Genomic DNA, 53,732 nt, shown 5'->3' with positions numbered 1-53,732 from the left:
GTCTCCTTCCGGCGGTAAGGGCGCCAGTGGCGCACGCATCGGCGCGGGCTCGGTGTCGGTCGAACCGACCTATGAGATCGCCAACGAAGGTACAGACTGGTTCAGCCGCCTGACGGCCAGCAAGATTTCGGTGGACCCCAAGACCCGCGCAGTGGTCTATACGCCGATCTGGGAGGCCAGTGCGCAGCTTCCGACCGCCGAAATGCGCAACGTCTATTTCACCAAGAGCGGCGCCACCAGTCGTTTCAACGGTACCAACGTTTCGCTGGCCGATCTCTGCACCAAGTCGACCGAGCTCTATCCGGGCATGTCGCGCTGCAACCAGGCCGAACTGGAGAAGCTGGGTGCAACGGCGGACTCTGCCGTGAGGTATCTACTGGGCGACACTGCCGGGGAAAAGCGCAGTGGCGGCAAGCTGCGTGATCGAACCACCCGCCTGGGCGATATCGTCACATCCAGCCCCGTTGTCAGCGCGCCCTCGGACGACTACGGCTATCGGCGCCTGGCGGGCAACCTGGGCACCACCTACAACGCCTACCTGGCCAGCAAGGCCGAGCGCGCGCGCTACATGGTCTATGTCGGGGCCAATGACGGCATGCTGCATGGCTTCGATGGCGGCATGAACGCGAAGGGCGTGGTTACCGGCAATGGCGGCGCCGAGAGCTTCGGTTACATCCCGGCAACCGCGCTGGGGCATATGGGCAACCTGTTGTTCCCCTACAACGCTGCCGATCTCAACGACCAGAAGTTCGATCACCGCTACTACGTCGATGGCCAGATCAGCGTAGGCGATACCTACTACGGTGGCGACTGGCACACCACGCTGGTAGGCGCCTCGGGTGCAGGCGGACGCAGTGTTTTCGCGTTGGACGTTACTGCGGGCAACACCTTCAGCACGGCCAGCAAGCTGTGGGAAATCAGCGACCTGGACAACAGCCTGCCGGCCAACGTGCGCAACAACATCGGGCACGTGCTGGGCAAGCCGGTGATCGTGCCGGTACTGGGTGCCAACGGTGTACCGACCTGGAAGGCGATCTTCGGCAATGGCTACAACAGCCGCAGCCAGAAGGCCGTGCTGTTCGTGGTCGATATTGGTACGGGAACGCCGAACGTGACCATGATCGAGGCGGTTGAGACGTCGGGCGCGCCTGACGGCAACAATGGCCTGGGCAGTATCGTGGCCATCGACCGCTGGGGTGGCGACAAGCAGGACCAGCGCCGTCGCGATGGCTATACGGACACGGTGTACGGCACCGACCAGAAGGGGGCCGTGTGGAAGTTCGATCTGCGCAGCAGTGCGACGACGGCAGGCACGCCTGTGTTCACCACCCGCACCTACACCGACAACAACCGCACCCTGCGGCAGCCGATCACCGGCGGCATCACGGCCGGTAGCGGCCCGAATGGCGGTGTCATGCTGTTCTTCGGCAGTGGCAGCTTCTCCTTCATCGGTGACCAGGCCGATACGTCGGTGCAGAGCCTGTATGCAGTCAATGATCTGGCCAACGGCGCGGTATCGTCGACGTTGACCAGCGCCAGCCTGACCGGGGGCCAGGTGGTGACCAATGGTGACCAGCGCACCCTTGTTCGTAGTACGCCGCCCAATGGCAGTCTGGGGTGGTATGTGGACCTGCCTGCGGGTGAACGCTTTGTAGGCAACCCCTCATTGTCCGATGGCGTAGTGTTCATGCCGACCTATCTGCCGACACCCGGTGGTTCTGGTTGTTCTTCGTCGGGAACCAACTGGCTGTTCGGTCTGGAAGCGTTGAACGGTGGTGGGGCCTTCGGGCGCGCCCGGATCGGCTCGCCCGACGGCACCGCGATCAGCGATGGGGTTGCCGCACTGAAGACGGTGACGACCGGTACCAGTGGTGGGCCGGTGCGCGATGTCAAACCCGGAGCACTGCCGAGAGATGCACCCCCCGAACTCAACCCGGAGGGCGGTCCGCCGAAACCACCGGAGCCCGCATGCGTGTCGTTCCTGAAGAATGGCGACCAGTCTGTCTACATTCCCTATCCGTGTGGTCGCCAATCGTGGAGACAGATCCAGTGAGCAAGCGTTTCGTTTCGCGTCCCGCAAGGCGATCCATCCAGCAGGGCTTCACGCTGATCGAGTTGATGGCCGTGGTTGCGGTCATCGCGGTCCTGGCTGCCATCGCCTATCCCAGCTATTCCGAACACGTTCGCAAGTCGCATCGGGCCGCGGTCAAGGCGGAAATGGTCGAGTACGCACAGCGCGCCGAGCGGCATCACACGCAGAACAACAGCTACGCCTCGTTCACCTTCAGTGAGACGAGCTCGACCAAGATCAACTCGCCTCGTGAGGGCGGGTCGTCCATCTGGTATGAAGTGAGCATTGTGCCGACGGCATCGACGTTCACCATCACCGCGGTGCCCCAGGGCGGGCAGGCCAAGGACAGCTGCGGGACGTTGAGCATCAACCAGGCCGGCGTGAAGACGCCGGCGAACACCTCCAGCCAGACCTGCTGGTAGGGAGATCCGGCAAAGGCTTGCATGATCTGGAATGAGCATCTAGAATGCGCCTCCCCGCCCGAATAGCTCAGCCGGTTAGAGCACTTGACTGTTAATCAGGGGGTCGTTGGTTCGAGTCCAACTTCGGGCGCCAGATCCTGCAGAAGCCGCGAGAAATCGCGGCTTCTGCTTTTCTGCGTCAAGCGGCCTGCCAACTCAGAGTGGGCAGGGAGCGGGCACCTTCTGTCGTGTGGAGCGGGTTCGGCCGATATTGTTCACCACCACCGTACCGTGCAGGCGGGAGCCTGCGCAGATCTGGACGGTCAGCGTGCTGCCTGCGCTGCGGCCATCGGCCTGGAATCGTAGCCGGCGGCGTCCGCTGCTGATGCCGGCGCGTACCCCCGAAGCCTGCGTGCCTGGCTGGAATTGACGCCGGACAGCGACGTCTGCGGGGAACGCCGCGGGCTCGGTTTCAATCAGCCAGCCGCGGACCCAGTCGTCGCTGCACTCGATGCCGTCCTGGCTGGGACAGACGGTTACTGGTCGGCGGTGGGTAAGGGCGGTGGCGCGGGCGCTGTTGAACACCGATACCAGGCGCATGCGGACCATGTCGGCGTGCCAATGGTCGAGTTGCCGTGCCAAGGGGGGCAGTGCCAGCGAGCACAGGATCGCCAGTGCAGCCAGGGCTGCGACAAGCTCGATGAGGCTGAGACCGCATTGCTGCAGGCGGCGGATGGGAGGCATGGCAGCACGGTTCCAGGGATGGTCCCCAACGCTGCGCTTGCGCGTGGAATCCGTGCATCGGCCATCCATGGCCTGGCGGGTCCGAAAACCCCTCAGCGGGCCGTCACTCCATGCCCCGTATACTCACTACTCCCGGGAACTGGCACCACCATGAGCGACCGTTTTGAACTCGTCTCGCCGTACTCGCCGGCGGGCGACCAGCCCGATGCCATCGCGAAGCTGACCAGCAACTTCGAAGCGGGCATCGCCAAGCAGACGCTGCTGGGCGTGACCGGCTCGGGCAAGACCTACACCATCGCCAACGTCATCCAGAACGTGCAGAAGCCGACGCTGATCATGGCGCCGAACAAGACGCTGGCGGCGCAGCTGTATGGCGAGTTCAAGGCGTTCTTCCCGCACAACGCGGTGGAGTATTTCGTCAGCTACTACGATTACTACCAGCCGGAAGCCTACGTGCCCTCGTCGGACACCTTCATCGAGAAGGACAGTTCGATCAACGAGCACATCGAGCAGATGCGGCTGGCTGCGACCAAGACCCTGCTGTCGCGCCCGGACGCGATCGTGGTGGCAACGGTGTCGGCGATCTATGGCCTGGGTGCGCCGGAAGACTATCTGTCGCTGCGCCTGATCCTGTCCAAGGGCGAACGCATCGACCAGCGCGACCTGATCAACCATCTGACCCAGCTGCAGTACACGCGCAACGAGTACGAACTGCAGCGCGGTACGTTCCGCGTGCGCGGCGAAGTGATCGACGTGTTCCCGGCCGAGTCGGACAGCGAGGCGTTGCGCCTGGAGCTGTTTGATGGCGAGGTCGAGAAGATCACCCTGTTCGACCCGCTCACCGGCGAGACGCTGCGCAACATGCAGCGCTTCACGGTCTACCCGAAGACCCATTACGCCACCACGCGCGAGCGTGTGCTGGCGGCGATCGAGACGATCAAGGTCGAGCTGAAGGAGCGCCTGGAGCAGCTGTACGCGCAGAACAAGCTGGTGGAGGCGCAGCGCCTGGCGCAGCGCACCCAGTTCGATCTGGAAATGATGGCCGAGGTCGGCTACTGCAACGGCATCGAGAACTACTCCCGGCACCTGACCGGCAAGAACGCCGGCGAACCGCCGCCGACATTGTTCGATTACCTGCCAGCCGACGCGCTGCTGGTGATCGACGAATCGCACGTGACCATTCCGCAGATCGGTGCCATGTTCAAGGGCGACCGTTCGCGCAAGGAGACGCTGGTCGAGTTCGGGTTCCGGCTGCCCTCGGCGCTGGACAACCGGCCGTTGCGCTTCGAGGAGTGGGAAGAGCGCTGCCCGCGCAGCATCTATGTGTCGGCCACGCCAGGCCCCTATGAGTACCGCGAGGCCGGTGACGAGATCACCGAACTGGTCGTGCGTCCCACCGGCCTGATCGACCCGGTGGTGGAGATCCGCCCGGTGGGCACCCAGGTTGACGACCTGATGAGCGAAGCCAACGCGCGCATCAAGGCCGGTGACCGTGTGCTGGTCACGACGCTGACCAAGCGCATGGCCGAGAACCTCACCGAATACCTGACCGAACACGGCATCCGCGTGCGCTACCTGCACTCGGACGTCGACACGGTCGAGCGCGTGGAGATCATCCGCGACCTTCGCCTGGGCAAGTTCGATGTGCTGGTGGGCATCAACCTGCTGCGCGAGGGCCTGGACATGCCCGAAGTGTCACTGGTGGCGATCCTGGATGCCGACAAGGAGGGCTTCCTGCGCTCGACCGGTTCGCTGATCCAGACCATCGGTCGTGCCGCCCGCAACGTGCGTGGCAAGGCGATCCTGTATGCGGACAAGATCACCCGTTCAATGCAGGCGGCGATCGACGAGACCGACCGTCGTCGCGCCAAGCAGGTCGAGTACAACGAGCAGCACGGCATCGTGCCGCGCTCGGTGGCGCGTCCGATCACCGATGTACTGGAAGGTGCGCGCTCGGATGCGGCCGAGAAGGAAGCAAAGAAGGGCAAGGGCAAGGGCAGGCCTGGCGTTGCCGAGGAAGGGAGTGACTATCGATCGCTCAGCCCGGCCCAGCTGGCGTCCCGTCTCAAGACGCTGGAGCAGCAGATGTACCAGCACGCCAAGGACCTGGAATTCGAGGATGCCGCCCGCGTGCGTGACCAGATCCGGCAGCTGAAGGAAGCGAGTCTGGGCTGAACGCGGCGGTGCAGCATCTTCTTCACAAAAGTGTTGCGCTTCACGGCCGGCATCCGTAATATACGCGGCCTGCACCGACGCAATCGCGGACGTTCAGAAGCAAAAACGGGCGGTTAGCTCAGCGGTAGAGCACTACCTTGACATGGTAGGGGTCACAGGTTCGAACCCTGTACCGCCCACCACGAAGTCCCTGGAAGGGGGCTGTCGTGAACTGCAAAGCCCGGCCCTGGCGCCGGGTTTTTACGTAGCAAGGCCAGCTTTCGGGCGGCAAGAACAAGATGGGCGGTTAGCTCAGCGGTAGAGCACTACCTTGACATGGTAGGGGTCACAGGTTCGAACCCTGTACCGCCCACCACCTGGCTCCCGGCATTGCCGGTGCAGCGGTGGATCACGATGGAAGCCGGCCCTGGGCCGGCTTTTTTCGTTTGCGCCAGTGGGCTGAAGCCAGCCGTCAGCGTTGGGCGACCCATTCGTCGATGCTGATCATGCGCTGCAGCCGCCAGTGCCCATCCACGCGTTCCCAGACCTGCGCGAAGCGCGTCGAGCCGGTATGCCGCTGCGGGGCGTCGGCCTGCAGGGGCTGGTTGCCCACGCGCAGTACGCGATCCTGGCGCAGCCGGTACAGCTGCAGGGTTGCCGGGTCCGCTTTCCGATCCAGCATCGGTGATGTTTCTGCCTGCCCAGCGTCGGCCTGCAGGATCTGGCTGCGCAGGGGGGCATCCCCGGCGTCGGTATCGCGGCCGAACAGACCAGCGCACAGCAGCAGCAGGGCAAGCATCGGCATGGCACGGTGCTCCGGAGAAGGGAGTCCAGCGTGGCACTGCCCCCTGCAGTGTGAAACCGGTATGCGACGAAAGCCGGTAAAGCGCGCGCCAAGACGCTCGGGGAAGGATGAATCCGGGGCCGGAAGTGCCGGGCCGCCCCTGGGGGCGACCCGGCGCGGTGCCCCATGTGCGGGTGGGCACCGATCATCGCCGCAGGACTGGATCAGCGCTGCGGCGCCTGCAGCAGGTCAGCGGGACCGACCTGTGGCGCGGCTTCGATTACAGCGGATCACAGCACAGCACCTGGCCAGGCTTGCCCGAGTTGCCGAACGGGCAGCTCGGATGCGGTTCGCAACCGGGCGCATAGCCGGTCTTGGGGGCGACGGCGAAGGCCTGGCTGGCACCGAAGGCCATGGCCGCGACAACGACGATACCGGCGACGGACGAAAGCACTTTCTTTCCGATCATGTGTATCTCCTTGGTTGGCGTTGTGGTGTTGCAGTTGCCGAAGGCACCGGAGTGCCGGTTGTGGCGCGGATGCGGTGAACGATGACGTGCGCGCCGATGTGGCGCGCGGCATATCAGGGCAGGGCGGGGGCTGGCGCCAGTGAGTTCATGGCGGCGCGCACCACCTGCTCATCGAGCTGGCCTACATGCTTGTAGGTCACGCTGCCATCGGGGGCCAGCACCATCAGCATCGGCGTGACCGTGGCGCGGTAGCGCCTGGACGCATCGCCTTCGCTGTCGATGGCGATCGGAAACTGCAATGCATGCCTTCCGGCGTAGTCGGCCAGTTGGTCGTAAGGGGGCAGTCCCACACCGATCAGTTCACCGCGGCCGCGCGCCGCTGCGATCTGTTGCAGCTGCGGCATCGAGGCCAGGCAGTAGCGGCAGGTGGTGGAAAAGAAGTACAGGATCTGAGGTACGTCGCGCGCGCCGCCGATATCGACGTGGGTGTGCCGGGTCGTGCGCAGCGCCAGTGCGTCCGGGCGGCTGCCCAGGTCGAGGCCGTGCGCTTCCAGCCGCATGTTCTGCAGTTGGGCAGCCATCTGCGCGTTGATCTGCCGGAGCTGGTGGTTCTGCCATCCCAGCACGACGATCAGTGCCGACAGCAGCAGAGCGACAACGGGGAACAGGACGCGCTTGAGCATCGATCATCCTTGAACACAGCGTTGGGCCGAACATACCCGATCGGGCGCGCGGGTTGTTAAGGCGATGTTGCCCGCACGTCCGCAGAGGCGCCGCCTGTACTAGAGTGTTGCCTGCGCGGTCAGGCACGCGCACCCTGCAACCATTACCAGGATCAAACACCGATGAGCGAGCATGTTCCGGTTTCCCGGCCCAATCCCTTCCTCGAACTGCTGTTCGGCGGCAACATGCTGGAGGGTACCTTCAAGGCGGTGATCTGGGTGGCCCTGCTGGCGGCAGTGCTGGCGTGGACCACGTTCCGCTGAGTCTTTCCGCTGCCGCGCAGCACTGGCCGCGTTGCTGGCCTGCGCTCAGGCGCTGAAGGCCTGGCGCAGGCTGCGCAGGGTGGCCTGGCGATGTTCCTTCGCGCTCGCCTCGCCCATTTCCAGTTCCTGCAGGCGCAGCCCGACCAGGGTCATCGACAGCGCGTAGCCGCGTGCCGCGTCGGCGACGCGCGAAAGCCCGAGGGCGCGGCGGGCCAGTGCATTCACGTGCTCCAGATCGGGCATCAGGCCCAGGTAGACACGTTCGGCGCTGTCCAGGTCGGGAGCGCGCAGGATCGCGTGGGCTTCGGGAGTGGGGGAGACGGAGGCCATGGGGGGGTCCTTGTCCGTTGCGGGCGCTCGATCAGAACGAGCGCATCAGGGAAACGAAGGCCGACGTCTGCGTACCGCGACGGGCCATCGGGCTGTCCTTTACTGCATCGCCGAACCACTGGTTGGCGACCACACCGGTCGCGCGCCACTTGGTGCCCAAGGGCGTGCCGACTGCGATCTGCAGGCTCGGTGATGTCGCGCTGCCCGGGTTGTAGGCGGCAAGTCCCGAGCGCAGCGCTTCTTCGTCGGTGATGCCGTAGTAGTAGTCGAGCAGGCGCGCACTGGAGTGCACCACGCCGACCTTGGGCACCCAGGTGAAGCGACCGGCCTGGATCGGATAGCTGTAGTGCAGGCGCGACTCCATGCCACCTCCGTGCCCGGTGACCTCGCGCATCACACTGGCCTCGACGATGCCCCAGTCGGCGCTGTACTCGCCGTTGATGCCGGCCATGGCAGACATCTGCCGGCTGTGCAGGCGACGCAGCTGGGGATCGTTCACGTCGTCGGTCTTGAAGCGCAGCGTGTAGGGCGTGACCGCGGCCGACAGGCGCAGGCCCTGGCCCTGGCCCTTGTACAGGTACATGCCCAGCGAGCCCGGGCTGGCGAAGAAGCGCTCGCCCTGCCAGGCAATGGAGGGGACGACCAGCGGCTTGACGTCGTAGTGGGCATACGCACCCGAGGTCGCGCCGGCACTGATACCGGCCTGCACACCCGGGTTGCGGTCGGCAGCGTGGGTGATCAACGGAAGGCCGATGGCAGCGGTGAACAGCAGCGGGCGCAGCAGAGTCGGGGACAGCGACGGCATCGATCAGCCACTTTGCGGGGGATGGCTGTGCATGGTGCGGGCTCAACATTGTCAGAACATTGCGCTTGGACAATCCGCAGGCGAAGGCGCCCAAACCCGGCGCCAGGCACTATGATCGGCACCGTTTCCGGTAGCCGAGCCTCTGATGCGCATCCTCCTGGTCGAAGACGATCCTGATCTGTCCCGTGCCCTGCAATCGGGGCTGGAGCGGCAGGGCGTGGTGGCCGATGTGGTCGGCAGCCTGGCGGAGGCGGCCATCGCACTGCGCGAACCGGTGCACCAGTTGATGCTGCTCGACCGGCAGCTGCCCGATGGCGACGGCGCCGGTTTCGTTGCCACTGCGCGGGCGCTGCGCCCCAACCTGGCGGTGATCATGCTGACCGCCAAGGGCACGCTGTCGGACAAGGTCGAGGGGCTGGACGTCGGTGCCGATGACTACCTGGTCAAGCCGGTCGCGATCGAGGAACTGATGGCGCGGATCCGCGCAGTTTCGCGGCGGCCCTCGGCGATGGTAACGCCGAGCCTGCATCTGGGACGGCTGGAATTCGACTTCGAATCGCTGCAGGCGCAGGTGGAAGGCCAGCCGCTGGCGCTGCCCCGACGCCAGGTGCTGGTGCTGCAGGCGCTGGCGATGCGCCAGGGACGCACGGTCACCCGCAGCGCACTGGAGGCGGCGGTGTACGGTTTTGATGATGAGATCCAGTCAAATGCGCTCGATGCGCACATTTCCAAGCTGCGCAAGGCGCTGCAGCAGGCCGGCGCCGGTGTGGAGATCCATGTGATCCGTGGCGTCGGCTACCTGCTGGCGGAGGCCTGAGATGGCGCGTCCGACACGTCCGATCCGCTCCATCACGCTTGGGCTGGCCTGGCGATTGTTCCTGGCCCAGGCGTTCACCGTGCTGTTCGCGGTGGTCGCGCTGATCCTGACCTGGGGTGACAAGGATTCCTGGGGCATGGACATGTTCATGGCTGAAGCCGTGGCCAAGGCCGTGCACAGTGAGGGCGGGCGGCTGGTGCTGGATGAAGCACGCTGGCACAAGCTGGACGCGGGCGCGGGTGGCAACCTCTGGTTCGCGGCGGTCGATGACAAGGGCATGTGGCTGGAACGCGGCACCATTCCGGCAATCCACGCGCCGCTGCTGGCGAGGCTGCCGACGCTGGGGGCCACCGAACTCGGCTCACTGGTGCCGCCGTACCTCGACGTGGCGCGGGTGATGATCCGCAACGAGGACGGCCGCCGCATCACGGTGATGGTCGGGGGGGCGCCGAAGGGCGGGCTGCTGGATGGCGCGCTGATGGTGCTGCGCCTGATCGGCCTGTGGTTCTTCCTGCCGTTGATCGTGGTCACGCTGCTGGTGATGCCGACGGTGATCCACCGTGCGATGCGTGGCGTGCGCCGGTCCGCCCAGCAGGCCAAGGAGCTGGACATCGGCCAGCCCGGCGCGCGGCTGGACGCGCAGCTGGTGTCGACCGAGGTCGCGCCGCTGGTGGAAGCCTTCAACGATGCCATCGACAAGGTGCAGCAGGGCTATGCGGCGCGTGACAAGTTCCTTGCCGACGCCGCGCATGAGCTGCGGGTACCGATCGCGGTGGTGCAGGCGCGCCTGTCGCAGTTGCCGCAGGGCGAGCTCAAGTCGCAGCTGCTGACCGACGTCGCACGCCTCGGCAACGTGGCCGAGCACCTGCTGGATCTGCAGCGGCTTGATCGCAATGTCGGCGCGTTGCAGCGGCTGGACCTGGCGCTGCTGGTGCGTGAGGCGGCTGCCGATCTTGCCCCCCTGGTGGTCGGTGCCGGCTATGGCTTCGAAGTGGACGCCCCGGAGGCCCCGGTGTGGATCCACGGCGACAGCCTGGCGCTGGGGCGGGTGATCGCCAACCTGGTGCACAACGCCATCGTCCATGGCGGCGGGCGCGGCACCATCTGCGTGCGCCTGGACGCCCGTGGCCTGCTGGAAGTCAGCGATCAGGGCGCCGGTATTCCGGTCGGAGACCGCGAGGCCATCTTCGAGCCCTTCCATCGCCTGCGCGCGGCGGGCAGCGGCAGTGGCCTGGGCCTGCACCTGGTGAAGGAAATCGTGCAGCACCACGGCGGTTCGGTCAGTGTCGGCGAGGCGGCCGGCGGCGGTGCCAGCTTCCGGGTCAACTTCCATCGCGGTACCGTCCGGCGCTGACATCCGCGCAGGGGAATTCCCGATAGGCAGCCTGATGCGCGCGACGGCAGGCTGTGCGGGTGATTTCCGAACGCGCTGCTTCACCACTGTCCGGCGTCGGTTGTGCCGCCGGGCTGGTACTGGGTGCATTGGCCTGCGTGCAGATGCCGATGCTGCTGCCACTCTGGCTGTGCGCACCGCTGGCGGTTGCCGGTGCCGTGGGCTGGCTGTGGCGCTGGCGTGGCCGAGCGTGGGCCGCCGCCCTGTTCGGGCTGGCGTGGGCGACGCTGCACGGCCATTGGGCCCTGCACAATCCGCTTCCACCCGGTGCGCCGCCGCAGGAGGTGCGGGTCCAGGGAAGAGTGGCCGACCTTCCACGGAACGGCCCCGGCTACACGCGTTTCGTGTTGCACGTTGACGAGGCTGCGGCGCTGCCATCGCTGCGTGGCAGGCGCCTGCAGGTCACCTGGAACGACCCGTGGCGCGGCCCGTCGCCACGCGCTGGCGAAGCTGGCCGGCATGCCGTTCGTGCGGGGGCATATTGGGACCTGTCGTTGCGCGTGCAGGCACCGCGCTCGAGGATCAATCCGGGCGGTTTCGATGGCGAGCGCCATGCCTTGCTGCGGGGTCTCTCAGGCAATGGCGTGGTACGCGATCCGGCGAGTGCGCGTGAGCTGCGCCCCGCGCAGGGCCTGCCGGCCTGGCGCGAGCGCAGCAGTGCAGCGATGGCCACACAGGTGGCACACCCCGCGTCGCGGTTCGTGCAGGCATTGGCACTGGGCGATACCCGCGGGTTGTCCGACAACGACTGGGAACACCTGCGCGCGCTGGGACTGACCCATCTGGTCGCCATTTCCGGCTTTCACGTGGGCGTTGTTGCAGGCTTCGGCGTGCTGCTGTGCCGCGTGTCGTGGTGGTTGCTGCCGCTGCTGGGGCGGTACTGGCCACGACCACAGGCGGCGGCGTGGGGCGCGGCGTTGGCTGCGGCCGTCTACGCCGTGGTGGCCGGTGGTGCACTGCCAACGGTGCGCGCAGCGCTGATGATCGGCCTGGTTGCACTGGCCCGGGCCGGACGCCGCCCGGTCGGTGCAGGGCAGGGGCTGGCCTTGGCCGCGGTGGTGATGCTGTTGCCGGCGCCGCTGTCGGTGCTGTCGGCCGGCTTCTGGCTCAGTTTCGGGGGCGTGTTGTGGCTGCTGTGGTGCCTGCCGCGGACCGGGCCGGAGGGCGTCGGCGGTGGCCTGCGTGGCTTCCTGGCCGCGCAGGGCGTGGCCAGCCTCGGCCTGCTGCCGCTCTGCGTGGCCCTGTTCGGTGGCACAGCGCGGTTGGGGCCGCTGGTCAATCTGCCGATCATTCCGTGGTGGACCCTGCTGGTAGTGCCGTTGTCGCTGCTGGGTACCGGCCTGCACGCGCTGCATGATGGCGCCGGGCGCTGGGCATGGCGCGTCGCCGCCTGGCTGTTCGAGCTCAGCTGGCAGGCCCTGCAGCCGTTGGCGCTGCACCCGCAGGCGATGTGGTGGCTGGCCGAGGCACCGCGCTGGGCGGTGCCGGCAGCGTTGCTGGGGGTGTTCTGGTGGCTGCTGCCGCGTGGCGCCGGCGGTGGCCTGGCCGGACTGCTGCTGTGCCTGCCGCTGCTGTGGCCGGCCCGGCATGCGCCCGCCGCAGGAGAGCTGGAGCTGCTGGTGCACGATGTCGGCCAGGGCACCGCGGTGTTGTTGCGCACGGCGCGGCATGCACTCTGGTACGACGTCGGGCCGCCGGCCGGTGGGGATGGCAATGAGCGGATCCTGGTCCCGGCCCTGCGCGCGCTCGGGCAGGGGCCGCCCCAGCAGGCGATGCTCAGCCATGACCACCTGGACCACACGGGCAGCCTGCCGAGCCTGAGTAGTCAGCTGCCCGGGCTGCAGCTGCTGGCGCCACCGGGCAGCACCATCGCCGGCGCTGCGCCCTGCCAGCAAGGGATGCAGTGGCAGTGGGACGGCGTTGAATTCCAGGTCCTGCACCCGGCACCGGGCAGCCGCCAGGCCGAGAACGAGGACAGTTGCGTGCTGCGCGTCGCCAGCCGTCACGGCGTGGTCCTGCTGCCTGGCGATATCGGCCGCCCGGCCGAGCAGGCGCTGCTGCAGGCGTCTCCGGCAGCGCTGAAGGCGGATGTGGTGCTGGTGCCGCACCACGGCAGTGGCGGCAGCTCCAGCGCGCCGTGGGTGGCCGCCGTGGCGCCACGGCTGGCGGTGGTCTCGGCCGGGCACCGCAACCGCTTCGGCCATCCACGCCAGGACGTGGTCCAGCGCTGGCAGGCGCAAGGGGCGGAAGTGCTGGCCACGGCTGATTCCGGGGCGATCCGCATATGGCTTGGCGCACAAGGGCTGCAGCTGCGTGAACAGCGTATCCACGCATCCCGGTGGTGGGATGCCGCTGGGCGGGCGCGGTCGGCTGCTATCCTATCGCCGATCGAACAAGCGGCCGTTGGGCCGGAGGGTTGAAACGTGTGGGAACTGGTCAAGGCCGGTGGCTGGCCGATGGTGCCGCTGCTGCTGTTGGGCGTACTGGCTTTGGCGATCATCCTGGAGCGTTTCTGGTCCCTGCGGCGGACTGAAGTGCTGCCGCCCGGCCTCGGCCAGGAAGTGCGCAACTGGGCCGCACGCGGCAAGCTTGACCCCGCCCACCTGCAGACCCTGCGGGCGAACTCGCCGCTGGGCGCGCTGCTGGCCGCCGCGCTGGAAGCGCGCAACCGCCCGCGCGACCAGATCCGCGAGCGCATCGAAGACACCGGCCGTCACCTGGTACACCGCATGGAGCGTTTCCTCAACGCGCTGGGCACCATCGCCTCGGCCGGCCCGCTGCTGGGCCTGCTGGGTACCGTGATCGGCATGATCCAGATGTTCCTGGGCATCCTCGACCATGGCGTGGGCGATGTGAACCAGCTGGCCGGCGGCATCGGCAAGGCGCTGGTGTGCACCGCTACCGGCATGATCGTGGCGATCCCGGCGCTGATGTTCCATCGCTACTTCAAGGGCCGCATCCATGGCTACGTGGTGGAGATGGAGCAGGAAGCCAGCGCACTGCTGGATACGCTCGATGGCCGACCCGGTGTGATGAACCCGACGCCGTCCGCGCGTTCGGCCAGCGCCGCTACGGCGAAGGCCTGATCGATGCGTATCGGCAACGACCGATCCCAGGATGAGCCGCATATCGATCTGGTTCCGCTGATCGATGTCATCCTGGTGCTGATCATCTTCTTCGTGGTCACCACCACCTTCGATGCGCGCTCGACGCTGCAGGTGCAGCTGCCGACCGCCAGCCAGCAGCAGACCAATGAACCACCGCGTTCGCTCAGCGTGCTGATCAACGCCGAAGGCCGCTACTTCATCAATGACCAGGAAGTGCTGCGCAGCGACGTCGAGTCGGTCAAGCAGACCATCGCCGCCGTGGCCGGCAGCGATCGTGAACAGACCGTTCTGCTGCGTGCCGACGCGCGCACTCCCTACCAGGCCGTGGTGACCGCGCAGGATGCGCTGGGTCAGCTCGGTTTCCGCCGTATTGCCATTGCAACAGCACCCGAGGTGCGTCCATGAGTTCCAATCACGCGCCGGTGTGGCCGATCTACAAACGTCTGCTGGGGTACACCCACGCCTACTGGGTGTTCATGGTGGCCGCGGTGATCGCCATGGTGGTCGAAGCCCTGGCCGGTTACCACTTCACCAAGCTGATGGAGCCGCTGGTCAACCGGGGCTTCGTCAATCCCGAACCACGCATGGCGGTGATCCTGCCGCTGACCATCCTCGGCCTGTTCCTGATGCGCAGCGCCGCGACCTGGGTCAGCGACTATGCGCTGGCCAGGACCGGTCGCAGCGTGGTGCGTGACCTGCGCGAGCAGGTACTGGCCAAGTACCTGCACCTGCCGTCCTCGCATTTCGATACCGAAGCGACGCCGGTGATGGTCAGCCGCCTGAACTTCGACACTGAACAGGTCACCCAGGCCAGCGCTGATGCGCTCAAGACCGTGGTGGCCGACACCCTGACCATCATCGCCATGCTGGCGGTGATGCTGCAGATGAGCGTCAAGGTCACGGTGGCCATGCTGGTGGTGGTGCCGCTGATCGGGGTGATCGTGTCTTACGTGGGCAAGCGCTACCGCCGCATCAGCCGTGGCATCCAGGATGGCATGGGCTCGATGGCGCAGACCGCCGAGCAGTCGTTGGCCGCGCAGCAGGAAGTGAAGGTGCATGGCACCCAGCAGCACGAGATCTCGCGCTACTCGCGCCTGGCCAACCGCATGCTGTCACTGAACATGAAGGTGGAAGTCACCCGTGCTGCCGCCTCCAGCGTGGTCCAGTTCCTGGCCGCGCTGGCGTTGGCGGTGATCGTATGGGTGTCGACCCGTGAAGCGCTGGCCGGGCGTCTCAATGCGGGCCAGTTCATGGGCCTGATGACCTCGATGATGGCCATCATCCCCTCGCTGCGCCGCCTGACCAGCGTGCAGACCTCGATCTCACGGGGCGTGGCCGCCGCCGAGCGCCTGTTCAGCATTCTCGACATGCGGGTCGAGCGCGACGAAGGCCGCACCACGGTGCAGCGCGTGCGGGGCGAACTGGCCTTCGACCACGTCATGCTGCGTTACCGCGAGGACAGTGGCATTGCCCTGGACGACATCAGCTTCGTCGCAAGGCCCGGCACGGTCACCGCCATCGTCGGCCGTTCCGGCAGCGGCAAGACCAGCCTGATCCGGCTGGTGCCGCGCTTCTACGAACCCAGTGGCGGACGCATCACTCTTGACGGTGTCGCGCTGGATGACTACCCGCTGGCCGACCTGCGCCGCCAGGTCGCGATGGTCGGGCAGAAGGTCATGCTGTTCGACGACACCATCGCCGCCAACATCGCCTACGGCATGGATGCGAGCGAAGAGCAGATCCGCGCAGCCGCCGAAGCGGCCAACGCGTGGGAGTTCATCGCGCGCATGCCGCAGCAGCTGCAGACGCCGGTGGGTGAGAACGGCGCGCTGCTGTCCGGCGGCCAGCGCCAGCGCCTGGCGATCGCGCGCGCGATCCTGCGCGACGCGCCGATCCTGATTCTCGATGAAGCCACCGCCGCGCTGGACAACGAGTCCGAGCGGCTGGTGCAGGACGCGCTGCAGCGCCTGATGCCGGAGCGCACCACGCTGGTCATCGCGCACCGTCTGTCGACCATCGAGCACGCGGATCTGGTGCTGGTGATGGACCACGGCCGCATCGTCGAGCGCGGCACCCACAAGGAGCTGCTCGCCATGGGCGGCCTGTACCAGCATCTGCACAGCATGCAGTTCCGCGAAAGGCAGGACTGATGGCTGGCAAGGGTACCCAGACCCCGCCGTACTGGTACGACGGCAGTCCGGTTCCGTGGGCAATGCGCCTGCTGTCACCGCTGTATGCCGGCGTCACCGCGCTGCGCCGGCGTGCCTATCGGCGTGGCTGGCGCAAGCACTACACGCTGCCGGTACCGGTCATCGTGGTCGGCAACATCACCGCCGGTGGCACCGGCAAGACGCCGTTGACCATTGCCCTGGTCGAGCGCCTGCGTGCGGCCGGCTGGAAACCCGGTGTGGCCAGCCGTGGCTATGGCCGTGAAGATGCCGACACGCCGCTGTGGGTGCAGGCCGATACGCCGACCGCCAAGGGTGGCGACGAACCGGTACTGATTGCCTGGAAGACCGGCGTGCCGGTGCGTGTGGACCGCGACCGCGTTGCTGCTGGCAAGGCGCTGATCGAGGCCGGCTGCGATGTGATCGTCTGCGACGACGGCCTGCAGCACTACCGGCTGGCGCGCGACATCGAGATCGAGGTGGTCGATGCCCAGCGCCGCTACGGCAACGGCCGGATGATTCCGGCCGGGCCGCTGCGCGAACCGGTCAGCCGCGCCAGCGAATGCGATTTCCGCGTGGTCAACCTCGGCCAGGCTGATGAGGAAACGGCGGCCCAGGCCTGTGGCTTCGGCCAGTGGCCGATGGCGCTGCATATCGACAGTGCGCAGCCGCTGGCTGGTGGCCGTGCACGCCCGCTGTCGTACTTCAAGGGCCAGCGCGTGCACGCGGTGGCCGGTATCGCGCATCCGCAGCGATTCTTCGACATGCTGCGCGCGCGTGGCATCGGCGTGGTGCCGCATGCCTTCGCCGACCACCAGGCCTACCAGCCGCAGGACCTGTCCTTCGGCAGCCAACTGCCGGTGCTGATGACCGAAAAGGACGCGGTGAAATGCCGCGCGTTCGGCAACGACTGGCACTACGCCGTTCCGTTGCGCGCCGAACTGCCTGCCGCGTTCTGGGTGGCGCTGACCGACCGCCTGGACAAGCTGCGACCGAACTGAGTGGCGCGGCGGCGCTTGCATTCATGCGCCGCCGGCCGCATTCCCGTTGTAACGAGCCTGCCGAGTACCGCCCCATGACCGAATTCGTCGTCGCCATCCCGGCCCGCTATGCCGCCTCGCGGTTGCCGGGCAAGCCGCTGCGCCTGCTGGGCGGTGAGTCGCTGGTCCTGCACGTGGCGCGCCGCGCGCTGCAGGCCGGTGCTGGCGAGGTCTGGGTCGCCACCGACGATCAGCGCATTGCCGACGCACTGTCCGGGCTGGCCGAAGTAAGGGTGGCGATGACTGCGACCTCGCATGCGTCCGGCACCGACCGTCTGGCCGAGTGCGCGCGCATCGCTGGCTGGGCCGATGATACCGTCGTGGTCAACCTGCAGGGCGATGAACCGTTCGCGCCGGCGGCCGGCATCCGTGCGGTAGCCGAGGCGTTGGTGGATGGCAATGCGCCGATGTCGACCCTCGCCACGACCGTCGAAGACGCGCACACCCTGTTCGACCCGAACGTGGTGAAGCTGGTGCGCAACGTGCGCAACGAGGCGATGTACTTCAGCCGCGCGCCGATCGCCTGGCACCGCGATGGCTTCGCACGCAGCCGCGACACGCTGCCGGCCGGTCACAACTGGCTGCGCCATATCGGCATCTACGGCTATCGCGCCGGCTTCCTGCAGCAGTTCGCGGCGATGCCACCGGGCCAGCTGGAACAGGTCGAATCGCTGGAGCAGCTGCGCGTACTGGAAGCCGGTTACCCGATCAGCGTGGCGATCTCACCGGAGCCGTTCCCGCCCGGCATCGATACCCCGGAAGACCTGGAGCGTGCGGAGACGCTGCTGCAGGCAATGGCCGCACGATGAAGCTGCTGGTCGTCTGCCTCGGCAACATCTGCCGTTCGCCGATGGCCGAAGGTGCACTGCGCGCCCGCCTGGACGCCTCGCCGCTGGCAGGCCGGGTGCAGGTCGATTCGGCCGGTACCGGTGACTGGCACGTCGGTGAACCGCCGGACCGGCGCGCGATCGTCTGCGCGGCCGGGCACGGCGTGGACATCGGCGGCCTGCGTGCGCGCCAGCTGCAGGCCGTGGATTTCGACCGCTTCGACTGGATCCTGTGCGCCGACGAAGCCAACCTGCGCGATGCAGGTCGCCTGGCCACACCCGCCCAACGTGAACGCCTGGCACTGTACCTGCCGTGGTCGGGTGGGCAGGGGCGGGTCGCGATTCCCGATCCCTACACCGGCGGCAGTGAGCATTTCGAACAGGTCTGGTCGCTGGTCGACGATGCTGCAAAACGAGCAGTGGCACGACTGTTGCATGACGCCGACTCCGGCATAATCGGGCCATGAACGTCCAGCCCGTCCCGGACCTGCCCGAGTTCGCCACCTGGCTCAATGCCACCCCCTGCACCCTGACCGAACTGCGCGGTCGGCCGGTGGCGCTGTTGTTCGTCAACGCCGCCTCCGCCTGGAGCGCGCAACGCCTGGCCGAATTCGGCCAATGGCTGTCGCGCCACCCCGGCAAGCTGCAGCCGCTGGTGCTGCAGGTGCCGCGCTTCGACTTCGAACGCGACGCCGGTACCGCGCTGAAGCTGCTGCGCCGCCAGGGCCTGTCGATGCCGGTGCTGCTCGATGCCGACTGGGATGGCTGGCGCCGCTTCGGCGTCACCGCCTGGCCGACGCTGGTGCTGCTGGACGCGCAGGGCCGCGAGCAGCAACGCCTGGTCGGGCAGGGTGCGCCGGGTGAACTGGAGCGTGCCTTGAACGCCCTGTGCGAGGGCGCACCGCTGGCGCCGCCACGCGGTGGTACCGAGCTGCATCCGGAGCCGCGCCAGGCCCTGCGATTCCCGCTTGGCCTGGCGGTCAGTACCGAACGCCTGTACATCGCCGACAGCGGCCATCACCGCATCCTCGAATGCAGCCATGGTGGCCGCATCCTGCGCCAGTTCGGGCTGGGTACCGCCGATTTCATGGACGGCAACCTCGCCGAAGCGGCGTTCCACCGCCCGCAGGCGCTGGTGCTGGAGCGCGATTCGCTGTACGTCGCCGACACCGGCAACCACGCGGTGCGCCGTATCAACCTGCTGACCGGCATCGTCGACACCCTGTGCGGCAATGGTCGCCCTGGTGCGCCGGTGGAGGGTCCGGTGGCGCAGGCGCGGCAGGTCTCGCTGGACCATCCGGTCGGCCTGGCCATTGCCGACAACCAGCTGCACATCGCGATGGCCGGCGACAACCGCATCTGGAGCTACCACCTGGGCCAGCGCAGCCTGCAATGGCGCGCCGGCAGTGGTGCCATCGACGAGCGCGATGGCAGCGGGCATCTGGCCGCCTTCGCCCAACCCACCGCGTTGGCCGTCGTGCAACAGGTGCTGTACGTGGCTGATGCCCTGGGATCTTCGGTGCGTGCACTGCAGCTGCGTGGCGACCTGGTGCAGACGCTGGTCGGGCAGGGGCCCTGGCGCTTCGGCAGTGACGACGGTCCGCGCGCGCAGGCCAGCCTGCAGTTCCCACAGGCGATCGCATTGAGCGCGGACGCGCCGCTGTTGTGGATTGCCGATACCGGCAACGGTCGCCTGCGCACGCTGCGTCTGGGCGGCGGTGAACTGTCCACCCAGCCGCTGCCGCGCCGCCTGCATGGTCCCGCCGGCCTGGCGGTGGGGGCCGGTGCGGTATGGATCGCCGAGACCGACGCCCATGCCGTCCTGCGATTCGATCCCGACAGCGGCGTGCTCAGCGAAGTGCCGATCAGCGAATGACCGACGTTCCCGCCCCGGCCTTCGACGGCAAGGCCTTCGCGGCCCAGCTCAGCACCGCTCCCGGCGTGTACCGCATGTACGCGGCCGACGACACCCTGCTGTACGTGGGCAAGGCGCGCGCGCTGCGCAACCGCGTCGGCAGCTATTTCAACGGCAGTCCGAAGAACGCGCGGATCATGTCGATGATCTCGCAGATCACGCGCATGGACGTGACCGTGACGCGCTCGGAAGCCGAGGCGTTGCTGCTGGAAAACCAGCTGATCAAGTCGCTGTCGCCGCGCTACAACGTCTCGCTGCGCGACGACAAGACCTACCCGCATGTGCTGCTGACCCGCGAGGACTGGCCGCGCATCGCGCTGCATCGAGGTCCGCGTGCCATTCCCGGTCGCTATTTCGGGCCGTATCCCGGGGTCACCGCGGTGCGTGAAACGCTGAACCTGATGCACAAGCTGTTCAAGCTGCGCAGCTGCGAGGACAGCGTGTTCCGCAACCGCTCGCGGCCGTGCCTGCAGTACCAGATCGGCCGCTGCAGCGCGCCCTGCGTGGAGCTGGTGCCGGCGCCGGACTACGCCGAATCGGTGCGTCGCGCCGCATTGTTCCTGGAAGGCAAGAGCGACGAGCTGACCCGCGAGCTGGGCGAGCAGATGCAGGCCGCCAGCGAGGCGCTGGAGTTCGAGCAGGCCGCGCGCCTGCGTGACCTGATTTCTTCACTGCGCAGCATGCAGACCCGCCAGTACGTGGATGGTCGCGCCGCGGATCTGGACGTGCTGGCGGTGGCCATGCAGGGCTCGCAGGCCTGTGTGCTGCTGCTGGCCTTCCGTGATGGCCGCAACCTCGGTACCCGCCCGTTCTTCCCGCGCACCAATGGCGAGGAGAGCCCGGAGGAAGTGCTGGCCGCGTTCGTCTCGCAGTACTACATCGAATTCGAGCCGCCGCGCGAGATCCTGCTGGATCGCGAGATTCCCGATGCCGACCTGCTGGTGGCCGCGCTGTCAGCCTCGGCCGAGCGCAAGGTGCAGCTGAAGTGGAACGTGCGCGGCGAACGCGCCGGTTATGTGGAACTGGCCAGCCGCAACGCGCAGCTGACCCTGGCCACTGAACTCAACAGCCGCAATGCGCAGCACGCGCGCAGCGATGCGCTGCGCGAGATGCTGGGCCTGGCCGAGCCGGTCAAGCGGGTGGAGTGCTTCGACATCAGCCACACCCTGGGCGAGGCCACCGTGGCCTCGTGCGTGGTGTTCGACGCCGCCGGCCCGGTACGCGCGCAGTACCGCCGCTTCAACATCAGCGGCATCGAGCCGGGCGACGATTACGCCGCCATGCGCCAGGCTATCGACCGTCGCTTCCGCCGTGCAGTGGAAGAGCAGGGCGTGCTGCCGGACGTGCTGCTGATCGATGGTGGCGCCGGCCAGCTGGCGCAGGCGCAGGCCGCGCTGGCCGACCTGGGCGTGGAAGGCGTGCTGCTGGTGGGCGTGGCCAAGGGCGTGGAGCGCCGCGCCGGCCACGAAGCCCTGGTGATGCCGGATGGACGCGAACTGCGCCCGGGTGCGGCCAATCCCGCGCTGCAGTTCATCCAGCAGGTGCGCGACGAGGCGCACCGCTTCGCCATCACCGGCCACCGCGGCCGCCGTCAGAAGGCACGTATGACCAGCAAGCTGGAGGACATCCCCGGCATTGGGCCGCGTCGCCGCGCCAGCCTGCTCAAGCATTTCGGCGGCCTGGTCGGCCTGAAAGCGGCCGGTGAAGCGGAAATCGCCAAGGTGGAAGGCATCAATGACGCCCTCGCGGCACGTATCTACGCTAACCTGCACGGGTTGGCCACGCCTGATGCGGCCGAGTAGAGAGAGAAGCACGCAAGCATGAAGTTGACCCTGCCCACCTGGCTGACGTTGTTGCGGATCGTGATGATCCCGGTGCTGGTGCTGGTGTTCTACCTGCCCTACACCTGGACCAACTTCGCTTCGGCGGCGATCTTCGGCCTGGCCGCGATCACCGACTGGCTCGATGGCTGGATCGCACGCCGTTACCAGCTGGAATCGGCCTTCGGCGCCTTCCTCGACCCGGTCGCGGACAAGCTGATGGTGGCGGTGGCGCTGTTCCTGATCGTGCAGGGCCACCCGACGCCGTGGATGGCGTTCTGGGCGGCGGTCATCGTTGGTCGCGAGATCGCGGTGTCGGCGCTGCGCGAGTGGATGGCCGAGCTGGGCCAGCGCGCCAAGGTGCGCGTGGCGATGATCGGTAAGGTCAAGACCACCGCGCAGATGGTTGCGCTGCTGTGCCTGCTGTATTCGGTGGCTCCGAACGTGCCGGTGGAAGACATCTGGATGGGCTGGCCGGTGTTCCACATCGGCGATTGGACCCTGGCGATCGCCGCTGTGCTGACCCTGTGGTCGGGCCTGCAGTACCTGCACGCCGCCTGGCCGAGCCTGCGCGATGACGAGCGCGCGGCGCGCGAGCGTGCGCGGCAGAAGAAGCTGGGCAACTGAGCCCCGGGGTCGGATCCTTTTCCGCAGGAAAGAGCGCTGACCCCATCGGTGCGCCTATCCACGCATGGCGTGGATACGTGGCGCCGGGCACCTCGCAGACCCTGAAAAAAGCGCTTGACGCCATCCTTGGAACGGGTAGAATTTCGCCTCCCAAGCGGGAATAGCTCAGTTGGTAGAGCGCAACCTTGCCAAGGTTGAGGTCGCGAGTTCGAGTCTCGTTTCCCGCTCCAGATTCAAGAAAAACGCTCCCGCAAGGGGGCGTTTTTCGTTTGCGTCCAACGCGCTTCATTGCCACTTCACCGTCGCTCCATCGCCCCACCACATGAAGGTTGGATGCTGCATCCTTCGTTCCAAGGGTGACGCCGCGATGCCTCATCAATCCCCCGCCTACGACCACGATGTGGTCATCGTCGGCGCCAGTTTCGCCGGTGCCGCCTGCGCGCTTGCCGCTGCCCAATACGGCCTGCGCGTCTGCGTACTCGAACGCAAGGCCGACCCTGGCGAGCGCCTGCACACCACCGGCATCGTGGTGAAGGAGGCGATGGAGCAGACCTGGTTGGGGCGCATGCCCGAACACCTGGTGCAACGCGTCGCGGATGTGCGTCTGTATGCGCCGAACCTGCGCAGCGTGTTGCTGGCTGCACCGGGCTATTACTTCCTCACCACCGATACGCCGAACCTGATGCGCTGGCTGGCCAGTGAGCTGCGCGCGAATGGCGTGGACCTGCGCCTGAAGCAGTCCTTCACCGACGCCCAGCGCAGTGGCGATGGCTGGCAGGTGGACGGGGCAGGGCGCTGTGCCTACCTGGTCGGCGCCGATGGTGCATCGTTCGCGCGTGGCCCGGCGTACTGGCCTTGGCCAGGTGCGCGACAATCTCTACGGTGTCGAACGTGAGTTCGCCGGCCTGCAATTGACGCAGGGTGATGCGCTGCATTGCTTCGTCAGCAAGCGCTATGCGCCGGGCTATATCGGCTGGGTCGCGCAGAATCCAACCGGCCTGCAGGTCGGGTTGGCAGTGCGCCATGACCCGGACCGGGTGCGGCCGCCAGATATCGATGGCTTCCTTGAGCATGTGCGCGATGTGGTTGGCATTCCGACATCAGCGCGCCCGTCGGCCACCCGCGCCGGACTGGTACCTTGCGGCCGGCCGCAAGGACAGATCACCGGCCAACGCCTGATCCTGACCGGCGACGCCGCAGGCATCGTCTCGCCGCTGTCGGCTGGCGGCATCCATTCCTCGTGGCGGCATGGTTGGGCGGTCGGCGAGGCGATTGCCCGACATCTGCGTGGCCAAGGGCCGGACGCCGAACGGGTAGCGCAGCAGGTCGCCCCGGCCTTCCATGGCAAGCGCCTGCTGCGCTGGGCGATGGATCACCTTCAGGCCGATTGGCCGCTCAATGCACTGCTGCACACGGCCGCCACGCGGCGCATCGCCGAGCAGATCTACTTCCACCGCCGCGGTCTGCGCACGTGAAGAGAGCAGGCGGGGGCGTCTGAACGCCGCCCTTCACTTCACGTGAAAATTCCTGTTGACGCCGTGCAGCAATATCGACACAATAGCGCTCCTTCGACGCAGGTCGAACGAAATATGCGGGAATAGCTCAGTTGGTAGAGCGCAACCTTGCCAAGGTTGAGGTCGCGAGTTCGAGTCTCGTTTCCCGCTCCAGATTCAAGAAGAACGCTCCCGCAAGGGGGCGTTTTTCGTTTGTCATGAAGTTGGCCGGCAGGGCCGCTACAGTCGCGCCACGGCATCTTCATGGCGGGCGTGATATCAGTGGCTCGGCGTGACGAATCCGACGTCAGTGTCGCAATCGGAATGGCGGGTCGTATCGGTCGTGGGGACGACCGCAGGCGCGGGGCTCGGCGAAGACGGCAACAAGACGCACAAGACGCAATGGCCTGGATGTTGCATCAGCGTTCCGTGCGTCGCATGCGGTGAAAGGCTGGCGAAAGGCCAACGCCAGCGTTGCCTGAACCGCACGCGTGTTGTGACCTTTTTCGGACCATTTCTCCATGTTCGCTCCACAATCGCACGGTAGCCTTCATGCTCCTTCTACACGTTGGCGGGCTGGTGGTCAGGCGTATCACTCCAGTGGCAGTGCCCAGGACCGGGCGCGGATTCTCCCTGCAGGCAGTGCTGCGCCCCGGCGCGCTGCTGGCCAGCCTGGCCCTGGCGGGCTGCATGTCGGTGCCGGTTCCGGACCTTCCCGACCGTACCCCCAGTGCCTGGACCCAGGTTCCGCAGGGCCAGGGCGTGGCCGTGGACGCGAAACAGTGGTGGAAAGTGTTGTCCGATCCGGCGCTGGACGGCCTGGTTGATCAGGCCATCGCCGGCAACCTCGACCTGCAGCAGGCCACGCTGCGCCTGCAGGCCGTGCGGATCGTCGCAGGCACATCGGACTCGCGCTTCCTGCCGGAGATCTCGGCCAGCGCCAAGCAGGTGCAGGATGCTGCCGCTGTCGATACCTACTTCCACGCCGGTATCGAAGCGATCTGGGACCTGGGCCTGTTCGGCGCCGCCGAGAGCGCGCAGCTGAGCGCGCAGGCTTCTGCCGGCAATGCCGAGGCGCTGCGCAATGCCGCACAGGTGGCGGTGATTGCCGACGTGGTGCGCAGCTATCTGGACCTGACCGTGGCGCAGGCCCAGCAGGACCTGCTGGCCCGTCAGCAGGCGGTGGATGATCGCGGCGAACAACTGGCGCTGATCCGCCAGCGTCTGCGCCTGGATGAGCCCGGCGAACTTGATCGTCTGCGTGCACGCCAGGCAGCGACCCGCGCGGCGACGGCGCAGGCCCGCGAGAATGCGGACAACGCTGCCCGCGCGCTGGCCCTGCTGCTGGGCCGTGATGGCCCGGACCCGGCCTGGCGCAGCTATCGCATGCCGCCGAAGCTGGGCGCGTTCTCGCTGCAGCAGGTGCCGGCCGATCTGCTGCGCCACCGCCCGCAGATTCTGCTGGCCGAATCAGACGTGATGCAGGCCGCGGCGAGCAAGGGCTCCGCACGTGCCGCGATGTATCCGCGGGTCAGTCTCGGCGGCTCGATCCTGTACGCCTACAACCTCACCCAGAACGCCCGCTCCAACTCCGACTCCAGTCCGTCGATCGGCCCGTACATCGATATTCCGCTGTGGGACTGGGGCCAGCGCCGCGCGCGTTTCCATGCCGATGAAAAGCAGCTGGATGCCGCGCTGCTCGGCTACCGCAAGGCGGTGCTGGAAGGTGTGAGCGAAGTGGAAGGTGCACTGGGCAGTTTGGCGCGCCAGGACAGCAGCATCCAGTCGCTGCGCGCGGCCGATGATGCCGCCGGTCAGCAGGTCAAGCGCCAGGCGCGGCAGGTGCAGTTGGGCCTGTCCAGCGAATTCGACGGTCTCGATACGCAGCGCGCCGCACTGGCCTCGCAGGCCGATCTGATCGGTGCGCAGGGCGCGCGCGTGCTCGCGTTCGCCTCGCTGTACCGCGCCCTGGGCGGCGCGCCGCTGCCGGTCGAGGCTGAGGGCGAGGCGCAATGATCGCACTGGCTCGCAAGACCCTGGCCTATGAGTGGCGCCGGTTCCTGCCGGTGGTGCTGGCGATGTGTTTCGCCGGCGTGCTGCTGATCGTGCAGGCGGCGCTGGTGCTGGGCATCTTCGGTACCGCCGCGATCTACGTGAAGGCATCGTCGGCTGATATCTGGGCCGGTTTCCCCGGCACCCAGAGTGTCAACTACGGCCATGCAATCAGCGCGGATGTCGAAAGCCACCTGCGCATGGACCCGGATGTCACCCGCGTCGAGCCCTACGAGTGGGTCGATGGCGAATGGCGGTCCGGCGTGCAGGGCACCGGCAACGTGTCGGTGTACCTGTCCGGCATCTCCACCCAGGATGACGCGATGATGTTCGCGCGCATCCTCCCTGCCGACCTGCGCGCACAGCTGCGTGAGCCGGGTGCGGTGATCGTCGACAGCGCCGATCTGGATACGCTGGGCGTGGACCTGCAGAACAACCGTGCGTGGATCAACGGCAAGGCGGTGCGTGTGGTCGCCGCACAACCCGGCCTGCGTGGCCTCGGTGGCGTCAACGTGCTGGCGTCGCTGGATACCGCGCGCGCCATTGCTGGCACCGACCCGCACGAGGGCAGTACCTATTTCGTGGCGGGCCTGCGCGCGCCAGACCTGGCCGACCGCGTGCGCGACCGCCTGGCCGCGTCGATGGGGCAGGCCACGCCGGTCGAGTTCTGGACCGCACCGGAGTTCGCCAGCCGCTCGCAGCAATACTGGCTGTTCGATACCGGCGCCGGCATCGCGGTGCTGTTCATGGCCGTCATCGTCTGCTTCGTCGGCGCGGTGATCACCAACCAGTCGTTCGCTTCGGTGGTGGCTGGTTCGGTACGCGAGTACGCCACGCTCAACGCACTCGGTGCCGGACGCTATGCGCTGGCGCGGGTGGTGTTCGAGCAGGCATTGCTGATCGGTGGCGTGGGCATGTTGCTGGCGGCGGCGTTCAGCACCGTCGTGCTGTTGATCGCACAGACCCAGCGCGTGCCGGTGCAGCTGACGCCGATGGTCATCATCGGCTGCGTGGCACTGGTCGCGGTGATGGCCATGCTGTCGAGCATCATGGCGGTACGCAGTGTCGTCCGCTCCGATCCATCGTTGCTGCTGCGTTGAGGACCGGCCGATGACTTCCATACGCGCCGTCGCCCCGACCCTGCAGGCCGATGCACTGGAAAAGGGCTTCATGTCCGGCGATGTACAGGTGCCGGTGCTGCGCGGCCTGTCGCTGGACATCTATCCCGGTGAACTGACCCTGGTGTCGGGCCCCTCCGGCTGCGGCAAGAGCACGCTGCTGTCGCTGCTGTCCGGCTTGTCATCGCCCGATGGCGGTCGCGTGCACGCGCTGGGCCAGGACGTGGGCCACATGACCCGCAGTGAAGTGGAGCGCTTCCGCCTGCACCATGTCGGCTTCGTGTTCCAGGGCTTCAACCTGTTCCCGGCGCTGACCGCGCTGGAGCAGGTGCAGCTGCCGCTGGGCTACCGCGGCATGAGCAATCGCGAAAGCGAACCGCTGGCCCGCAAGGCACTGGAAGAGGTGGGCCTCAGCCACCGCAGTCACATGCGCCCGGCGCAGCTGTCCGGCGGTGAGAAGCAGCGTGTGGCCGTTGCCCGCGCCTTCGCCAAGTCGCCCACGCTGATCTTCGCCGACGAACCCACCAGCGCGCTGGACGCGGAGAACGGCCAGCGCGTGATCGACATCCTGCACCGCTACGCACGTGCGCATGGCGCCACCGTGCTGTGCGTGAGCCACGATCCGCGCCTGATCCGGCATGCCGATCGGGTGATCGCCATGGAAGACGGCATGGTCCGTGATGACCGCCGCCAGAACGAAACTGTAGAGTCCGCCCCATGACCAAGACGTCGCACCTGCTCCCCCTCAGCCTGGCCCTGTCCGCGGCATTGCTGCTCGGCGCCTGTTCCAAGGACGCGCCTGCCCAAGCACCTGCAGGTAAAGCCAGCACTGCTACCGCCGACAAGGTCGCGGTGGCGCGCGGCATCATCGACGTCGAGGGTGGCCTGATCGCGCTGGCGCCGCCGGTGGATGGTTCGATCACCGCCGCGCCGGTGAAGGAGGGCGCCACGGTGAAGAAGGGACAGTTGCTGCTGTCGCTGGATGGAGCCCTGCTGCAGCAGGAGGTGGCGATGGCCACCGCCGATCTCGCCCTGGCCAATGACCGCCTGAAGGGCAGCCAGGCGCAGCTGCGCGAACTGGAGCGCAACGCCACCCGCCTGTCGACCGGCGCCAGCGAAGGCGTGTCGTCCAACCAGCAGGCCGATGCGGCCAAGCAGCAGCTGGCAGGTGTGCGCGCCGATGTCGATGTGGCCGGTGCGCAGGTCGACATGGCCCAGCACAAGCTGGAGCACGCCAGACTGAAACTGCAGCAGATGTCGCTGAGCGCGCCGGAAGCCGGCACCGTGGTCGGACAGGTGCCGGGCCTCGGCGCCTTCGTGCAGGCTGGCAAGCCGGCGATCTCGCTGCTGCCGGCGCGTCCGCTGCAGGTGCGTGCAGAACTGGGCGCTGCCTATGCCGATGCCGTGCAGGTGGGCATGAAGGCCACCGTCGTGCCGGACAGCGACGGTGCCGAGAACACCGGCACGCTGCCACCCGCGCGCGTGGTGCGGATCAGTCCGGTGTTCGCGCAGGCACGCCTGCCTGAAGATGCCGGACGCGGCGTGGCCAAGGTGGTGGAGTGCGTGCTGGAGTTCGACGGCGAGGCCAAGGCGCGCTTCGGCCAGCATGTGCGGGTGGAGTTCCGGAAGTAGGGCGCGGGCCTCAGTTCCCGAGCCAACGTCGCAGGCTAGGCCAAAGCGAGGCCGGCACAACCACGAGCAGTGCAAGCAGCAGGAGGGCGCTCATGCCGAGCAGCCAGTTCGAATGGACGTCGCGCACGGGGGATTGATGCATGGCAGCCAAGCCCCATAGGACGTTCCACCCCAGCCATGGAATAAGGCTGATCAGGATCCGCAGCCACAGGCGGCGGAACCGCCATGGCTGCACAGCCAGGCACAGCACTGTCATTTCCACGAGGACGATCAGCGCGAACGTGATCACCGAGCCGATGGGATAGGGCAGCGTCCCGGACTCGGTGTGACGCAGTTGCCAGTAGTCTGGCTTGAAGCCGGCATGGATGAGTGCGGCAACCAGCAGTAGCCAGATGAGTGATGCCAGCAGCCAGAAGGAAGGGGGAGCACGGAATGCGATGGGCAGGGGCACGATTCGGGCGTTCGTCGCTGGCGGATCCTCAACCTTCCTGCATCGGCCTGCCGCAATCCATGCAAGAGATCCGAAAATGAAACGGTGAAGGCCTCGGATCCAATGGCTTACGGAGCCGCGTTCCGGGCCTTCTTCCTGCGGGAAAGGCTTTTAAGGACACTGACCAGCGACACCACGCACAGCGCCAGCAGCAGCCCCACGTCCAGCAGCAGCAACCACAGCAGATGCGTGCCGTGCACCGGCGGCTGGTGCATCGCCGACAGCATCCACGGTACCGACCACACCACCAGCAACGCGAACGCGATCAGCAGGCGCAGCCACAGGCGTTTCAGTTTCCAGGGTTGCACGATCAGTGCGGCCACCACCAGCTCGACGGCTCCCAGCAGCGCGAACACGATGACGCTGCTGGTCGGGTAGGGCAGCTCGGCGCCTTCCAGGTGATGTAGCAGCCAGTAGTCCGGGGTGAAGCCGGCATTGACCAGTGCGGCGATCAGCGCCAGCCAGGTCAGTGCGACCAGCAGCCAGAACAGGCGAACGTAGCGCTTAGGCATGAGTGGAGTCCGTCGTGGTGAGCGCGCGGTGGAGCGACCGATAGCGCAGGCTTGCCACGATTGCAGCCAGCGCCAGCAGGCCGGGCCCCACGGTGAAGTACAGCAGTCGCAGCGGATGGTTGTGCATCAGCGTCCAGGTCGCGAACGCCAACGGGATCGCCAGCACCAGCAACTTGGCGAACAGTGGCCGCAGTACCGCGATCAACGGCTGGGCGCCAATGAACATCCAGAACAGATGGAACTGGGCGATGCCCAGGCCGATGTCGCGATGGGAGGTGAAGCCGAAATAGTCGCGATACGCGTTCATTCCCAGCGGAATCAGTGCCCAGTACAGCAGCGCCACCAGCAGATGCAGCAGCAGGGCGATCAACAGGGGCGTGCCGCGAAGGAACATGGGCGAACGGGGCTGGGCGGGGCAGCGTACCCCAGCGCGGACGCCCCTGACCGCATGATGTGAAGACTGTTGACGGCGTGAAGGAATTTGGACACAATAGCGCTCCTTCGACGCAGGTCGAAGAATCTGCGGGAATAGCTCAGTTGGTAGAGCGCAACCTTGCCAAGGTTGAGGTCGCGAGTTCGAGTCTCGTTTCCCGCTCCAGATTCTACAGGGCCCCGGTAGGGGCCTTGTTTTTCTCCCGCCACGGCAAGGCGGGGCACGTTGGGCCACAAGGCTTTACGCGCAGTCAGAAAGGTGAAATCGCTGGTGTGTGTTCCGGATTTCCGGTACCATGGCGGCTTACGCGGGAATAGCTCAGTTGGTAGAGCGCAACCTTGCCAAGGTTGAGGTCGCGAGTTCGAGTCTCGTTTCCCGCTCCATGTTCCGACAGGCCCCATCATGGGGTTTTGTCTTGTCAGGGCCCTGTTCCTGGCGCGCAGTACGTTGGCCTCATGGCAGAGTGGCTATGCACCGGATTGCAAATCCGTTTACAGCGGTTCGATTCCGCTTGAGGCCTCCAATTGAAAAGCCCTGACTCCGGTCAGGGCTTTTTGTTTGTCTGGATACCGGCACGTGCCCGGATCGATACTCGCTACAGCCGGGCCAGCGCCTGCACCGTGGCCTGCGTCAGCGGCTGGGGCAGTGAATCCACGGCAAACCAGCCTAGCCCGGTCTGCACACCCGGCTCCTGGATGGAGGCCTCGGTGCAGGTAGTTGCCCGTGCCTCGTAGATCGGCGCAACCCAGTGCTGCGGAAGCGCCGGCTCGAAATGATCGGCCACGCATAGCAGGCGCAGCAGCTGCACTTCCAAGGCGGTCTCCTCGCGGACTTCGCGGACCACGGCAGCCTCTACCGTTTCCATCCAGTCGACTTTGCCGCTGGGCAGGCCCCAATGCCCGCGCTCCGGATCGCGTCCGCGCTGGATCAGCAGGATGCGGCCGTCGGCATCACGGACGACGGCGCCGCATCCAACGCGGGGAATCTGCAGTTCAGTCATGGCGGTGAATGAAGAAGGGACGATTTTCATTCTTGCATGCACGCCGCATCAGGCGAACCCGCGCTAGGCTGGGCACCTGTGCATCAGCAACCTCACAGGTGTGTCGCATGCTTCTCCGGCAACTCAGCGCTGACGACGCCGATATTCTCTGGCAAGCACGGTTGCAGGCCCTTCGCGAGTCGCCCGCGGCGTTCCTGTCCACGCTGGCCGAGGCGCAGGATGACTCGGCGGACGTGATGCGCGCCCAGCTTGCCGATCCTGGTACCCGCTACTTCGGCACGTTCGTTGACGGCATGCTGGCGGGCTTCCTGCGCTATGTGCGCCCGGTGCGGTTGGCGCGGCGGCATACGGCGGAGGTCCACAGCGTCCATGTTGGCGCAGCCCATCGTGGACACGGCATCGCCCGTCAACTGTTCCTTGCGGCATTCGCGGCGGCACGCGCGGATGGCATCGAGTCGCTCACGCTCACGGTGCTGGCAGACAACGCTGCCGCGCGTGGACTGTACGAATCGTTGGGATTCACCGAATCCGGCGTCGAGCCGCGCGCGGTGAAGCGCGACGGCCGCTATGTGGACATGGTGTCGTACTGGATTTCAGTGACCAGCCACCCACCATCGCCGGCACCTTGAATCACCGCCTCTATGCCGGGTCATGTGCCGGCGTCTGCGCGCGGAAGTTGCGCCCGACCGGTTCACCCACGCCCAGGTAGTGGCGGAACAGATAGATCAACGGTTTCCAGCGAGCGACATTGATGTGCTGGCTGCCTGCATGGGTGATCGCCTCATGCGCATGCACGCAGCGGATGCGGCCTTCGACGATCACGAAGTGCTGGCCATCGTCATCACTGGGTGCGTGCATCGCCATCACCGTGACTTCCACCTGCAGTGGGCATTCGGCAATCGTAGCGGGTGCCACCTGTGCTGACGGTACGGCGGTAAAGCCGCCCAGCGCGAACTTGTCGCGCACATGCACGTAGCCCATCGCCTGCTTGGCATCGGGAACCGGATCGCGGCCGGTCGCAGGCGCGATGGCCTCGACCTGGGCCGCCTGCGCAGAGGAGGGAAAGTTCAGCACGCACTCGTTGCGCAGCTGCAGGTTGCGATAGCCCTGGCCCTGCGTGCCGAGCCCCAGCACCACCCGGTTGCCCAGCGCCCAGAACGAAGAGAGCGGGCTGATGTTGCTGCTGCCGTCGGGATTGAGCGTGGTCATCAGCAGCACCGGCGTGCCCGGATACAGGACCGAAGGGGTGATGCGCCGACGCTGGATCGAAGGATTCGTCACTGGGGTTCTCGGAAGAGCGGGGCGGTGACTGTGCGCCGAGGCGGCCCGACAATGCTTCGGTCTGCATCGAACTGTCGGCCGGCGCCTGCATGCCACAATGCCGGCATGGTCCACACCTCCGGTTCCCTTGTCAGTGTCGGTGCCCTGGTCGGCGACCAGGCACGTGCCACGATGTTGCTGCAGCTGATGGACGGCCGCGCGTACACCGCGATGGAGCTGGCGCGGGTGGCCGGGGTGACGCCGCAGACGGCGAGCACGCACCTGCGGCGCCTGATCGAGGGTGATCTGCTGGTGGTCGTTCCACAGGGCCGTCACCGCTACCATCGACTGGCCTCGACCGAGGTCGCGGACATGCTGGAGGGTATCCTGCGTGTGGCCGAGCGCACGCCGTCATGCACCGCTGCGGCGTCACGCAACCTGCCGGCGCTGCGCGAGGCCCGCTCGTGCTACCGCCACCTGGCCGGCGTGCATGCGGTGGCCATCACCGATCACCTGCTGCAGTCCGGATACGTGTTGCCGCGCGACGGCTATTGGCAGGTGAGCGTGGAGGGCGCGGCGTTCCTGCGGGAGCTCGGCCAGCCACTGGCCGAGGTGCTGCAGCAGCCGGTGACGGCCAGGCCCGCGCGCTATTGCAGGGGGTGCCTGGACTGCACCGAGCGGCGCCCGCATCTGGCCGGGCTGGTCGGTGAGGCGATGCTGGACAGCTTCGTGAAAAACGATTGGCTGCGGCGTGTTGAAGGCCGTCGCGAACTGCGGCTGACCCCACCGGGGCGCGAAGCGTTGTGGAAGCGGTTCGGCCTGGCGACCTGAGCGCCCGGCCAGTCTCATTCACCCGCGACATGCGGAGGCGCTATGGTCAGGTTCCAAGTCTTAGGGAGCTGCAATGGCGAGCAAGGACATGATGGACCGCAGTACGCAGCCGGAATGCCACCGATGAGCAAATCCGCTGCGGAAGTACGCTGGTTGACGTTCCGGCTGATGAACGGCCAATCGATCGGGCCGGACCGGTTGAAGGATGGCTGGGTGGTCGCCTCGGAGACCCGCCACTGTGGCGTGCGGCGCGAGGCCATCGAAGGCGCCGGCGTGGTCTACGCGCTGTATGCACCGGCCAATCTGGCCTCACCGCGGCGCGCGGAAATGCGCATGCGCGAATTCCTGATGAGTTCCGGCTACACCTTCACCATGGGCACGCTGGGCGGCTGACGCCGCCCGTTGCGTTTACGGGCGTACGGTCAGCGCCTGGCCGAGTGTTCCGATCGGGCCGCGCGCATCATGCAGCACGGTGCTGGTCAGGCCGATGCCCTGGCGGCCGAACGACACCGACGTGTCGAAACCCAGCCACTCGCCTTCGGGCATGCCGAACAGGTGAGCGGTGAGGTCCAGGTTCGGGAAGGCGACCTCCTTCGGATCGGCGCGTACTGCCATGCCGTTGGACAGGTCGAACAGCGTGGCGGCACGGGCCAAGGGGCTGACCGGTTCGCCGTCCAGCAGCGACTGCGTTGCGCGCGCCCAGTAGGTTGCACGGCCGGGTCCCTGATCGTGGCGACGGATCTCGATGCTCTGGATGAAGCCACCGGGCCAGACCGTGCCCGGGTCCCATGCCGGCATCGATTCCGGCGGCGCAATGCCGGTGATCGGCGTACCGGCGATGGCCTCGGTGTCGTTCGGGCGCATCAACCAGGCACGCACGCGCAGCGCCGGACGGTCACTGTGCCGAAGTGTGGCCTCCACCAGTTCGATGGTGCGACCGCTGCGCAGCACCTCTACCTCGGCGTCCATCGCTTCGATCGGGATGGTGCCGAGGATGTCGTAGGACAGGCGCGCGATCAGGAAGCCATGACCGCGTGCCGCGGCGTCGCGTTCGAGGTGGTGGGCCAGCAACCCGATCGCCGGTGCGATGTGCTGCTCGCGGATGTTCCAGGCGCCGCCGGTATGTTCGGTCGGCAAGTAGCGGGTATCGCTCAGTCGTTCGAAGAAGGCCATCGTGTCTGTTGCTTCCGCGGGGAAAGAGGCGGCAGGGCGGTTGCCGGCCTCTGCATCCTAAGCGTTCGGCAATGGCATGCGCTGCGCCAAAGCGGTCAATTGTGCATGCGCGCGGGCCATGCCCTGCTCGATGCCATGTGGGCGGATGTCCATGCCTTCGGCGTAGACGAAATCAACCTCGGTGATGCCGATCAGGCCCAGCACCGATTGCAGGTAGGGCGTCACCGTGTCGGTGCCCTGGCCGACATGCACGCCGCCGCGCGGGCTGAACACCACCGCTTCCACGCCCTGGACCAGGCCCTGCGGCCAGGTGTCGGTGTAGCGGAAGGTCACGCGCGCGCGCGCCACCAGGTCGAACCAGTTCTTCAGCGGCGTCGGCACGTTGAGGTTGTACATCGGCGCGGCGATCAGCAGCAGGTCGCTGTCCATCAGCTCGCCGATCAGCGCATCGGACAGCGCGATGGCCTGTCGTGCGCGCGGCCCCGGGTTCTCTGCACCGCGCAGGGCGTGGAAGATCTCCTCATCCAGCACCGGCAGGTCGAGCGTGGTCAGGTCGCGCACGATGACGTCGTCGTCGAGGCCCAGCGCGGCGCGCTCGGCCAGGAAGTGCTCGATCAGGCCGGCGCTGCGTGAGGCGGCGCCGTGGAGGCTGGAGTGGAGGACAAGCACCTTGCTCATGGCGGGAAGTCGATCTGCGTGGAAGGGAGGGCGTCCACTCTAGACTTTGAAAATTTCGCCAGTGGCTCTATTTTGTCCTTCCATTGGTTCCGGAATGGATACATCGTGGCCCTGTCCGATCTCAACGGTATCGACGTGTTCGTGGCCACGGCGCAGGCCGGCAACTTCGCGCAGGCCGCCGACGCGCTGCAGGTCACCCGTTCGGCGGTGGCCAAGAGCATTGCGCGGCTGGAAGCACGGCTGGGCACGCAGTTGTTCCAGCGCACCACCCGCAGCCAGCAACTGACCGAGGCGGGGGCGCTCTACTACCAGCATTGCCTGCGCGCGCTGGAGGAAATCCGTGCAGGCGAGGCCGCGCTCGAGGGCGGGCGCACCCAGGTTGCCGGTCGTCTGCGCGTGTCCCTGCCGGTACTGTTCGGCCACCTGTGCATCGCACCGATCCTGCTTGAGCTGGCGCGGCAGCATCCGGCGCTGGCGCTGGATCTGCAGTTCAGCGATCGCGCCGTGGACCTGCGCGAGGAAGGCATCGACCTGGCGATCCGCATTGGCGCATTGCCGGACAGCAGCGATCTGGTGGCGCGACCGCTGGGCGAACACCGCATGGCGATCTGCGCCTCGCCGGCGTTCATGGCCGGGCGCGAGCTGCCGTACACCGTCGACGCACTGCGTGGGCTGGAGGCGGTGGCTTACAGCCGGCGCGGCCAGGTGATGGAATGGAAGATGCGGGTGGAGGGCGAGCCGCAGGTGTTGAAGCCGGATGCACGCGTGCAGATGGACGATCTACAGGGCGTGGCTGATGCGGCCGTGGCAGGGCTGGGCGTGGCCTGGCTGCCGTACTGGCTGGTGCGCGATGCCCTGCAGCAGGGGCGGTTGCTGGAAGTTTTTCCGGCCGCCTCCAGTGCGATCTATCCGATCCATGCGGTGTGGCCGCGGGTGCCGCACCTGCCGTTGAAGACGCGGGTAGCGGTGGACGCATTGCTGCAGCAGTTGCCGGCACGCCTGCTGGAGGTGGAGGCCGGACGCACCGATGGGCGCTGAGCCGGCTCCCGCAGGAGCCGGCCGGATGCCGGTCAGGGAGACGGGCAATCCATTTCACGGCACAGGCGGTACTCGGCGTCGCATTGTTCGGAGGTCTTGCCCAACGGTCCATGTGTCGCGCGCAGGCACTGCTCGTATTTCAGCGTGCAGAAGTCGCAGGAATCTGCGGCGAAGGCCAGGCCAGTCACGGCCATGCCAAGGAGCATCATGGTCTTCAAGGTCGTCTTGATCATCACGTCAGTCCTTTGTCTGCCCTTCAATGGGCGGGGCTACCATAGCAGTCCTTCCATCGCGGCCTTGACGCACCGCGACACGCGTTGTGCTCACCGCCGTGCAGCCTTCAACGCCTCGACCACGTCGGCTTCAGAGAAACCGCAATGCCCTTCGCCCGCCGCAGGCAGCACCTTCGGCAACGGCCGTGCGCCGGCATGTGCCGCCAGCTGCGGATACACCGCCTGCATATGCGGCACGATGGTGGGGTCGTTGTTGTTGAACTGGATCACCAGCGGTCGCTTCAACGCGCCGCTCAGTGCCAGCTTCGCGCGGACATCGGCCTGCGCCGCAGGCACGGCGTCGAGACGCTGCACGCCGGCATTGAACGCCGTGTCGTCACCGAAGCCACGGTAGACCACGCCCCTGTTGCCCACCGGCATGCCGCCGCTACGTGTCGCCAGTTCGTGCAGGACCAGTGCGTGCAGGCTGATCGTGCCGGCAAGTGCATCCGGAGCGACCTGTAGTTGCTTGGCAAGCACGTCGGTATGCTGGGGGTTCTGCTGCAGCGCGCCGGCGATGCCTTGATAGAGCGCTCCCTGCGGCAACGCGGCAGCTTCATGCGACGCCAGTCCACTGGCCGGCAGGCCTTCCGCGTTGGGGAAGAAGTAATCGAAGGCGACCAGCGTGGTCAGCAGATCCGCGGCGATCTGTTCGCCACTGAGGTTGGCACCGCACAGCGAGACGCCACCGGCGTAGTGCTGTGGGTGGCGCTCGAGGCTGGCGAGTGTCACCGCACCGCCCATCGAGAATCCGAGCAGCCAGGTGTGGCGCACACGCTTGAGTTCGCCCAGCGCGTGCTGGCGCAGACGCTCCATGTCGGTGATCGCATCGGCCACGGCCCAGCCCTGGCTGGCATAGGCGCTCTGCGCGACGGCGTAGCCTGCGGCCAGCAGCGTTGCAGTGCTGTCATTGGCGGTCATCGGCGTAGTGCGCGGCACGCCCACCGGCTCGTAGCCGTGCGCCAGCATCACCAGGTCGCCGTTCCAGTCAGCCGGCACGTCCAGGCGCCAGGGTGCCCCCTGCAGTTCACCGCTGAGCATGCGCGGTGCAGGCGGTGACGCAGCCAGCAGCGATGCCGAAAGCAGCAGCAGGCCGAGGGCGAGGGCGCAACGAAGCAAGGGGCGCATGGTGGTCATTCCATCCGGGAATGGCGCCGAGCATAGATGCCTGCGAATTGTTGCGCGCGCTGCACTGCCGCAGGGGATTGCCGGCCGGCCAGGCTGCGCTCTACGCTAGCGGCATGGTCCTGCACAGCATCGCGTCGATTATCCGCATTCCCCACGGGAAGGCGGGATAGCGCGCGGTCGTCACGGCCATGCAACCCGCCCGGGAAGGCGGGTTGCATGCGGCGCTCTCCCGGGTACTGGAATCCACCGAGGAGAACGCAGATGCACCCGCTTTCATCGAACGGCGACGCCCCGACCCTGCACCTGGTATGCGGCAAGATCGGCGCCGGAAAATCCACCCTGTCGCAGCAGCTGGCGGCGCAGCCACGTCACGTGCTGATCAGCGAGGACGCTTGGCTGGCCGCGCTGTATCCCGACCAGATCCATTCCATCGCCGATTACCTGCAGCGCGCGGCGGCGCTGCGCGGCGCGCTGACGCAGCATGTATGCGCGATCCTGCAGGCCGGCGTTCCGGTCGTGCTCGACGTTCCGTTCAACACGCCCGCCGCCCGCGCCTGGGGCCGCGAACTGTTCGAGTCGGCCGGCGTTGCCCATCAACTGCATTTTCTCGATGTTCCCGATGCCATCTGCAAGGCGCGTCTGCGCGCCCGTAACGCGTGCGGTGAACACCCGTTCCAGGCGAGCGATGAAGCCTTCGAGCAGATCACCCGTCACTTCGTGGCACCTGTGCCGGAGGAGGGCTTCGTGGTGATCCGTCATATGCAGGACGGGTGAGGGCTCGGGAAGGGCCGTGCTCAGTTGTTCACCGTGGCGGCGATTCCGATACGATTTGACGTATTGAACCCAACCCGCTTGATCTGGAGTCCCGCCGTGGTCGACCGTCTTGCCATCCTGCTCGAACGCTTCGCGCTCACCGCCTCGGTGTTCCATGCCGGCGCGCTGTGCGGCATCAACACCCTGCAGGGGGAGGATGAGGCCGGCCAGCTGCATCTGGTGCGGCGCGGCCCGCTGCAGGTCAGCCACGGCCAGCAGACTGTGCAGGTCGAGGTGCCCAGCCTGCTGCTGTACCCGCGGCCGATGCCGCACCGCTTCAGTACCGACCCGCAGCACGGCGCCGACATGGCCTGCGCAAACCTGCATTTCGAAGGTGGCCCGCTCAATCCGATCAGCGCGGCACTGCCGGATTTCATCTGCCTGCCGCTGGCGGATCTGTATGGCGGCCACGCGGCGCTGGAACTGCTGTTCGAAGAGGCCTTCGAGCAGCGTTGTGGCCGTGCGGCGATGGTCAACCGGCTGTTCGAGGTGGTGATGATCCAGGTGCTGCGTCAGCTGATGGAAGGGGGCGAGATGCGCGGCGGCCTGTTCGCCGGGCTCGGTCATCCGCGGCTGCGTCTGGCGCTGGTGGCGATGCACGAAGCGCCGGCTCAGGCGTGGACGCTGGAAGACCTGGCCGATGTCGCCGGCATGTCGCGCAGCGTGTTCGCGGCCAGCTTCCGTGAGGCGATGGGCACCACCCCGGGCCAGTACCTGCAGGGCTGGCGGGTGGGCTTGGCGCAGCAGGCACTGCGGCAGGGGCGCCCCTTGAAGCGGATCGCCGACGATGTCGGCTATGGCAGCGAAGCGGCGCTGTCGCGCGCGTTCAAGGCGCACACCGGGCAGTCGCCGCGGGAGTGGCGCGGACAGGCACGCGCGGGTGCGGCCTGAGCCTCAGCCTCAGCCCAGCACCAGCCGGGCCAGCTTCATGCCACCGAACAGACCGGCCAGGCCCAGCGCCACCGAGCCACCGGCATACAGTGCCGCCAACCCATGCTGGCCACGCTGCAGCAGCAGACCGATCTCCAGCGCGTAGGTGGAAAACGTGGTGTAGCCGCCGAGGATGCCGGTGGCCAGCAACAGGCGCAGCTGCGGCGAGGCGCCATTGCGCATGGCGAAGACCTCGACCACCACGCCCATCAGCAGCGCACCGCTGATGTTGATCAGGAAGGTCGACCAGGGCCAGGGACTGCCGACCGCCACCCGCGCGCCGATCAGGTTGCAGGCGTGGCGCAGGCAGGCGCCGATGCCGCCGCCGACGAAGACCAGGAAATAGTTGTTCAATGCTTGCATGGCGTGCCTCGAATGCGGGTTCGCAGAGTCAGTGGCGAACGCCGAGGGCAGGCACGACCTGCCGTCGACGAACACCGGGTTCGTCCTGGCAGGAGCCATCAGCCTTCTCAGGCGGTTATCGGGGGAGCCCCATCCCCATCGCGGTCCATGCTACCAGCGGCGGTGCATTCACGTCATCGAGGTCGTCAGAACGCGAGCCACCTTGCTGCGGCTGAAGCCATCCATCAGCAGTTCGAACGCGAGCAGATCCAGCGCCGCATGGCGGCGGTGGTCGATCTCCAGCCCGTTCTCGGCCACCAGATGGCTGACCAGCTCATAGGCGTCCTGCCAGACATCCAGATGGGCCTGGCTGGGGATGTAGGCATTGCCCCGTTCGCCTACGCCCAGCCCGCTCATCCCGTACAGCAGCTCGCGTGCGTCCAGCTTGGCCGCATCGGCGATGCGGAACAGCTGTTCGGCCTTCACATGGGAGGGACTGACGTGGTCGTTCAACCAGTTGCTGATGGTTGCCGTGGTGGAGTGCGCGGCGCGGGCCAGATCGGCCGGGCGAGGGTGCCCGGCTTTCTTCATGGCGGCGGCGAGTCGTTGGCCGAGAGTATTCATCTATGCAAGCCAGCTTAACGCGTGGATTGCGAAGAAGCCTTGTCGCAAGAATCAGTCTGGTTAACAGAAGGACCGACCGTGACCGAATTCTGGAGCAAGCGGCAGGTGCGTACCCGGCTGGGATTCCAGACCGATGCCGAACTGGCGCGCTTCTTTGGCATAAGCCGATCTGCCGTGTCGCAATGGCCCAAGGAGTTCCCGATTCCTGCCCTGAGGCAGTACATCCTGCATCAGCGTTATCCGAACCTGTTCCCCGCGACTGAAGCGAAGGGCAGCGAATCCATCTGAACTGCGCCGTCTTTTGTCGCATACAGCACACTTAGCACTATTTGCTAAGTACACTTAGCAAAATAGGTAGATTCGATGGATCGGGGAGATCCGATCAATCTCTTCAACCGGAAGTGGGAGCCTGGGATCCGAGGGGCATGTCGGGTTCGACCCATCCGGGACGGCCGGGGCCCCGTATGTAGTTTCGTGAACGATTAATAATTTCGATCACGAAAGTCGCTGCATGTAATTGACCTGTCGTGAAATCTATGACTAATTGGCATCAACCGGGCGTGAAGCCCGGGAGTCTTTCAGTAGCACGCAAGTGAGTCGGTAGACCGTCAACGATGCAGAACAAGTCCAACGGAGGTCGTATGGAATACGGCATGCATGGCTTGGCTGAACGGGTACGCCGCGAACTGGAAGCCAGCTATCACAAACACGGATGCGGTCCGGCGTTCTGGGATACCTACCAGCAGGTGCTGGACCGCCTGGTCCCGCAGGGGACCGAGCGTACCGAAGTCACCAACGAAATGGCGCTGATCATCGAGCAGCTGGGCATCGTCCGACGTGCGCAGCTGGTTCCGCCGCACGCCAGCGGGCCGCGTTGATTCAGAGCAGGCGCCAGGCGCCGCAGGCAAGCAGCGCCAGCAACATCGACAGCAGGGCCAGGGTTCGCGGTCGCCACCAGCGCCGCGCTTGTCCGGCCATCGCCTGCGGACTGCAGTAGCGCACCAGCCCCGGACCGAAACCGGCCCGGTGCTGTTGCCCTGCGCAGGCTTCCAGGCAGGCGCCGCAGGCCAGGCAATCGGCCTGCGGCCCCTGGCGGATGTCCAGTTGCATCGGACAGGCGCTGACACAGGCGGCGCAGTCCGTGCAGTCACCGAGACGATCGGCACTGAAGGTCGGCATCGGTCCGGCCAGCAGCGGATGCGCGGCGCGGAACACGTAATCCTGCGCGGTGGTCGGGTCGAGCAGGCCACGCCCCCGTCCCAGCACGCCGCCGAGGCCGGAGGGACGCGGCCCTCGCGGCTCGCCGCGGCGAGCGTCGTACAGCATGCGTGGTGTATGCGGATCGGTCAGCAGCGGCTGCATGCGTGCGAACGGGCACAACGAACGGCAGACCTGCTCGCGCAGGAAACCGGCATTGCCCCAGGTGGCGGCCGCATAGAACAGTACCCAGAAGGTTTCCCAGCCACTCCAGCCGGCCCGCGGCGCAGCGGCCACCAGTTCGGCGATCGGGCTGAACAGACCGACGAAGGTGACGCCGGTCCACAGTGACAACAGTCCCCAGGCCAGCTGCGTCGCCGGGCGCGCCAGCGAGGCGGGAAGCAGGCGGGACACGGCACGGGCGATCCCGTCGAAGGCGCGGCGCCACAGGGTCTGCGGGCAGGCATGGCCGCACCAGATGCGCCCGGCAAGATGGGTGAGCAGCGCAAGGCCCACCGCAAGCACCGCCAGCAGTCCGATCAGCACACCGACGTCGCCGGGCCACAAGGTCCAGCCGAACAGGTCGAAGCGCCGGGCATTGATGTCCAGCAGCAACGCCTGGCGTCCGTCCCAGCGCAGCCACGGCAGCGCGTAGAACAGGGCCAGCAAGGCGGCATTCAGCGCCCCGCGCCAGCGCCAGGGGCGTGGTGGGGTTGTGCAGGGTGTGCTCATCCCAGCGGCAGCTCGTCGTCGTCGTCGCTCGGCATCGGTCGTTGCAGGTACCAGGTGACCGCGCTGGACAGCGCCGTCACCGTCCAGAACATGAAGAAGCCTGCGGTATAGCCCAGCTCGCGGCTGATGGCCGTGCCCGGGAAGCTGATCGCCTGAAGGCGCAACGGGTCGACGAAGGCGAAGAACACCACGCTGGCCACGCCAGCGGCGATGAAGCTGGGCCAGAGGATGGCGCCCCAATGCTGGATCAGCCGCTGGCGGCGACTGGGGGAGGGTCTGTTCATGCTGTCCCGGATCGAAAAGTGGGCGGCGCGTATACTCCGCCAAGGCTGGCGCAGCTTCCGCAGGGCATGCTTCCTGCAAGCGTGCCAGCCTAGGTGCAGCGGACTGCGCCGACATTGATCTGGATCAACGGCGGTACCGCCTGCGTGCGGCACACTGCCGGCACGCTTTGGGTACCCTGATGAACGCAACACCGCCGCCTGTTCTTCCCGTTGCCTCGCCCGAGTTGTGCACCGAGCAGGAAGTGACCCGCCTGGTCCACGACTTCTATGCGCGTGTGCGCGAGGAAGAGCGGCTGGGGCCGGTGTTCGAGGCGCACGTGCATGACTGGCCGGAACACCTGGCACAGCTGGTCGACTTCTGGTCGGCGATGCTGCGCGGTACCCGCCGCTTCAAGGGTTCGCCAATGTCCAAGCACATGGCGATCGAGCTGGACAAGGACCTGTTCGACCGCTGGCTGGTGCTGTTCCGGATCACCACCGCCGAATGCAGCAACCCGCCGATGCAGGAACTGGCCAACGATGTGGCCGCGCGCATCGGTGACACCTTCTGGAAGCGCTACCAGATGCTGCGCTGGCCACAGGTCGGCCTGCCGGTGCTGGGCATCCCTGCCAAGGATTGATCTGGGTCAAGGCGGCGCAGGCTGTCCGGCGCGATGCTGGCGGCATGGACACGTTCTCTCCCGCCGCTGGCGGCCTGGCCTGGACCTTCGACCCCGACCTGCTGCGTCGGCACGACCGGCCAGGCCCTCGTTACACCTCGTATCCGACCGCGCCGCATTTCCATGATGGTTTCGACGCGCCGGCGCTGCGCCAGGCGATCGCCGACAGCAACCAGCTGGCGCGTGCGCTGTCGCTGTACGTGCACGTGCCGTTCTGTTCCAGTCCCTGCTTCTACTGTGGCTGCAACCGGGTGATCAGCCGCGATCGCGGCCGCGGCCACAGCTACGTCGCGCGGGTGCTGGCCGAGGCCGACCTGTTGGCACCGCAGTTCGAGGACGGCCGCGAGGTCATCCAGCTGCATCTGGGCGGCGGCACGCCGAACTTCCTTGATGCTGAGGCGATGACCACGCTGGTGGAGGGGCTGCGCCGGCGCTTCGATTTCAGCGATTCGGCACAGCGCGATTTCTCGATCGAGCTCGACCCGCGCTTCATCGATACCCGCGACGTCGCCATGCTGGCGCGGCTGGGCTTCAACCGGGCCAGCCTGGGCGTGCAGGATTTCGATCCGCAGGTGCAGGAATCGATCAACCGCGTGCAGGGCGTGCAACAGACGCTGGACATCCTGCGCGCGTGCCGCGACAGCGGCATGCGATCGGTCAATGTCGACCTGATCTATGGGTTGCCGGGGCAGAGCCTGGAAGGCTTCGGTCGCACCCTCGAGCTGGTGCTCGCGCTGCGCCCGGACCGCCTGGCGGTCTATGGCTACGCGCACCTGCCGCATCTGTTCCGCGCACAGAAGCAGATCGACGAACGCCGCTTGCCGTCGCCGGAGGACAAGCTGGCGTTGCTGGGCCTGGCGGTGGAGAAGCTCTCCGCAGCTGGCTACCAGTACATCGGCATGGATCACTTTGCGTTGCCGGAAGAGGATCTGTCGCGTGCGCAGCGTGCCGGCCAGTTGCATCGCAACTTCATGGGCTACACCACCCACGCCGATACCGATCTGCTCGGCCTGGGCGTGAGTGCGATCAGCCACATCGGTGCCACCTACAGCCAGAATCCGCGCGATCTGCCGTCGTGGGAGGACGCGGTGGACCAGGGCCAGCTGCCGGTGTGGCGTGGGGTGGCGCTGAGCGCCGACGACCAGTTGCGTGCGGAACTGATCCAGCAGCTGATGTGCCAGGGCGAGGTGGATGGCACTGCGCTGGGCCAGCGTCATGGCGTCGATTTCGAGCAGTACTTCGCCGAAGACCTGCGTTCGGTTCAGCGGCTGCAGGAAGATGGCCTGGCCGAATACCGCGACGGTGTAGTGCGCGCCAGCGAGCCGGGGCGGCCGCTGCTGCGGCTGCTGGCGATGTGCTTCGATCCGTACCTGCGTGCGGCGCATGAGCAGCCGCGCTATTCGCGCGCGATCTGAGGTTCCGTCGCGCAGTGTGACCCACCCCCAAAAAACCGGGCCAGCGTAAAGCAGAGACTTCTCTCCGCATTGACCCCCGTGGATCACGAGGAATCAGGCGATGAAGAAGTCCCGTTTTACCGAGGAGCAGATTGCCTACGCGCTCAAGCAGGTCGAGCTGGGGATGTCGGCCGGGACGCCGCTGCTGTCGCGGGTAATGACGGTGAAGGTGCCCAGGTTGACGAAGCTTGTGCAAGCGCCGCGCCGAGGCGTCGCTTGGTCAGCCCGGTAGGACTGCCACGCCGTCAGGTGGATCCTCACGACGCAACGACAGCACGCGCCAGCTGGCCATGCGCTTACGTTCTAGCAGGTTCGCCAGGGCGCTGGCATCGGGCCTGCCTTTGCGGGTGTACTTGACCGGGGCCAGCACCAGCAGGTTGACGCGCTCGTCCGGCGGGATCGAATCGCGCTCGTCCTCCGGGTTCCAGGGCCTATCCACGGCCAGCAGTGCATCGACCCCCTCCGGCCACGGCAGGTCAGTGAACTCGGGATCGCTGCGTTCAATCAGGTGCCCCTCGCTGATCGGCCCGTGTGCGAACACTTGTGCCACCATGCGCGACATCAGCAGTTGCGGGAAACGCCACACGCTATCGTCGCCCAGCCCTGTGCGTGGCAGTGGCCAGTTGCGCTGCAGAGGGAGGAAGAGCTCGATCATCGGTGTACCGGCTTCATGTAGTCCGGTGCTGAACAGCAGCTTGAAGTCGGATCTGCCGTCAATCAGGCCCAGGTGCAGTGATGCCCTCGGGTCACGCGACGCCGGCGAGAATTCTGGTCGGAGCACCGGCCCGACCGTGTTGTGCACGAAGACGATGATCGATTCACCGGCTCCCTGCACGTAGGGACCCTGGTAGTCGCGCACGCTTCTGCCCCCGTGTCGCTCCAACGTCGCAGCGACCTCGGGATGGCCCCAGATGCGCGCAGCATCCAACGCCGACTGATTCAACTGCCGGTGCAGGCGGTTGACGTCGGCACCGGCCTGCAGCAGCAGCTCTACGATATCCCCATGCCCTTCGAGGGCAGCGGCGTACAGCGGGTGACAGCGCATCAGCGCGGTGCCATCCGGATCGGCACCCGCCTGCAGCAGCAGCTTGCACGCAGCGGCGTGACCGCCAGACACCGCTTCCATCAACGGCGTCCGGTGATCATCTCCGCCGAAGTTCATGTCCGCCGGAAGCCCCCAGGCCAGCAGCCATTGGCACACCGCCTCCTGGCCGCTTGCCGCCGCCAGGTGCAACACGCTGTCGTCCCCTGCATAGCCAAAGTGGGCCAGCCACAGTAAAGCTGGCTGCGCGTCCGCGATGGAGCGCACCACGTCCAGTTCACCCGCCTCTATGGCGTCGTACAGGCGATCCAGTTCACTCTCGTGCTCGATACCCAATGGATGTTGATCAATCATGCTTCTTCCATGAACCCAGCGTTGGTCGGCAAGCCTATCTCGCTGTCTGCCGTTCTTGAAGCGGACAGGCTACGCGGGGAATAGCCTGCAGTCACCCCGGGTGCGCGTGGACAGCGCCGTGCCGACGCCCCAGATCGTAGCTGGGCTGGATCTCGGCCAGGCAAGGGGCGAGATCTGCCAGGCCTGGCTGGCCGAAGTCGACCACGGGGAGCTGTACGAAACTGCCACAGCGCGAGTCAGGGAAGCGCTGGAACCGCGTAAGCCGCCGGCAGAGACCAAGCCCCGCCCGAAGGACGCGCGCAAGGAATGGGTGAGTGCAGGGCTGCAGCAGATGCGGCGAGGTGTTTGAGGCATCCGCGACATTGCGTCGCAGACGCCATCTGTTGCTCGCTTGGCATCATGCGTTGGAGCAGATTGCGGAGCGTCGAGAAAATTGCGGAGCGGGAACGCGATCGATGATCGTCGTAAAAGCCTTGGTGCCCGGAGCCGGAATCGAACCGGCATGGGGTTGCCCCCGGCGGATTTTAAGTCCGATGCGTCTACCAGTTTCGCCATCCGGGCCTGCAGCGCGGCGCCGATTGTAGCCCACCCGCCGCACGGTGGCTGGATTGCATTGGCGGGGTGACGTGCTTAACTGTCGTTCCTATTCATGTCATAGTCCCAGCCATCGTTCCCAGGGGGGGAGCCATCTGATGTCGCTGCACGCGATTGCCTATGCCAGTGAGGCCCGCGCCGATCTGCAGACAACCGATCTCGACCGCCTGCTGGCCGATGCCACGGCATTCAACCGTGTAGCCGGCGTCACCGGTGTGCTGATGTTCGATGGATCGCGCTTCCTGCAGTATCTGGAAGGTCCGGAAGATGGCATCGATTCGGTGTTTCCGCGCATCCTCAACGCGCGCAGCCATGGGCAACTGAAGGTGTTGTGCCGCGCGCCGGTCGCGCAGCGCGCGTTCCCGCGCTGGTCCATGGGCACGCGACGGATCGAGGCGGACCTGCTGGCGCAGATCATCGATGCCGCCTGGCCGGGCTTCCTGCTGGGCAGCGGTGGATTCGAGCGTCTGCGGCAGGCCTGGACCGGCGCCGACGGTGAACTGGAACCGGCCGCGGTCGCACTGGGCTCCTGACCTGCCTTGGCGGTGGGGCGGCCGGGCCGTTAGGCTGTAGCCTTTCTGGTGTGGGTTTCCCGGAGTGGTGCAGCGAATGAGTGAGTTGGCCGAAGCCATGGCAGCGTATGTGCGATCGCATCCGTTGCACGGGATGTACCGATGAGTGCGCCGGTTGCGGCGGCCGTCGCCCCCCGGTTTGCAGTGATCGGCCTGGGCTACGTCGGCCTGCCGTTGGCGGTGGCCTTCGGTCGGCACTGGCCGACGCTGGGCTTTGATATCGATGCCGGCCGCATCGCCGAGCTGCGCAGTGGCCAGGACCACACGCTGGAAATGGAGCCCGATGAGCTGGCCAGTGCACAGCAGCTGCAGTACGGCAGTGATCCGGCACTGCTCGATGCCTGCAATGTCTACATCGTCACCGTGCCGACCCCGATCGATGCCTATGAGCAGCCCGACCTGGAGCCGCTGCGATCTGCCAGCCGGCTGATCGCCAGCCATCTGCGCGTGGGCGACCTGGTGATCTACGAATCCACGGTGTACCCCGGTACGACCGAAGAAGTCTGCGTGCCGCTGCTGGAGGAGGGCTCGGGCCTGCGTTTCAACGAAGACTTCTACTGCGGCTACAGCCCCGAGCGGGTCAGTCCGGGTGACCGCCAGCGTCGCCTGGCCGACATCCGCAAGATCACCTCCGGTTCGACACCGGAGGTTGCCGCGGTGATCGACGGCCTGTACCAGCGCATCATCGCCGCCGGTACCTTCCCGGCGCCGACGATGCGCGTGGCCGAAGCGGCCAAGGTGGTCGAGAACATCCAGCGTGATGTCAACATCGCACTGGTCAACGAGCTGGCGCTGATCTTCGATCGGCTCGGCATCGACACCCAGGACGTGCTTGACGCGGCGGGCAGCAAGTGGAATTTCCTGCCGTTCCGGCCAGGTCTGGTGGGTGGCCACTGCATCGGCGTGGATCCGTATTACCTGCTGCACAAGTCCGAGAGCGTGGGTTACCACCCGGATCTGATCCATACCGCGCGGCAGGTCAACAACCGCGTCGGCGAGCACGTGGCCGCGCGGGTGCTGGCGATGCTGGCGGAGCGTGGCCGCGCACCGGTGCAGGCACGCATCCTGGTGCTCGGCGTGACCTTCAAGGAGGATTGCCCGGACCTGCGCAACAGCCGCGCGCTGGAGCTTGCGCAGCGCCTGCGCGATGCCGGTGCCGAGGTTGAAGTCAGTGATCCCTGGGTGGGCCCGGCGGCGTTGGCGGAGGCCGGTGTGCAGTGGCTGGCCGAGCCGGTCACGGGGAGCTACGACGCGGTGGTGCTGGCGGTGGCCCATGCCCGCTTCAAGGCGATGGACGAGGCGGGAATCCGGGGCCTGCTGGCCCCCGGTGGCCTGGTCTACGATGTGAAATCGGCCTGGCCGCGCAACGTGGTTGACGGTCGACTGTAAGCCCGGAGGGCGGGCGGCACGGTAGACTCGGGGGCAGTTGCAACCGAGGAAAGCCATGCACCGGTATATCGTCTACCTGCTCGCCATCCTGATGTTCCCGATATGCCTGTGGCTGGCCACGATCTGGCCGGCCTGGTACTGGGGCGTCGGCCTGACTGCCGCGATGGTGGCGCTGGGGACCTGGGACCTGCTGCAGAAGCGCAGCACGCTGCGCCGCAATTATCCGGTGATGGCGCACTTCCGCTACGGCCTGGAGTCGATCGGCCCGGAGATCCGCCAGTATTTCGTGCAGAGCGACCTGGAGGACGTGCCGTTCTCGCGCCAGCAGCGCGCGCTGATCTACCAGCGGGCCAAGAACGAGATGGACACGGTGCCGTTCGGTACCCTGCGCAGCACCTATGCGGTGGACTACGAATGGATCAACCATTCGCTGGCACCCACGTCCATCGCCAAGCACGATTTCCGCGTGTTGATCGGCGCCAACTGTGCCAAGCCCTATTCGGCCAGCGTGTTCAACATTTCGGCGATGAGCTTCGGTTCGTTGTCGGCCAATGCGATCCGCGCGCTGAACGAAGGCGCGCGCCGTGGCGGCTTCTATCACGACACTGGCGAAGGCTCGATCTCGCCGTATCACCGCGAGATGGGCGGTGACCTAGTGTGGGAGATCGGTTCGGGCTACTTCGGTTGCCGTGACGAGAAAGGGGGCTTCAGCGAAGAGCGCTTCGTTGCCAATGCCACCCACGACCAGGTCAAGATGATCGAGATCAAGCTGTCGCAGGGTGCCAAGCCGGGCCACGGTGGCGTGCTGCCAGCACCGAAGGTGACCGCCGAGATCTCGGTGACGCGCGGCGTACCGATGGGCGTGGACTGCGTGTCGCCGTCACGCCACTCAGCGTTCTCGACGCCGGTCGAGCTGTTGCAGTTCGTTGCGCGCCTGCGCGAACTGTCCGGTGGCAAGCCGGTCGGTTTCAAGCTGGCCATCGGCCATCCGTGGGAGTGGTTCGGCATTGCCAAGGCGATGCAGGAAACCGGCCTGCTGCCGGACTTCATCGTGGTCGACGGCGCAGAGGGCGGCACGGGTGCGGCACCGGCGGAGTTTGTCGACCATGTCGGTGTGCCGATGCACGAAGCGCTGCTGCTGGTGCACAACACCCTGGTTGGCCTCGACCTGCGCGAACGCGTCCGCATCGGCGCGGCGGGAAAGATCACCAGTGCCTTCGACATCGCGCGCACCATCGCGCTGGGGGCCGACTGGTGCAATGCCGGCCGTGGCTTCATGTTCGCGCTGGGTTGCATCCAGTCGCTGAGCTGCCACACCGACAAGTGCCCGACCGGCATCGCCACCCAGGACCCGGCACGCTGGAAGCACCTGGATGCGCCGGACAAGGCCACCCGTGTGTACAGCTACCACGAGCACACGCTGCATGCCTTGAAGGAGCTGCTGTGTGCCGCCGGCCTGAATGATCCGGCTGAACTTGGGCCGGAACACATCCTGCGCCGTGTTTCGCCGGTGGAGATCCGTTCGCTGGCCTCGCTGTACCGCTACCTGGAACCGGGCGAGCTGCTGCACAAGGTGCCGGACCATGCGGTGTTCCATGCATTCTGGGCCGATGCACGCAGCGATTCGTTCCAGCCGCCGCCGAAGATCCAGGCGCTGCGCGCCAGCAAGTCGCGATAGCGATTCTGTAGAGTCGAGCCCTGCTCGACTGCCTTTCGATCAGGCATCGCGACGTCGGAACGAAGAACAGTCGAGCATGGCTCGACGCTACAAGGAGATGTCATGCAGTTCAGGACCGGCACCATCGACGACGTCGCCACGCTGTGGGCCCTGCGCACGCGCTGCGTGCGCGAGACCTGCAGCAGCCACTATCCGGTGGAGGTCATCGCACCGTGGTCGGCCTCGCCACCACCGTCGCAGTACGCGCGGCTGTTGTCGCAGGGCGGATGCGTGGTGGCCGAGGACGGGCAGGGGGCCCTGCTCGGTTTCGGCGTGTTCGATGCCAACGCCAATGAAGTCGATGCGCTGTTTGTCGATCCGGATCGCGGCGGCAGGGGGATCGGCCAGGCACTGATGCAGCGGTTGCTGGCGATGGCCGACCACGAGCGCGAGGTAGTGCTGTCGGCCTCGCTCAATGCGGTGCCGTTCTATCAACGGCAGGGATTCATTGCCGTGCGGGAGGAAGCCTACCCGCATCCCAGCGGTGTGGCGCTGGCCTCGGTGAGCATGCGCAGGCCATGGTGATGTCGCGTCGAGCTTGCTCGACGGCTTTTGTAGAGTCGAGCCATGCTCGACTGCTTTATCGCCTGAATCAAAAAGCAGTCGAGCATGGCTCGACTCTACAATGCGGGTCTCATCGCCCGACCAGCCATCCGATCACGCCTTCAGCAGCACGCAGGCCGCTGGCGTAGCACGCCGTCAGCAGATAACCGCCGGTAGGTGCCTCCCAGTCCAGCATCTCGCCGGCACAGAACACGCCGGGCACTGCCCGCAGCATCAGGCCATCATCCAGCGCATCCAGGCGCACGCCGCCAGCAGTGCTGATCACCTCGGCCATCGGCCGTGGACGCAGCAGGCGCAACGGCAGGCGCTTGAGCGTGGCGGCCACGGCAGGCAGGTCGTTGCCCGCGTCCTTGCCAAGGATCTCGAACACCAGCGCGGCCTTCACTGCATCCAGGCCGGCCTGGCGGCGCAGGTGCTCGCCGAAGCTGCGACCCTTGCGCGGGCGCGACAGATCGGCCAGCAGGCGTGCTTCATCGCGTCCCGGCACCAGGTCCAGCCACAGCATGGCGTGGCCATCGCGGTTGATTGTCTCGCGCAGGTCTGCGGCCAATGCGTAGATCAGGCTGCCTTCGATGCCGTACTCGCTGGCCACGCATTCGCCCTGCAGCGACTGCGGTTGTCCCGCCAGGTCGGTCCAGTGCGCGACCACCGGTTTCAATGGTGCGCCGGCATTGCGCTGGGCGAAGAACGGCGTCCAGTCGATGTCGAAGCCGCAGTTGGCCGATTGCAGCGGCGCAATGTCCACGCCTCGTGCCTGCAAGGGGGCGACCCAGGCGCCATCACTGCCCAGCTGCGGCCAGCTGCCGCCGCCCATGGCCAGCACGGTGGCATCGGCGTGGACATCGATCTCGCCCGCTTCGGTGGCGAAGCGCAGCGCGCCGTCGTTGCCCCATCCGATCCAGCGGTGGTTGGCATGCAGGCGCACGCCCTGTTCCTTCAGCCGGCGCACCCAGCCGCGCAGCAATGGCGCTGCCTTGCGGTCGACCGGGAACACGCGGCCGGAGCTGCCGACATAGGTTTCCACGCCAAAGCCGGCAGCCCAATCGCGCAGTGCCTGCGCGTCGAAGCCATCCAGCCAGCGACCAACCGCTTCGGCCCGCTCGCGGTAGCGGCTGTCGAACAGCGGCCGCGGGTCGGAATGGGTGAGGTTGAGCCCGCCCTTGCCGGCGATCAGGAACTTGCGGCCGGGTGAACCCTTGGCCTCGTACAGGTCGACCTCCAGCCCAGCGGCGCGCAGGCGCTCGGCGGCGAACAGGCCGGCCGGGCCGCCGCCGATGACGGCGACCCGATGGGGCGATGCGGTATTACGGTTTGACATCGAGCAGCTCGACATCGAACACCAGCGACGAGCCGGCCGGGATCGGGCCAACCCGGCGGTCGCCGTAGCCGTAGTCCGGCGGGATCATCAGGGTGCGCTTGCCGCCGACCTTCATGCCGGCCACGCCCTCATCCCAGCCGCGGATGACCTGGCCGGCGCCGAGCGCGAAGGTGAACGGTTCGCCACGGCTGACCGAGCTGTCGAAGGTCTTGCCGTGCTTGGTTTCGGTGCGGTTGTCGTAGATCCAGCCGGTGTAGTGCACGGTCACCTTGTTGCCGGCAACGGCTTCGGCGCCGGTACCCGGGACGGTATCGATGCGCTCGAAGGTGGTCAGGGTGCCACCCGGCGGTGGGCCGGACGGTTCGGTCGAGCAGCCAACGGCGGCGAGGGACAGCAGCAGGGGAAGCAGCAGGCGGCGCATCGGGCGTCTCCGGAAGGGCGCAGGGCGAGGGCGGCAAGGGTAGCGCATCGGCGCCGGGTATCATGGGGGCATGGCAAAACTCCTGCTCAATCTGCGCAATGTCGGCGACGACGAATATGCCGATGTCTGCACGCTGCTCGACCAGCACGGCATCGCCTGGTATCGGACCGAACCCAGCCCCTGGGGCATTTCCAACGGCGGCCTGTGGCTGCGCGAGGACGCCGATCATCCGCGTGCGAAGGCGCTGATGGCGGAGTACCAGGCTGAGCGCGGGCCACGCATCCGTGCCGAGCGCGAGCAGGCGTTGCGCGATGGCACGGCGGAGACCTTCGGCAGCCTGTTCCGGCGCCGGCCGGCGTATGTGGTGCTGGTGCTGTTGGGGATGGTGGGTGCGGCGGCGCTGGTGCTGCTGCCGTTCGTGCTGTTGCGGGGGTAAGGGGGGCTTCTGGCCGGGTTGCACCCGGCACCTGCAGAGGCAACGGCAACGGCAAAAGCTGGTTTCCGTGGGATGGCGTGGCGGTGTGGGCAGGCGGGGGGCGGCAAAAACTGCTCCTGCGTGCCTCGTAGAGCGCCATCCATGGCGCTCTGCGCCCCCGCCTGCCCACACCGCCCCACCTCTGACAGATTCCGGTGTCTGCCGGGCTTGGGGTCGGATCCCTCTGCCGCGCAGAGGGCTCTGACCCCCTGAATCTGTCCGTGCGGGCGGGAGGCGCTAAAATGGCAGGATGATCGCCAATACCGCTGCCTACCATTTCGCCGTCATCGACGCCCCCCAGGCCCTGTGCGATCAGTTGCTGGCGCGCGCCGAGGCGGCGCAGCTGCGCGGCACGATCCTGGTGGCGGGCGAGGGGCTGAACCTGTTCCTGGCCGGTGCGGCGGAGGCGGTCGAGGGCTTCTACGCCGCGCTGCATGCCGATGCGCGTTTTGCTGATATGCGGGTCAAGACCAGCCTGAGCGAGCATCAGCCGTTCGCGCGGCTGAAGGCCAAAGTGAAGGACGAGATCATCAGTTTCCGCCGTGATGACGGCCAGCCGCTGGAGTATCCGCGTGCACCGGCGGTCGATCCGGCTACCGTGCAGCGTTGGTTGCGGCAGGGGCATGATGATGCCGGCAAGCCGGTGGTGATGCTCGATACGCGCAACCTGCAGGAAGTGGAGT

Annotated in this window: 59 protein-coding genes, 9 tRNA genes, 1 pseudogene and 1 riboswitch (2 of these 70 only partly in view); of the genes and pseudogenes, 46 read left to right on the top strand and 23 right to left on the bottom strand. The window is 66.7% G+C overall.

What is annotated here, in order from left to right:
- The 3 genes from VPH47_RS13780 to VPH47_RS13770 all read left to right on the top strand — a co-directional run.
- On the top strand, positions 1–2,053 hold the 3' portion of the coding sequence (locus VPH47_RS13780) for a pilus assembly protein (RefSeq protein ID WP_368851049.1). The gene continues 1,640 nt to the left of window position 1, outside the view; the window shows 2,053 of its 3,693 coding nt (coding positions 1,641–3,693); the start codon falls outside the window, past its left edge; its stop codon occupies positions 2,051–2,053.
- Entirely contained in the window at positions 2,050–2,493 is a 444-nt protein-coding gene (locus VPH47_RS13775) for a type IV pilin protein (RefSeq protein WP_263469208.1), read from the top strand. The genes VPH47_RS13780 and VPH47_RS13775 overlap by 4 nt, the downstream gene beginning before the upstream one ends.
- A 56-nt stretch (positions 2,494–2,549) precedes the next feature.
- Positions 2,550–2,626: transfer RNA gene (locus VPH47_RS13770), tRNA-Asn, on the top strand.
- Between the two features lie 62 nt (positions 2,627–2,688).
- Here VPH47_RS13770 and VPH47_RS13765 read toward each other — a convergent pair.
- Positions 2,689–3,216 (bottom strand): GspH/FimT family protein, encoded by a 528-nt coding sequence (locus tag VPH47_RS13765; RefSeq protein ID WP_368851048.1) that lies wholly within the window; start codon positions 3,214–3,216, stop codon positions 2,689–2,691.
- A 150-nt stretch (positions 3,217–3,366) separates the two neighbouring features.
- On the opposite strand from VPH47_RS13765, the gene uvrB reads away from it, so the two are divergent.
- The 3 genes from uvrB to VPH47_RS13750 all read left to right on the top strand — a co-directional run bounded on the left by uvrB (position 3,367) and on the right by VPH47_RS13750 (position 5,746).
- A complete protein-coding gene (gene uvrB / locus VPH47_RS13760; protein ID WP_368851047.1) occupies positions 3,367–5,391 on the top strand; it encodes an excinuclease ABC subunit UvrB in 2,025 nt (674 codons plus the stop codon).
- A gap of 107 nt (positions 5,392–5,498) precedes the next feature.
- Positions 5,499–5,573 (top strand) — tRNA-Val (locus VPH47_RS13755).
- Between the two features lie 98 nt (positions 5,574–5,671).
- Positions 5,672–5,746, top strand: a tRNA-Val gene (locus VPH47_RS13750).
- A gap of 96 nt (positions 5,747–5,842) precedes the next feature.
- On the opposite strand, the gene VPH47_RS13745 is transcribed toward VPH47_RS13750, so the two are convergent.
- The 3 genes from VPH47_RS13745 to VPH47_RS13735 form a co-directional block, all read right to left on the bottom strand.
- Complete coding sequence (locus tag VPH47_RS13745; RefSeq protein ID WP_368851046.1) at positions 5,843–6,175, bottom strand: hypothetical protein; 333 nt, start codon at positions 6,173–6,175, stop codon at positions 5,843–5,845.
- Between the two features lie 259 nt (positions 6,176–6,434).
- Complete coding sequence (locus VPH47_RS13740) at positions 6,435–6,623, bottom strand: hypothetical protein (protein ID WP_049444507.1); 189 nt, start codon at positions 6,621–6,623, stop codon at positions 6,435–6,437.
- A gap of 113 nt (positions 6,624–6,736) precedes the next feature.
- Positions 6,737–7,306, bottom strand: a complete 570-nt coding sequence (locus tag VPH47_RS13735) for a TlpA disulfide reductase family protein (RefSeq protein WP_110711788.1) — start codon at positions 7,304–7,306, stop codon at positions 6,737–6,739.
- A 162-nt stretch (positions 7,307–7,468) separates the two neighbouring features.
- Between VPH47_RS13735 and VPH47_RS13730 the strand changes: the two genes are divergently transcribed.
- Positions 7,469–7,609 (top strand): hypothetical protein, encoded by a 141-nt coding sequence (locus tag VPH47_RS13730; protein WP_180847485.1) that lies wholly within the window; start codon positions 7,469–7,471, stop codon positions 7,607–7,609.
- A gap of 45 nt (positions 7,610–7,654) precedes the next feature.
- Here the strand turns inward: VPH47_RS13730 and VPH47_RS13725 are convergent, their stop codons facing one another.
- On the bottom strand, positions 7,655–7,939 hold the full coding sequence (locus VPH47_RS13725) for a hypothetical protein (RefSeq protein WP_368851045.1): 285 nt from the start codon (positions 7,937–7,939) through the stop codon (positions 7,655–7,657).
- A 31-nt stretch (positions 7,940–7,970) separates the two neighbouring features.
- Entirely contained in the window at positions 7,971–8,744 is a 774-nt protein-coding gene (locus VPH47_RS13720) for a MipA/OmpV family protein (protein ID WP_368851044.1), read from the bottom strand.
- Between the two features lie 145 nt (positions 8,745–8,889).
- Between VPH47_RS13720 and VPH47_RS13715 the strand changes: the two genes are divergently transcribed.
- From VPH47_RS13715 to VPH47_RS13625, 19 genes and pseudogenes are all read left to right on the top strand, one after another.
- Positions 8,890–9,561 carry a response regulator transcription factor gene (locus VPH47_RS13715; protein WP_110711791.1) on the top strand — a complete coding sequence of 224 codons (672 nt, stop codon included), beginning with the start codon at positions 8,890–8,892 and terminating at the stop codon, positions 9,559–9,561.
- A 1-nt stretch (position 9,562) separates the two neighbouring features.
- The gene (locus VPH47_RS13710) at positions 9,563–10,915 is read left to right on the top strand and encodes a HAMP domain-containing sensor histidine kinase (protein WP_110711792.1); all 1,353 of its coding nucleotides are present in this window, start codon (positions 9,563–9,565) and stop codon (positions 10,913–10,915) included.
- Between the two features lie 59 nt (positions 10,916–10,974).
- A complete protein-coding gene (locus VPH47_RS13705; RefSeq protein WP_368851043.1) occupies positions 10,975–13,374 on the top strand; it encodes a DNA internalization-related competence protein ComEC/Rec2 in 2,400 nt (799 codons plus the stop codon).
- A 3-nt stretch (positions 13,375–13,377) separates the two neighbouring features.
- Positions 13,378–14,040, top strand: coding sequence for a MotA/TolQ/ExbB proton channel family protein (locus VPH47_RS13700; protein WP_110711794.1), 663 nt, complete (start codon positions 13,378–13,380; stop codon positions 14,038–14,040).
- 3 nt (positions 14,041–14,043) lie between these two features.
- Positions 14,044–14,466 (top strand): biopolymer transporter ExbD, encoded by a 423-nt coding sequence (locus VPH47_RS13695; RefSeq protein WP_004152323.1) that lies wholly within the window; start codon positions 14,044–14,046, stop codon positions 14,464–14,466.
- Complete coding sequence (gene msbA, locus VPH47_RS13690; RefSeq protein ID WP_110711795.1) at positions 14,463–16,211, top strand: lipid A export permease/ATP-binding protein MsbA; 1,749 nt, start codon at positions 14,463–14,465, stop codon at positions 16,209–16,211. The genes VPH47_RS13695 and msbA overlap by 4 nt, the downstream gene beginning before the upstream one ends.
- Positions 16,211–17,230, top strand: coding sequence for a tetraacyldisaccharide 4'-kinase (gene lpxK, locus VPH47_RS13685; protein WP_110711796.1), 1,020 nt, complete (start codon positions 16,211–16,213; stop codon positions 17,228–17,230). Before msbA ends, lpxK begins: the two co-directional genes overlap by 1 nt.
- A gap of 74 nt (positions 17,231–17,304) precedes the next feature.
- Positions 17,305–18,078, top strand: coding sequence for a 3-deoxy-manno-octulosonate cytidylyltransferase (kdsB, locus tag VPH47_RS13680; RefSeq protein WP_368851042.1), 774 nt, complete (start codon positions 17,305–17,307; stop codon positions 18,076–18,078).
- Complete coding sequence (locus VPH47_RS13675) at positions 18,075–18,563, top strand: low molecular weight protein-tyrosine-phosphatase (protein WP_350260025.1); 489 nt, start codon at positions 18,075–18,077, stop codon at positions 18,561–18,563. The genes kdsB and VPH47_RS13675 overlap by 4 nt, the downstream gene beginning before the upstream one ends.
- On the top strand, positions 18,560–19,972 hold the full coding sequence (locus VPH47_RS13670) for a hypothetical protein (RefSeq protein WP_197610477.1): 1,413 nt from the start codon (positions 18,560–18,562) through the stop codon (positions 19,970–19,972). The genes VPH47_RS13675 and VPH47_RS13670 overlap by 4 nt, the downstream gene beginning before the upstream one ends.
- Positions 19,969–21,813: an excinuclease ABC subunit UvrC gene (uvrC, locus tag VPH47_RS13665; protein ID WP_088497723.1), complete on the top strand. Its 1,845-nt coding sequence runs from the start codon at positions 19,969–19,971 to the stop codon at positions 21,811–21,813. Before VPH47_RS13670 ends, uvrC begins: the two co-directional genes overlap by 4 nt.
- 18 nt (positions 21,814–21,831) lie before the next feature.
- Positions 21,832–22,458: a CDP-diacylglycerol--glycerol-3-phosphate 3-phosphatidyltransferase gene (pgsA, locus tag VPH47_RS13660; RefSeq protein WP_012510614.1), complete on the top strand. Its 627-nt coding sequence runs from the start codon at positions 21,832–21,834 to the stop codon at positions 22,456–22,458.
- Between the two features lie 154 nt (positions 22,459–22,612).
- A tRNA-Gly gene (locus tag VPH47_RS13655) sits at positions 22,613–22,688 on the top strand.
- Positions 22,689–22,825: 137 nt separating this feature from the next.
- Positions 22,826–23,933 (top strand): annotated as a pseudogene (locus VPH47_RS13650) (NAD(P)/FAD-dependent oxidoreductase).
- 116 nt (positions 23,934–24,049) lie between these two features.
- Positions 24,050–24,125: transfer RNA gene (locus VPH47_RS13645), tRNA-Gly, on the top strand.
- Positions 24,126–24,503: 378 nt separating this feature from the next.
- Positions 24,504–25,967, top strand: coding sequence for an efflux transporter outer membrane subunit (locus VPH47_RS13640; RefSeq protein WP_368851041.1), 1,464 nt, complete (start codon positions 24,504–24,506; stop codon positions 25,965–25,967).
- Positions 25,964–27,103, top strand: coding sequence for an ABC transporter permease (locus tag VPH47_RS13635; RefSeq protein ID WP_110711802.1), 1,140 nt, complete (start codon positions 25,964–25,966; stop codon positions 27,101–27,103). The genes VPH47_RS13640 and VPH47_RS13635 overlap by 4 nt, the downstream gene beginning before the upstream one ends.
- 10 nt (positions 27,104–27,113) lie before the next feature.
- Positions 27,114–27,842 (top strand): ABC transporter ATP-binding protein, encoded by a 729-nt coding sequence (locus tag VPH47_RS13630; RefSeq protein WP_088025564.1) that lies wholly within the window; start codon positions 27,114–27,116, stop codon positions 27,840–27,842.
- Positions 27,839–28,753 carry an HlyD family secretion protein gene (locus VPH47_RS13625; RefSeq protein WP_368851040.1) on the top strand — a complete coding sequence of 305 codons (915 nt, stop codon included), beginning with the start codon at positions 27,839–27,841 and terminating at the stop codon, positions 28,751–28,753. Before VPH47_RS13630 ends, VPH47_RS13625 begins: the two co-directional genes overlap by 4 nt.
- A gap of 10 nt (positions 28,754–28,763) precedes the next feature.
- Here VPH47_RS13625 and VPH47_RS13620 read toward each other — a convergent pair whose 3' ends face one another.
- The 3 genes from VPH47_RS13620 to VPH47_RS13610 all read right to left on the bottom strand — a co-directional run bounded on the left by VPH47_RS13620 (position 28,764) and on the right by VPH47_RS13610 (position 30,149).
- Entirely contained in the window at positions 28,764–29,204 is a 441-nt protein-coding gene (locus tag VPH47_RS13620; protein ID WP_368851039.1) for a hypothetical protein, read from the bottom strand.
- 107 nt (positions 29,205–29,311) lie between these two features.
- Positions 29,312–29,755, bottom strand: coding sequence for a hypothetical protein (locus VPH47_RS13615; RefSeq protein WP_368851038.1), 444 nt, complete (start codon positions 29,753–29,755; stop codon positions 29,312–29,314).
- Positions 29,748–30,149, bottom strand: a complete 402-nt coding sequence (locus tag VPH47_RS13610; protein ID WP_368851037.1) for a hypothetical protein — start codon at positions 30,147–30,149, stop codon at positions 29,748–29,750. The genes VPH47_RS13615 and VPH47_RS13610 overlap by 8 nt, the downstream gene beginning before the upstream one ends.
- 128 nt (positions 30,150–30,277) lie before the next feature.
- On the opposite strand from VPH47_RS13610, the gene VPH47_RS13605 reads away from it, so the two are divergent.
- From VPH47_RS13605 to VPH47_RS13595, 3 genes are all read left to right on the top strand, one after another.
- Positions 30,278–30,353, top strand: a tRNA-Gly gene (locus tag VPH47_RS13605).
- A gap of 142 nt (positions 30,354–30,495) precedes the next feature.
- Positions 30,496–30,571 (top strand) — tRNA-Gly (locus VPH47_RS13600).
- A 66-nt stretch (positions 30,572–30,637) separates the two neighbouring features.
- A tRNA-Cys gene (locus tag VPH47_RS13595) sits at positions 30,638–30,711 on the top strand.
- Between the two features lie 72 nt (positions 30,712–30,783).
- Here the strand turns inward: VPH47_RS13595 and VPH47_RS13590 are convergent.
- A complete protein-coding gene (locus VPH47_RS13590; RefSeq protein WP_368851036.1) occupies positions 30,784–31,188 on the bottom strand; it encodes an NUDIX domain-containing protein in 405 nt (134 codons plus the stop codon).
- Between the two features lie 107 nt (positions 31,189–31,295).
- On the opposite strand from VPH47_RS13590, the gene VPH47_RS13585 reads away from it, so the two are divergent.
- Complete coding sequence (locus VPH47_RS13585) at positions 31,296–31,817, top strand: GNAT family N-acetyltransferase (RefSeq protein ID WP_180847499.1); 522 nt, start codon at positions 31,296–31,298, stop codon at positions 31,815–31,817.
- Between the two features lie 10 nt (positions 31,818–31,827).
- Here VPH47_RS13585 and VPH47_RS13580 read toward each other — a convergent pair whose 3' ends face one another.
- Positions 31,828–32,469: a flavin reductase family protein gene (locus tag VPH47_RS13580; protein ID WP_180847500.1), complete on the bottom strand. Its 642-nt coding sequence runs from the start codon at positions 32,467–32,469 to the stop codon at positions 31,828–31,830.
- Positions 32,470–32,574: 105 nt separating this feature from the next.
- Between VPH47_RS13580 and VPH47_RS13575 the strand changes: the two genes are divergently transcribed.
- Together VPH47_RS13575 and VPH47_RS13570 are read left to right on the top strand one after the other, a co-directional pair.
- On the top strand, positions 32,575–33,279 hold the full coding sequence (locus VPH47_RS13575; RefSeq protein ID WP_368851035.1) for an ArsR/SmtB family transcription factor: 705 nt from the start codon (positions 32,575–32,577) through the stop codon (positions 33,277–33,279).
- A gap of 123 nt (positions 33,280–33,402) precedes the next feature.
- Positions 33,403–33,672 carry a hypothetical protein gene (locus tag VPH47_RS13570; protein ID WP_110711811.1) on the top strand — a complete coding sequence of 90 codons (270 nt, stop codon included), beginning with the start codon at positions 33,403–33,405 and terminating at the stop codon, positions 33,670–33,672.
- 15 nt (positions 33,673–33,687) lie between these two features.
- Here VPH47_RS13570 and VPH47_RS13565 read toward each other — a convergent pair whose 3' ends face one another.
- A complete protein-coding gene (locus VPH47_RS13565) occupies positions 33,688–34,452 on the bottom strand; it encodes a thioesterase family protein (protein WP_368851034.1) in 765 nt (254 codons plus the stop codon).
- 57 nt (positions 34,453–34,509) lie between these two features.
- The gene (locus VPH47_RS13560) at positions 34,510–35,130 is read right to left on the bottom strand and encodes an FMN-dependent NADH-azoreductase (RefSeq protein ID WP_180847503.1); all 621 of its coding nucleotides are present in this window, start codon (positions 35,128–35,130) and stop codon (positions 34,510–34,512) included.
- Positions 35,131–35,235: 105 nt separating this feature from the next.
- On the opposite strand from VPH47_RS13560, the gene VPH47_RS13555 reads away from it, so the two are divergent.
- On the top strand, positions 35,236–36,168 hold the full coding sequence (locus VPH47_RS13555; protein ID WP_368851033.1) for a LysR family transcriptional regulator: 933 nt from the start codon (positions 35,236–35,238) through the stop codon (positions 36,166–36,168).
- Between the two features lie 32 nt (positions 36,169–36,200).
- Here the strand turns inward: VPH47_RS13555 and VPH47_RS13550 are convergent, their stop codons facing one another.
- The gene (locus VPH47_RS13550) at positions 36,201–36,401 is read right to left on the bottom strand and encodes a hypothetical protein (protein ID WP_368851032.1); all 201 of its coding nucleotides are present in this window, start codon (positions 36,399–36,401) and stop codon (positions 36,201–36,203) included.
- Positions 36,402–36,491: 90 nt separating this feature from the next.
- Entirely contained in the window at positions 36,492–37,568 is a 1,077-nt protein-coding gene (locus tag VPH47_RS13545; protein WP_368851031.1) for a hypothetical protein, read from the bottom strand.
- Between the two features lie 261 nt (positions 37,569–37,829).
- On the opposite strand from VPH47_RS13545, the gene VPH47_RS13540 reads away from it, so the two are divergent.
- A complete protein-coding gene (locus VPH47_RS13540) occupies positions 37,830–38,342 on the top strand; it encodes an ATP-binding protein (protein ID WP_110711817.1) in 513 nt (170 codons plus the stop codon).
- Between the two features lie 96 nt (positions 38,343–38,438).
- Complete coding sequence (locus VPH47_RS13535) at positions 38,439–39,272, top strand: cupin domain-containing protein (RefSeq protein WP_368851029.1); 834 nt, start codon at positions 38,439–38,441, stop codon at positions 39,270–39,272.
- A 9-nt stretch (positions 39,273–39,281) separates the two neighbouring features.
- Here VPH47_RS13535 and crcB read toward each other — a convergent pair whose 3' ends face one another.
- Together crcB and VPH47_RS13525 are read right to left on the bottom strand one after the other, a co-directional pair.
- Positions 39,282–39,674: a fluoride efflux transporter CrcB gene (crcB, locus tag VPH47_RS13530; protein WP_005412844.1), complete on the bottom strand. Its 393-nt coding sequence runs from the start codon at positions 39,672–39,674 to the stop codon at positions 39,282–39,284.
- An 82-nt stretch (positions 39,675–39,756) separates the two neighbouring features.
- Positions 39,757–39,820, bottom strand: a riboswitch (Fluoride riboswitch).
- Positions 39,821–39,842: 22 nt separating this feature from the next.
- Positions 39,843–40,244 (bottom strand): helix-turn-helix transcriptional regulator, encoded by a 402-nt coding sequence (locus VPH47_RS13525; protein ID WP_110711819.1) that lies wholly within the window; start codon positions 40,242–40,244, stop codon positions 39,843–39,845.
- 111 nt (positions 40,245–40,355) lie between these two features.
- On the opposite strand from VPH47_RS13525, the gene VPH47_RS13520 reads away from it, so the two are divergent.
- Positions 40,356–40,565: a hypothetical protein gene (locus VPH47_RS13520; RefSeq protein ID WP_110711820.1), complete on the top strand. Its 210-nt coding sequence runs from the start codon at positions 40,356–40,358 to the stop codon at positions 40,563–40,565.
- A gap of 353 nt (positions 40,566–40,918) precedes the next feature.
- Positions 40,919–41,155, top strand: coding sequence for a hypothetical protein (locus VPH47_RS13515; protein ID WP_088025582.1), 237 nt, complete (start codon positions 40,919–40,921; stop codon positions 41,153–41,155).
- A gap of 1 nt (position 41,156) precedes the next feature.
- Here the strand turns inward: VPH47_RS13515 and VPH47_RS13510 are convergent, their stop codons facing one another.
- Positions 41,157–42,206: a 4Fe-4S dicluster domain-containing protein gene (locus tag VPH47_RS13510; RefSeq protein WP_368851027.1), complete on the bottom strand. Its 1,050-nt coding sequence runs from the start codon at positions 42,204–42,206 to the stop codon at positions 41,157–41,159.
- The gene (locus VPH47_RS13505; RefSeq protein WP_110711822.1) at positions 42,203–42,490 is read right to left on the bottom strand and encodes a hypothetical protein; all 288 of its coding nucleotides are present in this window, start codon (positions 42,488–42,490) and stop codon (positions 42,203–42,205) included. Before VPH47_RS13505 ends, VPH47_RS13510 begins: the two co-directional genes overlap by 4 nt.
- Positions 42,491–42,669: 179 nt before the next feature.
- Here VPH47_RS13505 and VPH47_RS13500 point away from each other — a divergent pair, with 179 nt between their 5' ends.
- The 3 genes from VPH47_RS13500 (at position 42,670) to VPH47_RS13490 (ending at position 44,835) form a co-directional block, all read left to right on the top strand.
- Entirely contained in the window at positions 42,670–43,110 is a 441-nt protein-coding gene (locus tag VPH47_RS13500; RefSeq protein ID WP_110711823.1) for a group III truncated hemoglobin, read from the top strand.
- A gap of 44 nt (positions 43,111–43,154) precedes the next feature.
- Positions 43,155–44,564, top strand: coding sequence for an oxygen-independent coproporphyrinogen III oxidase (gene hemN / locus VPH47_RS13495; protein ID WP_110714290.1), 1,410 nt, complete (start codon positions 43,155–43,157; stop codon positions 44,562–44,564).
- A 100-nt stretch (positions 44,565–44,664) separates the two neighbouring features.
- The gene (locus tag VPH47_RS13490) at positions 44,665–44,835 is read left to right on the top strand and encodes a hypothetical protein (RefSeq protein ID WP_153855172.1); all 171 of its coding nucleotides are present in this window, start codon (positions 44,665–44,667) and stop codon (positions 44,833–44,835) included.
- Here VPH47_RS13490 and VPH47_RS13485 read toward each other — a convergent pair.
- Together VPH47_RS13485 and VPH47_RS13480 are read right to left on the bottom strand one after the other, a co-directional pair.
- Entirely contained in the window at positions 44,824–45,999 is a 1,176-nt protein-coding gene (locus tag VPH47_RS13485) for an ankyrin repeat domain-containing protein (RefSeq protein ID WP_368851026.1), read from the bottom strand. The genes VPH47_RS13490 and VPH47_RS13485 overlap by 12 nt on opposite strands.
- Positions 46,000–46,473: 474 nt before the next feature.
- Positions 46,474–46,560, bottom strand: a tRNA-Leu gene (locus tag VPH47_RS13480).
- Between the two features lie 131 nt (positions 46,561–46,691).
- On the opposite strand from VPH47_RS13480, the gene VPH47_RS13475 reads away from it, so the two are divergent.
- The 4 genes from VPH47_RS13475 (at position 46,692) to VPH47_RS13460 (ending at position 50,796) form a co-directional block, all read left to right on the top strand.
- Positions 46,692–47,126: a BLUF domain-containing protein gene (locus tag VPH47_RS13475; protein ID WP_110711825.1), complete on the top strand. Its 435-nt coding sequence runs from the start codon at positions 46,692–46,694 to the stop codon at positions 47,124–47,126.
- Positions 47,127–47,267: 141 nt separating this feature from the next.
- The gene (locus VPH47_RS13470; protein WP_153855170.1) at positions 47,268–48,554 is read left to right on the top strand and encodes a nucleotide sugar dehydrogenase; all 1,287 of its coding nucleotides are present in this window, start codon (positions 47,268–47,270) and stop codon (positions 48,552–48,554) included.
- Between the two features lie 55 nt (positions 48,555–48,609).
- The gene (locus tag VPH47_RS13465) at positions 48,610–50,232 is read left to right on the top strand and encodes an FMN-binding glutamate synthase family protein (RefSeq protein ID WP_110711827.1); all 1,623 of its coding nucleotides are present in this window, start codon (positions 48,610–48,612) and stop codon (positions 50,230–50,232) included.
- 102 nt (positions 50,233–50,334) lie between these two features.
- Positions 50,335–50,796 (top strand): GNAT family N-acetyltransferase, encoded by a 462-nt coding sequence (locus tag VPH47_RS13460; RefSeq protein WP_110711828.1) that lies wholly within the window; start codon positions 50,335–50,337, stop codon positions 50,794–50,796.
- A gap of 109 nt (positions 50,797–50,905) precedes the next feature.
- On the opposite strand, the gene VPH47_RS13455 is transcribed toward VPH47_RS13460, so the two are convergent.
- Positions 50,906–52,153, bottom strand: coding sequence for a TIGR03862 family flavoprotein (locus tag VPH47_RS13455; RefSeq protein WP_368851025.1), 1,248 nt, complete (start codon positions 52,151–52,153; stop codon positions 50,906–50,908).
- Positions 52,140–52,574: an FKBP-type peptidyl-prolyl cis-trans isomerase gene (locus tag VPH47_RS13450; protein WP_049421508.1), complete on the bottom strand. Its 435-nt coding sequence runs from the start codon at positions 52,572–52,574 to the stop codon at positions 52,140–52,142. Before VPH47_RS13450 ends, VPH47_RS13455 begins: the two co-directional genes overlap by 14 nt.
- Positions 52,575–52,644: 70 nt before the next feature.
- On the opposite strand from VPH47_RS13450, the gene VPH47_RS13445 reads away from it, so the two are divergent.
- Both VPH47_RS13445 and VPH47_RS13440 read left to right on the top strand, forming a co-directional pair.
- Entirely contained in the window at positions 52,645–53,010 is a 366-nt protein-coding gene (locus VPH47_RS13445; RefSeq protein WP_110711830.1) for a DUF6164 family protein, read from the top strand.
- 289 nt (positions 53,011–53,299) lie between these two features.
- Positions 53,300–53,732: the 5' portion of a sulfurtransferase gene (locus VPH47_RS13440; RefSeq protein ID WP_180847512.1), read on the top strand. The gene runs 335 nt beyond the window's last position; only the first 433 of its 768 coding nucleotides appear in the window; its start codon is at positions 53,300–53,302; its stop codon lies beyond the right edge, outside the window.

The sequence above is a fragment of the Stenotrophomonas sp. WED208 genome, assembly GCF_040984485.1.
Lineage (GTDB): Bacteria > Pseudomonadota > Gammaproteobacteria > Xanthomonadales > Xanthomonadaceae > Stenotrophomonas > Stenotrophomonas riyadhensis.
The sequence above is the reverse complement of the archived record's forward strand: the minus strand, read 5'-3'. Positions and strand labels throughout refer to the sequence as shown.

Bases quoted from the DNA above. Each gene is read 5' to 3' on its own strand.
- VPH47_RS13765 (WP_368851048.1), bottom strand. From the start codon at position 3,216: ATGCCTCCCATCCGCCGCCTGCAGCAATGCGGTCTCAGCCTCATCGAG.
- uvrB (WP_368851047.1), top strand. From the start codon at position 3,367: ATGAGCGACCGTTTTGAACTCGTCTCGCCGTACTCGCCGGCGGGCGAC.
- VPH47_RS13745 (WP_368851046.1), bottom strand. From the start codon at position 6,175: ATGCCGATGCTTGCCCTGCTGCTGCTGTGCGCTGGTCTGTTCGGCCGC.
- VPH47_RS13740 (WP_049444507.1), bottom strand. From the start codon at position 6,623: ATGATCGGAAAGAAAGTGCTTTCGTCCGTCGCCGGTATCGTCGTTGTC.
- VPH47_RS13735 (WP_110711788.1), bottom strand. From the start codon at position 7,306: ATGCTCAAGCGCGTCCTGTTCCCCGTTGTCGCTCTGCTGCTGTCGGCA.
- VPH47_RS13730 (WP_180847485.1), top strand. From the start codon at position 7,469: ATGAGCGAGCATGTTCCGGTTTCCCGGCCCAATCCCTTCCTCGAACTG.
- VPH47_RS13725 (WP_368851045.1), bottom strand. From the start codon at position 7,939: ATGGCCTCCGTCTCCCCCACTCCCGAAGCCCACGCGATCCTGCGCGCT.
- VPH47_RS13720 (WP_368851044.1), bottom strand. From the start codon at position 8,744: ATGCCGTCGCTGTCCCCGACTCTGCTGCGCCCGCTGCTGTTCACCGCT.
- VPH47_RS13715 (WP_110711791.1), top strand. From the start codon at position 8,890: ATGCGCATCCTCCTGGTCGAAGACGATCCTGATCTGTCCCGTGCCCTG.
- VPH47_RS13710 (WP_110711792.1), top strand. From the start codon at position 9,563: ATGGCGCGTCCGACACGTCCGATCCGCTCCATCACGCTTGGGCTGGCC.
- VPH47_RS13695 (WP_004152323.1), top strand. From the start codon at position 14,044: ATGCGTATCGGCAACGACCGATCCCAGGATGAGCCGCATATCGATCTG.
- msbA (WP_110711795.1), top strand. From the start codon at position 14,463: ATGAGTTCCAATCACGCGCCGGTGTGGCCGATCTACAAACGTCTGCTG.
- lpxK (WP_110711796.1), top strand. From the start codon at position 16,211: ATGGCTGGCAAGGGTACCCAGACCCCGCCGTACTGGTACGACGGCAGT.
- kdsB (WP_368851042.1), top strand. From the start codon at position 17,305: ATGACCGAATTCGTCGTCGCCATCCCGGCCCGCTATGCCGCCTCGCGG.
- VPH47_RS13675 (WP_350260025.1), top strand. From the start codon at position 18,075: ATGAAGCTGCTGGTCGTCTGCCTCGGCAACATCTGCCGTTCGCCGATG.
- VPH47_RS13670 (WP_197610477.1), top strand. From the start codon at position 18,560: ATGAACGTCCAGCCCGTCCCGGACCTGCCCGAGTTCGCCACCTGGCTC.
- uvrC (WP_088497723.1), top strand. From the start codon at position 19,969: ATGACCGACGTTCCCGCCCCGGCCTTCGACGGCAAGGCCTTCGCGGCC.
- pgsA (WP_012510614.1), top strand. From the start codon at position 21,832: ATGAAGTTGACCCTGCCCACCTGGCTGACGTTGTTGCGGATCGTGATG.
- VPH47_RS13640 (WP_368851041.1), top strand. From the start codon at position 24,504: ATGCTCCTTCTACACGTTGGCGGGCTGGTGGTCAGGCGTATCACTCCA.
- VPH47_RS13635 (WP_110711802.1), top strand. From the start codon at position 25,964: ATGATCGCACTGGCTCGCAAGACCCTGGCCTATGAGTGGCGCCGGTTC.
- VPH47_RS13630 (WP_088025564.1), top strand. From the start codon at position 27,114: ATGACTTCCATACGCGCCGTCGCCCCGACCCTGCAGGCCGATGCACTG.
- VPH47_RS13625 (WP_368851040.1), top strand. From the start codon at position 27,839: ATGACCAAGACGTCGCACCTGCTCCCCCTCAGCCTGGCCCTGTCCGCG.
- VPH47_RS13615 (WP_368851038.1), bottom strand. From the start codon at position 29,755: ATGCCTAAGCGCTACGTTCGCCTGTTCTGGCTGCTGGTCGCACTGACC.
- VPH47_RS13610 (WP_368851037.1), bottom strand. From the start codon at position 30,149: ATGTTCCTTCGCGGCACGCCCCTGTTGATCGCCCTGCTGCTGCATCTG.
- VPH47_RS13590 (WP_368851036.1), bottom strand. From the start codon at position 31,188: ATGACTGAACTGCAGATTCCCCGCGTTGGATGCGGCGCCGTCGTCCGT.
- VPH47_RS13585 (WP_180847499.1), top strand. From the start codon at position 31,296: ATGCTTCTCCGGCAACTCAGCGCTGACGACGCCGATATTCTCTGGCAA.
- VPH47_RS13575 (WP_368851035.1), top strand. From the start codon at position 32,575: ATGGTCCACACCTCCGGTTCCCTTGTCAGTGTCGGTGCCCTGGTCGGC.
- VPH47_RS13570 (WP_110711811.1), top strand. From the start codon at position 33,403: ATGAGCAAATCCGCTGCGGAAGTACGCTGGTTGACGTTCCGGCTGATG.
- VPH47_RS13565 (WP_368851034.1), bottom strand. From the start codon at position 34,452: ATGGCCTTCTTCGAACGACTGAGCGATACCCGCTACTTGCCGACCGAA.
- VPH47_RS13560 (WP_180847503.1), bottom strand. From the start codon at position 35,130: ATGAGCAAGGTGCTTGTCCTCCACTCCAGCCTCCACGGCGCCGCCTCA.
- VPH47_RS13550 (WP_368851032.1), bottom strand. From the start codon at position 36,401: ATGATCAAGACGACCTTGAAGACCATGATGCTCCTTGGCATGGCCGTG.
- VPH47_RS13545 (WP_368851031.1), bottom strand. From the start codon at position 37,568: ATGCGCCCCTTGCTTCGTTGCGCCCTCGCCCTCGGCCTGCTGCTGCTT.
- VPH47_RS13540 (WP_110711817.1), top strand. From the start codon at position 37,830: ATGCACCCGCTTTCATCGAACGGCGACGCCCCGACCCTGCACCTGGTA.
- crcB (WP_005412844.1), bottom strand. From the start codon at position 39,674: ATGCAAGCATTGAACAACTATTTCCTGGTCTTCGTCGGCGGCGGCATC.
- VPH47_RS13525 (WP_110711819.1), bottom strand. From the start codon at position 40,244: ATGAAGAAAGCCGGGCACCCTCGCCCGGCCGATCTGGCCCGCGCCGCG.
- VPH47_RS13515 (WP_088025582.1), top strand. From the start codon at position 40,919: ATGGAATACGGCATGCATGGCTTGGCTGAACGGGTACGCCGCGAACTG.
- VPH47_RS13510 (WP_368851027.1), bottom strand. From the start codon at position 42,206: ATGAGCACACCCTGCACAACCCCACCACGCCCCTGGCGCTGGCGCGGG.
- VPH47_RS13505 (WP_110711822.1), bottom strand. From the start codon at position 42,490: ATGAACAGACCCTCCCCCAGTCGCCGCCAGCGGCTGATCCAGCATTGG.
- VPH47_RS13500 (WP_110711823.1), top strand. From the start codon at position 42,670: ATGAACGCAACACCGCCGCCTGTTCTTCCCGTTGCCTCGCCCGAGTTG.
- hemN (WP_110714290.1), top strand. From the start codon at position 43,155: ATGGACACGTTCTCTCCCGCCGCTGGCGGCCTGGCCTGGACCTTCGAC.
- VPH47_RS13490 (WP_153855172.1), top strand. From the start codon at position 44,665: ATGAAGAAGTCCCGTTTTACCGAGGAGCAGATTGCCTACGCGCTCAAG.
- VPH47_RS13485 (WP_368851026.1), bottom strand. From the start codon at position 45,999: ATGATTGATCAACATCCATTGGGTATCGAGCACGAGAGTGAACTGGAT.
- VPH47_RS13475 (WP_110711825.1), top strand. From the start codon at position 46,692: ATGTCGCTGCACGCGATTGCCTATGCCAGTGAGGCCCGCGCCGATCTG.
- VPH47_RS13470 (WP_153855170.1), top strand. From the start codon at position 47,268: ATGAGTGCGCCGGTTGCGGCGGCCGTCGCCCCCCGGTTTGCAGTGATC.
- VPH47_RS13465 (WP_110711827.1), top strand. From the start codon at position 48,610: ATGCACCGGTATATCGTCTACCTGCTCGCCATCCTGATGTTCCCGATA.
- VPH47_RS13460 (WP_110711828.1), top strand. From the start codon at position 50,335: ATGCAGTTCAGGACCGGCACCATCGACGACGTCGCCACGCTGTGGGCC.
- VPH47_RS13455 (WP_368851025.1), bottom strand. From the start codon at position 52,153: ATGTCAAACCGTAATACCGCATCGCCCCATCGGGTCGCCGTCATCGGC.
- VPH47_RS13450 (WP_049421508.1), bottom strand. From the start codon at position 52,574: ATGCGCCGCCTGCTGCTTCCCCTGCTGCTGTCCCTCGCCGCCGTTGGC.
- VPH47_RS13445 (WP_110711830.1), top strand. From the start codon at position 52,645: ATGGCAAAACTCCTGCTCAATCTGCGCAATGTCGGCGACGACGAATAT.